Below are 57,671 nucleotides of genomic sequence, written 5' to 3'. Positions count from 1 at the left end.
CTCTACAAAGTAGCTGCGTACTAAGCGCAGTACAAAGTCGGCGGTCAGCGCTATTAAAATACCGATGGCTAAAACCCAGAGGGTTTCTGTTGCATGATTAGGAACTACTCGGTCATATACATTCATTACAAATAAAGGCATGGCAACAGACAAAACGCCTAATGCAATGGCGGAGATTATGACGTCTTTGTACAGTGCGCGGCATTCTTTTATTACGCCCCAAAACCAGCCGTCTTTAGAGAGCTTTTCAAGCACCGGGGAGCGCTCATCAAACATAAACTCTGGATGAGCATAAATAATTAAACCTGTTGATTTTTCAATTAACTGTTCTAGGTCTTCTTCTACAACAGACTCAGTTAGCTCGGGGTAAGTAACTTGCGCTGTTTGTTTTTGGTTATCAATAGCGGTTACCACGCACGCTTGGTTATTATTTAAAATAATAATAGCGGGTAATAAAGCAGTATTAATTTGATTAAGAGGCTTATTTACAACTTTTGATTTAAAGCCCACACGTTTTGCAGCACGTGCAAACCCTGAAGGCGTTAAGTTTCCATCTGTTAGTGGGAGGCCATTTAATAAGGCCTCCCTTGAAAAATCTTTATCATGAAAGCGGCACAATACTGCAAGGCAATCTACCAGTGCGCCGCCATGATCAAGTACATCATTTAATTCCATATACCATCCAATGTTATGTAAAACATTTTAAATTTATTTGTTTTAAGCACCTCTTAACTATCGGTAATAACCGCCTCAATACGGCGGTTTGCCGCATTAGCACGTACCGAAATTTCATTAACTCGTGGCTGATCAATACCATAACCAAATGATTGAACACGATTAGGCGCTATACCAAATTGCTCAATAAGTAATTGTGCTACGGCAAAGGCGCGTTGCTCTGAAAGTTTGCGGTTGTATTTTCTATCGCCATCTAATGAGGCGTGGCCTTGGATCTCTACCTTTTTGTCAGGGTTATTTTTTAAAAACTCCGCGAGCTTTTCTACCTCTTGCAAGTACTCTGGGCGCACTTGGCTTGAGTCGGCTGAAAAGGGAATGCCTATTTCAACTGAGTCGGTCGCTTGGTCATACAAAGTACACCCAGACAGGTCTACATTTGTTCCCGCTGGCGTGCTTGGGCAGGTGTCTTGCTCGTTAGGTACGCCGTCGTTATCGTCATCTGCAAAACTCGATGCGCTAGGGGTCTCTGGTGGCATTTCTAAATACCTAGGCATTGCTGTAACGCTCATGTAGGCGTTATCTTGCTTGGCTTTTTTTTGTAAAAAAGCTTTGCGTTTAAAGGTGGCAGCTACATCGTAACTTGGGCATATATTTTGTGCGTTATGCACGATTGGGTCATCTGTTAACTCTGTTAATGTTGGGTACTTGTCAGACATAACATTTAGAGCTGGCAATAGTTTACCCATTTCGTTAAGCATAGTTAAAATGGCTGTTTGTCTATCGTATTGAGCAACAATGTACGAGCGGTTAGATTGAAATGCTTCGTTTTCAGCGTCAAGTACATCAAGCAAGGTGCGTTGGCCAATATCAAATTGGTCTCGGTAGGCTATTTTTACTCTGTTTGACGAGTTTTTATAGCTTTCAAGCGTGGGTAGCTTTTGCTCTATATTGTTCACATTATGATAGGCAATTTGTAGGCTTTGACGAATATCAACACAAGCTTGATCGCGTTGATACTTGGCAATATTTACATCTTGGTATGCTTGTTCAAGGTTGGCGCTATCTAGGCCCCCGTTGTACAGGTTATAGGTTATGTCTATACCTACCCGTGCTTCGGTTCTTGTTTCGTTTAAACCTAGCTCGTCTCTGTCTTGTGTGCCGTAACGGGCAGATAAGTCTACGTTTGGATGAAACGCTGCCTTTTGTGCCTGAGCATTGGCTTCTTGTGCCTCTATATTATAAAGCGATGCGTAAAAAGCAGGGCTGTTTTTATAGGCTATATCAAGCGCTTGGTTAATAGAAATGGGCACATTTTGCTCATCTAATTTGGCTTGTTTTATATCATTAACGGGTAGCTCGCCAACAACTCTTAAATAACGCGCGGTTACATCGTGCAGGTTAGCGTACTCGGTTAGCACATTAGATTGCGCTAGCGATAAGCGCCCGCTAATTTGCTCTAGATCTGCTGCTCGGGCAACACCGGCTCCTACACTTTGTTCAATTTGTTGGTATACAGACTCGTGTTCTTGCAGGTTTTCTTCAGCGAGTGTCACAAGTTCTTTAAATTTTTGCACATCTAAAAATGCAATAGATGCATCTAATGCAGTTTGCTCTGTTTGTGAGAGTAATTCAAAATACCGAATGAGCTGAATACGCTCAAACCTTTCAACGGTGTTAGATGTTCTAAACCCGTCGTAAAGCATTTGAGTAACACTAAGCTCTGCAGTGTTGCGGTTGTATTCGTCTTCTATACCGTAGTTTCGGCGCTCATAACCTGCGCTGGCAGATACATCAACGCTAGGTAAGTAGCCTGAGCGGGCTGCATCTACGCCATAAATTGAGGATTTAAATGTATGCCATGCTTGTTGTACCTCTGGATTATTTTCAATTGCTTTACTGGTGACGTATGTAAGCGGTGCCACAGAACTGTCATCGGCTTTTACCACGTTAGTTGCGCCAAGCGCACTTAGCGTTAAACCTATAAGCAGCTTTCCTTTTTGCTTTAGTAAAGTATTTTTTGTAATCATTTCTTCCTCTTAGGGTTACTTGGGCTATCAATACCTACCATATGGTTTAGTCAATAAATGCATATTTCGCAAATAATCGTTTTGGCTAGCATAAAATTTATTATCTACCACTTTTTTATTTTTAATGTTTTTTTAAAAACTGTACTTGAGTACAGTATCTAATGCGTTTTGCTGTTCTACATTTTAATTAATAGTTTTTAATTCTTATGTTTGAGGTAAGTAAAATGGAATCTAATCAATTATTAGTAATAGACTTAAAAGGGTCTGCTGGTGTTGTTTTAGAAGATGGCACAATTAAGCCACTTGAAGTGGGCGATACTATTACTGTGGGCGATTTAGTGGTTACCGCCGATAATTCATCGCTAACAATTGATGTGCAAGGAGAAACACTGTCGATTCCTGCTAATCAAAACGTAAAGATCACCCCTGATTTATTAGCACAAGAAACCCGCGATAGCAGCGAAACCACCGTGTTTGACGAAAGCCTAGATGCGGCCATTGCAAGCTTAGAACAAACTGATAATAACGATGGCCAAACGGCGGCTAATTCTGATGTTACTGACTTTTTAGATGCCTTAGAGGGCGATGGTGATATTTTAGATAATTTAGAAGCAACAGCCGCAGGTGGTGCTGGTGGTGCGGGCTCTGGTGGAGGAAGCTCATTTGTTCAGCTTACACGTATTGCGGAGGGGGTTAACCCTAATAGCGTTGCATTTGATTCAAGCTTTGATCCTGATTCTACAGAAGCGCTAAATATTCGCGACACCTCTGATGGGGTAGTTCCTGATGATGGCACTGCGTCTATATCATTAAATGAGGTAGGTTTAACTAATTCATCTCAGCCAACAATTAGTGGTACAAGTGAAAACTTAGTGGGTGAAACAGTAAATATTACTGTGACAGATGAAAATGGTAACTCTCAAGTAGTAAGCGCGGTTATTGGCCCTGATGGCACGTTCGAAATTACACTACCTAACCCGATAGCCGATGGACCCGTGAGCGTAGTTGTAGAAGCCACCGACCCAGATGGTAATGCGTTCAACGATGCTATTTCTATTGAAATAGACACCACCGCGCCAGTAATTAATATTGACCCTGTTGCAGACTCTGCATCTCAAACAGTAACGGTTACGGGGTCGGTAGCGGGTTTGAATACTGGCGACAACGTCTCTGTAACTCTTACCGATAGCACAGGCACACAACAAACAATTGTTACACAAGTTGATGCACAAGGTAATTGGAGTATTACCACTACATCACCTTTAGCAGAAGGGGAGTTTAATGTTAACGCAGTAGCAGTTGATGCCGCTGGTAACCAAGCAATTGACCAAGCTGTTGCGAGTATTGATTTAACCGCTCCAGAAATTACAGTTACAGTAGCGGGTGAAACTAATAATGCTACGCCACCATTAACTGGTACTACAACTGGTGTGCCACAAGGTACTGAAGTAACAATTACAGTAACCGACAGTGCAGGCGAAGTGCAGCTTTTAACAGCCATTACCGGTGAAGATGGTAGTTGGGCTGTTGATGTGGGTGTGGCACTACCAGAAGGTGATTTTACTGTTGATGCGCAGGTGAGTGATAGCGTAGGCAACCAAGCACTTGCAAGTGATGCTGGAGTTATTGACTTAACGGCGCCAATTGTAGAAATTAATGCGATTGCCGATACGCAAGATACAACCCCAATTATTACTGGCTCTGCGCAAGATGTGCCAGCAGGCTCGGTAATTACCGTGGTTATTACCGATATTAATGGGCAAGTTCAAACGCTGTTAACGCAAACAGATGATGATGGCAGCTGGTCTGTAAGTGTTTCTACCCCTTTAGCACAAGGTGAGTTTGAAGTTAATGCAACCGTGACCGACACTGCCGGTAATGAAGCACAAGCTGTAGAGCAAGGGTTAGTTGATTTAACTAGCCCTGAGATAACGGTTACGGCCATTGCAGACACTAATGACACAACGCCTACTTTTGTAGGCCGTGTTGAAGGGGCACCAGAGGGCTCTGTAATTACTGTTTTAGTAACCGATAGCGACGGTAATATACAAACCTTAACAACGACACTTGAAGCTGATGGCACGTGGAGTGTTGAATCGCCAAACGCTATTCCAGGCGGAGAGTTTAGTGTTACCGCGACAGTGAGTGACCCTGCGGGTAACGAAGCATCCGCGCAAACAAGTGGTGAAGTTACATTTGCCCCTATTTCTATTCAAATTGACTCTATTGCAGATACAAACGATACCACGCCATTTTTAAGTGGTAATACCGGTAACGTGCCTGCTGGTACCACTATAACTCTAACTATTACCGCAAGTGATGGCAGTACTTTTAATCTTTTAGCGGTCACGCAAGAAGATGGTTCTTGGAGCGCTCAAGTTACAGAGCCTCTGCCTGAAGGGGATTTTACCGTAGTAGCAGCCGTTATAGACGATGCGGGAAATGAGGCACAAGCAAGTACGGTCGGTAATGTAGATTTAACCGTAAGTATTAATTTTATTATTGATACTAATGATACCACTCCAACAATTAGTGGTACTACGCAAGATGTTGACGCAGGTGCGGTTGTTACTGTTACCTTTACAGGCAGCGATGGCGCAACAGAAACTGTGCAAGTAACCACAAATGCTGATGGTTCGTGGTCAATCGAAGCAACCGATGAGTTGGTAGAGGGTCAATTTACGGTGGTTGCAACAGTAACCGATGCTGCTGGCAATACAGCCTCTGCTACTGAAGTAGGGGAAATTGATTTAACTGATCCTGCAATTACTATTAACCCAATTACAGATACAAACGATACAACACCGAATGTGACAGGTAGCGTAGTAGATGTACCCCAAGGTACTGAGGTTACCTTATTAATAACCGATAGTGACGGTAATCAACAAACTATTACAGCGGTTACTAATGCCGATGGAAGCTATAGCGCCGATATACTTAATGAGCTTAGCGAAGGTGACTTTACAGTTACTGCAAGTGTAAGTGACGAAGCAGGCAATAGCAGTACAGCGACGGTTACTGGCACCATAGATTTAACCGCACCTAGCGTAACTATAGATAATATTGGTGATACAAACGATACAACGCCTACTATAAGCGGCTCTACTCAAGGTTTAGCTGCAGGTAGTGTGGTTACAGTGATTGTGACTGATAATGCTGGCGCTGAGCAGCAATTTGTCACTGCTATAAATGGTGATGGCACATGGAGTATAGATGTCCCACAAGCATTAGCTGAGGGTGAGTTTAGTGTGGTGGCAAATGTAAGTGATAGTGCTGGTAATAGCGCGCAAGACTCACAAACTGGCACTATAGATTTAACCGCACCAACTATTAGTGTAAATGACATTACTGACTCTAACGATTCAACACCTGTATTTAGTGGTACCACAACTGATGTAGAGCCAGGTAGCTTGATCACTGTATCAGTAACAGACTCTAATGGTGATGCGCAAACCTTAACGGCAGTTGTCGCAGAAGATGGTTCTTGGCAAGTAGGTGCAACGACTGCAATTGCTGAGGGGGAGTTTACAATCACGGCCACAGCCACTGATGCAGCTGGAAATGAAGCCTCAGCCACAACTACAGGCGTTATAGATACTGCAGCGCCCACACTAACAATTGATCCGGTGGGTGATACAAACGACACCACACCCACTATTTCAGGGTCTGCCACGGGCGAGCCTGAGGGCACAGTTGTTACGATTACCGTGACGGATGAAGCGGGTAACCCACAAATCATTACTACCGAAGTGCAAGCCGATGGCACCTTTAGTGTAGATGTACCCAATGAGCTAAGTGAAGGTGAATTTACCGTTGAGGTATCGGTAACCGATAACGCAGGTAATGAAACTACAGCAACCACCACAGGTGAGGTTGATACCGCAGCGCCTACAGTAATAATAGATCCCGTGGGTGATACAAACGACACCACACCGACTATTTCAGGGTCTGCAACGGGTGAGCCTGAGGGCACCGTTGTTACGATCACCGTGACGGATGAAGCGGGTAACCCACAAACCATTACTACCGAAGTGCAAGCCGACGGCACCTTTAGTGTGGATGTACCGAATGAGCTAAGTGAAGGTGAATTTACCATTGAGGTATCGGTAACCGATAACGCAGGTAATGAAACCACGGTCACTACCACAGGTGAGGTTGATACCGCAGCGCCCACAGTGTTAATTGACCCGGTGGGTGATACAAACGACACCACACCGACTATTTCAGGGTCTGCAACGGGTGAGCCTGAGGGCACCGTTGTTACGATCACCGTGACGGATGAAGCGGGTAATCTGCAAACAATTACTACCGAAGTGCAAGCCGATGGCACCTTTAGTGTAGATGTACCCAATGAGCTAAGTGAAGGTGAATTTACCATTGAGGTATCGGTAACCGATAACGCAGGTAATGAAACTACAGCAACCACCACAGGTGAGGTTGATACCGCAGCGCCTACAGTAATAATAGATCCCGTGGGTGATACAAACGACACCACACCGACTATTTCAGGGTCTGCAACGGGTGAGCCTGAGGGCACCGTTGTTACGATCACCGTGACGGATGAAGCGGGTAACCCACAAACCATTACTACCGAAGTGCAAGCCGACGGCACCTTTAGTGTGGATGTACCGAATGAGCTAAGTGAAGGTGAATTTACCGTTGAGGTATCGGTAACTGATAATGCAGGTAATGAAACTACAGCAACCACCACAGGTGAAGTAGATACCGCAGCGCCCACAGTGTTAATTGATCCCGTGGGTGATACAAACGACACCACACCGACTATTTCAGGGTCTGCCACGGGCGAGCCAGAGGGCACCGTTGTTACGATCACCGTGACGGATGAAGCGGGTAACCCTCAAACCATTACTACCGAAGTGCAAACCGATGGTACCTTTAGTGTGGATGTACCGAATGAGCTAAGTGAAGGTGAATTTACCGTTGAGGTATCGGTAACCGATAACGCTGGTAATGAAACTACGGCCACTACCACAGGGGAGGTTGATACAACTGCGCCCACAGTGTTAATTGATCCCGTGGGTGATACAAACGACACCACACCGACTATTTCAGGGTCTGCCACGGGCGAGCCAGAGGGCACCGTTGTTACGATCACCGTGACGGATGAAGCGGGTAACCCTCAAACCATTACTACCGAAGTGCAAGCCGATGGTACCTTTAGTGTAGATGTACCCAATGAGCTAAGTGAAGGTGAATTTACCGTTGAGGTATCGGTAACCGATAACGCAGGTAATGAAACTACAGCAACCACCACAGGTGAGGTTGATACCGCAGCGCCTACAGTAATAATAGATCCCGTGGGTGATACAAACGACGCCACCCCCACTATTTCAGGGTCTGCAACGGGCGAGCCTGAGGGCACAGTTGTTACGATTACTGTGACTGATGAAGCGGGTAACCCACAAACCATTACTACCGAAGTGCAAGCCGATGGCACCTTTAGTGTGGAGGTACCGAATGAGCTAAGTGAAGGTGAATTTACCGTTGAGGTATCGGTAACCGATAACGCTGGTAATGAAACCACGGCCACTACCATAGGCGAAGTCGATACAACTGCGCCGGTTGTGACCATAAATGCGTTAGGTGATACAAGTGATACTACACCAACTCTATCAGGTACGGTCAGCGGGGTACCTACAGGCTCAACCGTTACTTTAACTGTAACGGATGCAAATGGTGCAGTGCAAACCATCACCGCACAAGTTATTGCAGATGGTAGCTGGGCAGTTGAAGTACCCGTAGCTTTAGCCGAAGGTAGCTATACTGTTGATGCTACTATTAGCGATAACGCTGGCAATGAAGGTACTGCAAGCGCCTCTGGTACTATTGATACAAGTGCGTTAACTATCACTATTGATGTGATTGGTGAAACTAACGATCAAACCCCACAAATAAGCGGTGATACATTTAATGCAGAAGTAGGTTCGTCTGTTGAAGTTCAGATCACAGACTCTACAGGTGCGACTATCACCTTAACTACGGTTGTTGATGCAAACGGACAGTGGAGTGTTACTCCGCCAGCCGATTTACCTGAGGGAAGTGTATCAATCAGTGCAACAGTAACTGATTTAGGCGGTGGTTCAGCCATAGCAGAACTTGATGCCGTAATTGATATTACGCCGCCAACCATACAAATTAACGATCTAGAAACCAGTAATGATACAACACCAATTATTGCTGGTAACACTACAGGCGTTGTATCTGGCACTGTAATAAGCTTGACTGTTACAGATTCACAAGGAGTTGTTCGCTCGTTTAATACGACAACGGATGCACAAGGGAACTGGAGTGTAGAGCTTTCTCAAGAGTTGGCTTCAGGGGATTATACTGTACAGGCAGAGGTTTCTGATGCTGCAGGCAATAGTGCTTTAGACACAGCAACCGGTAATATTGATACTGCGGGGCCAAGTTTAACCGTTAATTTTGATGCTGTAACGAATGATACAACACCAACTATTTCAGGTACGAGTGATGCCGATGTAGGTACAACGATTACTGTAGTGATCACTGATGAAAACGGTGTCGAACAATCACTAACAACCACAGTAGATGCCAATGGAAATTGGCAAGTAGCCCCTCAAACAGACTTGAATGAAGGTGATAACACCATCGAAGTGAGCGTGTCTGATGAAGCAGGAAACACAACAACAGTAACCGATACAATTACTTTAGATACGCAAGCACCCACATTAACCATGCAAACCGTGGGTGATGTGAACGACTTAACCCCGACATTACAAGGCACCAGTAACGAAATTGGCGGCACGGTAACACTCACCGTGACCGACAGTGATGGCGCAGTGCAAACCATTACCACCACCGTTGGTACGGATGGGCATTGGGATATTGAAGTGCCAAGTGCCCTGGCACAAGGTGACTTTACTGTAACGGCCAGTATTACTGATGCCGCAGGCAATGAGAGCACCGCTAACAGCAGTGGCAATGTTGATACCATTACCCCAGTTGTAATTGTGGATGCACTGGGGCTTGGTAACGACAGCACCCCACTTATTAGTGGTACTTCAACTGAGCCAGAAGGCACAGTTGTAAACATTGTAATCACCGACAGTAATGGCGATGAAACACCGCTCACCGCCACCGTGGATGTCAACGGCAACTGGCAAGCAATCAGCCCAGAATTACCTGATGGCAGCTACAGTGTACAAGCCAGCATTACGGATGCGGCGGGCAATACAGGCGGCGCTACGCAATCGGGCACCATAGATAGCCTTGCCCCGACACTTGTGCTTGATACCGTCGGCGCGACCAACGACAGCACGCCAACTATTAGTGGTTCCACGAATGCACCAGCGGGCACGGTAATCAGCATCAGCGTTAGCGATGGCATTACCACCGAAATCTTTACAGCCACAGTCCAAGCGGGTGGCAGCTGGTCAGCCGATGTACCAAATGCACTGGTTGATGGTGAGCTGACCATTGAAGCCAGCGTGAGCGACAACGCCGGTAACACCACCACAGTTAGTGAAACAGCCACGCTGAACACCACCGCGCCAAGTATTAGCATTAATACCTTGGTTGATACCAACGACACCACACCAACCATTAATGGGACAAGCGATGCAGCAGATGGCACCACCATTAGCTTAACGTTTGAAGATAGCGCGGGGAATATTACGTCTATTGATACCACCGTAACCGGTGGTGTCTGGAGCGTTGAAGCTCCAGATGCGTTAGCAGAAGGTAACTATGAAGTTACCGCCAGTGTGACGGATAGCGGTGGTAATACAAGTTCTGTAACTGAAATAGGCTTAATCGACACCACTATCCCAGCGATTGAAGTGAATGAGCTAGTTGTTACCAATGATACAACCCCAACGATCACCGGCACCTCGAATGCACCGCAAGGCAGCACCGTAACAGTAGAGATCACCGATAGTAATAATGTGACCCATACGGTTACAACGACCCTAGGAGCTAATGGCACGTGGAGTGTGGCTGCCTCACAAGTAGTTGCTGAGGGCAACTTTACCGTAAGTGCAAGCGTAAGCGATGCAGCGGGTAACACAGCGACCGCCACAGGCGCAGGGGAGGTTGATACCATTGCGCCAACGCTTGATTTAACCAGCCCAGGTTCAAGTAACGATGTTACACCGACCCTAAGCGGCACCAGTGATGCGGTTGAAGGCACCGTGATCACCTTTACCGTTACCGATGATTTAGGGGCAGAGCAAACCTTTACGACGACTGTGGATGCGAGCGGCAACTTCTCAATCGAAGTGCCAAACGCATTGGCTGAAGGCCCTTACAGCATTGAAGCGACTATTAGTGATGCGGCGGGTAACAGCACTGATATCTCTGGCAGCGGTAACATCGATACCACCGCGCCAAGTGTGAGTGTGGATGCACCAGCGCTCACCAACGACAGCTCACCAACGGTTACGGGCACCAGTGATGCTCCAAACAGCACCGTTACGGTAACCTTTACCGATGCAGCCAATGCCGTACAAACTATTGATGTACAAACTGATGCCAACGGCAACTGGAGTGCCACCCCAGCGACGGATTTAGCTGAAGGTAACTACAGTGTCAGCGCGAGCATCACGGATGCAGCGGGCAACACGGGCACAGGGACAGACAGCGGCGAAGTGGATGTGACTCCACCAATCCTTGCCTTTACGCCGACCTTCGAGCTTGGTTTATTGGTTACCCTAAGTGGTACATCTGACCTGCCAGCGGGCAGTGAAATCACCATCACCGAGCAACTCATTGGCGGAGGAGTGGGTGTAACTTACACCACCACAACCGATGCCAACGGTAATTGGTCTTTGGTGGGGCTTGATGTATCACTACTGGATGTAGGCTCTGTGATTGCCACAGCCACAGATGCAGCAGGGAACACACGCACAATCAGCTCAGATGACTTTGATAACACACCACCTACACTCACAGTTGAGGTGGATGCACAAAGCAATAGCAATACACCTATAATCAGCGGTACAAGTGACGCAGGCGAAGGGGCACAAGTAACGATTGTGGTGACCGACAGTGACGGTAACCCACAAACCATTACCGCCCTTGTTGATGCCAACGGCGAGTGGAGCGCCACCCCAGCGACACCACTCAGTGAAGGTGAAAGCACGATTGAAGTGAGCGTACGCGACAGCGTAGGTAACGAAACCACCGTGAGTGAAACCACGACTATCGACACGCAAGCGCCAACGCTTACGATACAAAATGTAGGCGATATAAACGACTTAACCCCGACATTACAAGGCACCAGTAACGAAATTGGCGGCACGGTAACACTCACCGTGACTGACAGTGATGGCGCTGTGCAAACCTTTACCACCACCGTTGGTACGGATGGGCATTGGGATATTGAAGTGCCAAGTGCTCTGGCACAAGGTGACTTTACTGTAACGGCCAGTATTACTGATGCCGCAGGCAATGAAAGTACCGCCAACAGCAGTGGCAATGTAGATACTATTACCCCGGTTGTAACCGTGGATGCACTGGGACTTGGTAACGACAGTACTCCACTTATTAGTGGTACTTCAACTGAGCCAGAAGGCACAGTTGTAAACATTGTTATCACCGACAGTAATGGCGATGAAACACCGCTCACCGCCACCGTGGATGCCAACGGCAACTGGCAAGCAACCAGCCCTGAATTACCAGAAGGCAGCTACAGTGTGCAAGCCAGCATTACCGATGCGGCAGGCAATACCGGGGGCGCCGTGCAAGCAGGCACCATTGATAGCCTTGCCCCGACACTTGTGCTTGATACCGTCGGCGCGACCAACGACAGCACGCCAACTATTAGTGGTTCCACGAATGCACCAGCGGGCACGGTAATCAGCATCAGCGTTAGCGATGGCATTACCACCGAAATCTTTACAGCCACAGTCCAAGCGGGTGGCAGCTGGTCAGCCGATGTACCAAATGCACTGGTTGATGGTGAGCTGACCATTGAAGCCAGCGTGAGCGACAACGCCGGTAACACCACCACGGTTAGTGAAACAGCCACGCTGAACACCACCGCGCCAAGCATTAGCATTAATACCTTGGTTGATACCAACGACACCACGCCAACCATTAATGGGACAAGCGATGCAGCCGATGGCACCACCATTAGCTTAACGTTTGTAGACAGTGCAGGCGCTGAAACCACCACAACCACCACCGTAACCGGTGGCGTATGGAGCGTTGATGCACCGAGTGAATTAGCACAAGGTGAATACACGGTAACCGCCGAGGTAGACGATGGTCTGGGTAATATCGGCAGCGCGAGCGAAACCGGTGAGATTGATTTAACCCCACCGAGCCTTGTTATTACAGATAACGGCGTTAGCAACGACACAACACCGACGATCTCCGGCACAAGTGATGCGCCACAAGGCAGTGAAGTGACAATTATTGTGACAGACAACGCCGGTGCAGCGCAAACCATTACCGCTACAGTGGGCGCAAGTGGTACATGGTCAGTGCCGGTTACAACAGCCCTTGCTGAGGGCAACTTTACCGTAAGTGCAAGCGTAAGCGATGCCGCGGGTAACACAGCGACCGCCACAGGTGCAGGGGAGGTTGATACCATTGCGCCAACACTTGATTTAACCAGCCCAGGTTCAAGTAACGATGCCACACCGACTCTAAGCGGCACCAGTGATGCGGTTGAAGGCACCGTGATCACCTTTACGGTTATCGATGATTTAGGGGCCGAGCAAACCTTTACCACCACCGTGGATGCGAGCGGCAACTTCTCAGTGGAAGTACCGACGTCACTTGCAGAAGGACCGTACAGCATTGAGGCCAGCATTAGCGATGATGCAGGTAACAGCATTGATATCAGCGGCAGCGGTAACATCGATACCACCGCGCCAAGTGTGAGTGTGGATGCACCAGCGCTCACCAACGACAGCTCGCCAATAGTTACGGGCACCAGTGATGCACCAAACAGCACCGTCACGGTAACCTTTACCGATGCAGCCAATGCCGTACAAACTATTGATGTACAAACCGATGCGAATGGTAATTGGAGTGCCACCCCAGCGACAGATTTAGCTGAAGGTAACTACAGTGTCAGCGCGAGCATCACGGATGCAGCGGGTAACACGGGCACAGGTACAGACAGCGGCGAAGTGGATGTAACGCCACCGACTTTAGAGATCATTCCTTCGTTTGCCCTAGGCAATTTAGTCTCTCTTTCAGGGGATTCTGATTTACCAGAAGGGTCAGTGATCACAATTACCGAGTATTTAGTCGGTGGTTTAGTGGGCGCAACGTACACTGCTACCACGAATGCTGATGGCACATGGGGACTTGCCAACATAACAGTACCTCTGCTTAGTCTTGCGTATGTTACTGCAACTGCAAGTGATGCAGCCGGCAATGTTGCGAGCGTCAACTCACTTAATTTTGATAATGAAGCACCTGCGCTTACCGTTACTGTAGATGCATTATCGAATGATGCAACGCCTGTGATCTCTGGTGTTACTGATATGGTTCAAGGAACCGAGGTAGAACTAACCGTTGTAGATAGTGCAAGTCAAAGCCAGCAGTTTACTGCCATAGTTCAAGCTAATGGAAGTTGGTCTGTTGAAGTACCAACCGAGTTAGCACAAGGGCAGTACACAGTTACCGCAGAGGTAAGAGACGATGTGGGTAATTTAACCACAGAGCAAGCACAAGGTGAAATAGACAGCATAGCACCTACTCTTAGCGTTAATCCTACCGACACTACAGCAGATACAACGCCAACCCTATCAGGCACCAGTGATGCTATAGGTGCTGATGTAATAATTAGCATTGATGGCCAAACCTTTTTTGCGGTAGTAGATGCTGATGGAAATTGGCAGGTAGAGGTACCAACTGCACTTACAGATGGTAACTATACAGCGCAAATTAATGTTGCTGACGACGCCAATAATATCACTAACACAACAATCGACTTAACAATTGATACTCAGATACCAATAGTCGCATTGGACGACATAACCGTATTTAACACAGATACGCCAGTTATTAGTGGTACATCTGGTGAACCTACTGGCACAAATGTAGATATTGTTATTACAGATAGTAATGGTGATACGCATACGTTAGCTGCTACGGTTGATGCAAATGGTAATTGGCAAACAACAGCGCCTAATTTACCTGAAGGAAATTACAGTGTTGTTGTTAGTATTACCGACGATGCTAATAATACAGGTTCAGCGACTGGAACAGGGCTTGTTGATACTCAAGCACCAACCATTACCATTGACGCATTAGGTACAATTAATAGCAGCACGCCTACTATTTCAGGTACATCTAATGAGGTTGAAGGTACTACAATTAATGTCACAATTACTGATGGTGATAGCACTAATACCTACACAACGACTGTGGGGGCAGGCGGGGCCTGGAGTGTTGATGTAACCACGCCATTAACTGATGGACAAGTGACAGTTTCAGCAAGCATTACTGATACTGCAGGTAACAGTAGTGAAGCAAATGCTACTGCCACGCTTAATACTAATGCACCTACCATTAATATAAACACCATTGTTGATACAAACGATCAAACACCTACGCTTTCTGGGTCGAGTAGTGCTGCAAATGGTACGTTAGTTACGGTTACTATTACCGATGTTAATAATGTCTCGCACACCGTTACAACAACTGTAACTGATAATACATGGAGTGTAGATGCGACAAATATCCTTCCTGAGGGCACGTTTACTGTTTCAGCCAGTGTGGCTGAAGGTGGCTTAACCAGCAGTGCAACAGATACAGGGCTGATAGATTTAACAGCCCCAGAATTGAATATTACACCGCTACTAACGAGTAATGATACAACACCTACAATTTCAGGTACAAGTACAGCCCCTCAAGGCGCTATAGTCGCTATTTTGATTACAGATAGCTTAGGCGCAGAGCAAGCAGTTAATGCCACAGTAGGTGCAAATGGCACATGGTCAGTTGCAGCTCCTTTATCGCTTAGCGAAGGCACATATACTGTTACTGCATCAACAAGTGATACCGCGGGGAACCCTGTAAATACTAGCACTACCGGTGTGGTTGATATAACCGCACCAGTGGTTAGCATTAACGATATTGTAGGTAGTACAGATTTAACACCTAGCGTTTCTGGCAGTGTAACAGGTGCAGCCGTAGGAGATGTGGTTGCTGTGGTATTTACCGACTTCCAAGGTAATGCGCATACAGTCAATACAACGGTGCAAGCCGGTGGAACTTGGTCAGTAGAGGCAAGCAATAGCCTTTCGCAAGGGGCATATTCAGTAGAAGTGTTTATTACTGATAATGCCGGAAATACAGGCAGCAATATCACTAACGCAAATATTGATACAATTACGCCAGAAATTAGTATTGATCAAAGTTCATTAATACTTACCCAAGACAGCACGCCATTAATTAGTGGCACATCAAACGAGCCAAATACAAACGTTTTCGTTACGTTTACTGACTCAGCTGGCGCATCGCATCAAATTACCGTACAAACGGATGCTAATGGAGACTGGCAAGCCGCTGCAGACAACGTATTAGCAGAGGGGGTTTACAGTGTTTCGGCAACGATTACTGATAGCGCAGGAAATACCTCTGTTGATAGTAAAACAGGTGGCGAAGTAGATACAGTAGGGCCAGAGCTTACTATTGTGCCTTCGTTCGTATTAGGGCAGCTAGTATCTTTATCTGGTACTTCCGATTTAGGTGAAGGTAAAACAGTTACCGTTAATTTAGAATTAGCAGGTGATTTGGCTAACTTAACTTACGATGTAACCACTGATGCCAATGGTGACTGGGTGTTATTAGGCCTAGCGGTTAATATCATTGGCTTATCAGTTGTTGAAGCCTCTGCAACTGATGAAGCGGGTAACACCACCACTATTACGACGGCAGATGTAGATGCTTCAACGCCGTTACTTAATGCGGTAGTTGACTTTGTAGCTGGCGAGGGTGATTTACCAGTAATTAGCGGTACGACCGACCAAGCCCCAGGCACCGAAGTGCTAGTGAGAGTGGTAGATAGCGATAACATAGCACAAGATTTGGTTGCCATAGTGCAGGCAGATAATTCATGGCTTGTACAAGTTCCTCAATCACTTGCTGAGGGCGTGTTTACTGTAACTGTAAATGTATTAAGTGAAGTCGGGATCACAGCTACACAGCTGCTAAGCAGTGTAGTAGATACCATCTCACCAACACTTAATTTGCAAGTGATTGGTACAACGTCAGATTCTACTCCAATTATTCAAGGGACCAGTGATTTAATTAATGGAGTGGTAGAGATTCAGCTGGACGGAGGCTCAGTACTAACAACAACAGTGAATGCAGCAGGGCTATTTTCATTGGAAGTTGATGCGCTGACTGAAGGGCAGCATGTCGCCAACGTGAGTATTACTGATGATGCTGGCAATGTAGTAACACAAACGCTCGAGTTTGTTGTTGATACGTTAGTGCCTGTGGTAGATATTTTACCGTTGAGCATCAGCAATACTGACATTCTAACTATTTCTGGTACTTCTGAAGAAGCTCAAGGCACAGACATTGATGTAACTGTGATAGATAGTAACGGCAACGCAACAGTATTTGATGCCCTTGTTGGTAGCGATGGCACGTGGTCATTAGTAACCACTAGCCTACCTGATGGTATATATAGTGTATTCGCAAGTATTACTGATGCTGCGGGTAATCTAGGCCAGTCTGCTACTGAGCAAGTGACGATTGATACCATACCGCCATCGTTAGAAATAGACGCCTTTGGTGTACTTAATACATTAACGCCTACTATTACTGGCACCAGTGACGAAGAAACCGGCAGCTTAATCACTGTTAATATTACCGACTCTACAAACACACTTTATGAAGTTACTACAACAGTATTAGGAGATGGCACGTGGCTTGTTGTTGCACCTTTACTTGCTGAGGGTGATTTAACCGTCGAGGCTATTAGTATTGATAACGCAGGCAATATAGCAACGGTGACGCAAACGGGCGTTGTGAGCACCACTTTACCGAGTCTATTAATTAACCCAATAATAGATACAAGCGATACAACCCCTACTATTAGTGGTACTACCGATGTAATAAACGGTAATGTAGAAGTTGTTATTACAGATAGCAGTGGTAATGCAACAACCTATAACACTCAAGCTATTGCTGGTGTATGGACATTAATACCGACCATTCCATTAGCTGAAGGTGCATTTACGGTTGATGCGACAGTCGAAAACTTAAACCTTACAAGCTCTACAAGTCTTAATGGCATAGTTGACTTAACTCCGCCTACAATTGAAATTAATGAACTTGCAGTTACGAATAACTCACTGCCAACCATCTCAGGTACAAGTGATGCTCCGGCAGGTACAACCATAAGCGTAGTACTTACTGATGCTAATAGTGATTCGCAAACATTAACTGCGCAAGTGGCAGGTAACGGAACTTGGTCAGTCACAGCTGTTACGCCGCTTAGTGAAGGCGGTTTTAGTGCTACTGCAACAGTGAGTGATGCTGCAGGAAACTCATCAAGCGATACCATGGTTTCAAGTACTGATTACACAGCACCTATTGTATTTATAGACCCTATTGCAGTAGGCCAAGATACCACACCGACTATTACAGGCTCGGTAACCGGAAGTTTTGCGGGAGCTGCAGTTATGGTGATGTTTACTGACGCACTAGGTGAAACACACAATGTTTCAACAACAGTAAACACAGACGGGTCGTGGAGTGTTACAGCTTCGCAGCCTCTTAGTGAAGGGAATTACAGTGTTGATGTAAGCGTACTTGATAATGCAGGTAATATTGGCGAGCAATCTATAAGCAGCATAGTTGATTCAGGCATAGTAATTAACTCTGGTTTAGAATTAACAGCCGATAGCACACCTAAGATCACCGGTACCGCAGGAGCAAATGAAGATATTACCGTAAGCTTTATAGATGAAAGCGGTACTGTTGTAACCAAGGATACAACAGCGGGTGAGACAGGTGTATGGAGCGTATCACCAGACAACGCTTTACTCGATGGGGCATACACTGTAACGGCTACCGCTACTGATGAATCTGGAAATGTTACTTCAAGTGGAAGCTTATCTGGGTTAGTGATTGACTCAACGCCGGTAGACTTCGAAGTGTCTAACTATTACTGGGGCTTACTAGGAATAGGCTTAACTGCAGAAGGCACAGTAGAAGAAGGAAATAGTGTATATGTTGTAGGAGCAAACTTACTTGGCCTTGAGGTGTTAAACCTAAACTTAAATGTGCTAGAAAGCGCTATGGAAATTCAACCTGATGAGAATGGAAATTGGAGTTCATTATTATCAGTTCTTGATTTAGGTTCTTGGTCTGATTATCGCTTTATCACAGTTGATGAAGCCGGTAATTATTTAATTAAAGATATTAATGACAATATTATTGACCAAGGAAACGACCCACAACTTGCTAGCGCAGGAAGCAGTGCAAGTGCCACCGATACAACATTTGGCTTAGAAGGGGCCGCTGAGCCGTTTAGCGAAGAAGCAGCATTAGGCGCCACTATACCAAATGCAGCAGTAACCAGCGATGCCTTAGGAGAAACGGTTAATTTAAGTAATGTAAGTGCTTTATCGAGTACAGAGCAAACGGTGTCAATGAGCTCTACAGAGCCCCTTAATATCAATGATGTAATTATTGACGAAGACACCGAGCAACTCGTTGCTCTTAATACTTTTATTGACGATGAAGGCTCTGCAATTGCTTATAGCCCTGCACAAAGTGGAGGAAGTGTTGATGAGGCAGCGCCAGCAGTTGATGTTCAAAATCAATCAGAGGAAATGATTAAACACTTAATTGAAAATGGTAATAACCAAACAGATATTTAAATCAGTAACCCACTTCAGTTAAATAACTGAAGTGGGTTTCTAAAACTCACTTAATCAAAAGTGTGGTTATTATTTTGTGTTAAGTAGTAAACCTAAAAAAGCCCTTATTGAGACTTCAATAAGGGCTTTTTTAATAAATTAGGATAGATAAAAGCAGTTAAGCTTTTAGGTTACGAACCAGCTTGCTGTCGGTATTAACTACACTACCGCCTTGGTCGTAAGTCATACTAGTTGGGGCGCCAATTAAAATATCTTTTAATTGTTTTACACTTAAGTGTGCTTGGCGGGCAGCATGTGAGTTTACTTTATTTTGTTTTTGGCACTGCGCTAACTGCGCTTTAACTTGCGCTACTCGTTCAGTCACGTCAGGGGCATTTTCATCATTTGCAGCAAAAAGTTTATTCAACTCTTTATCGAGCTGCGTAAGCTTAGTTAAAAAAGACATTTTTTGTTGGGCAAGTTCTTTTAAACCTTCACCTCTGCGAGAGGCAATAATACTAAGCTCTTCGTTTAATAACGCATATAATGAATCCAAGCATTTAACTTGTTCATTTAATTTAACGCTAATTAAACTATTGTGATCAGCCATATACGTTAAACTCAAAATCAGCTAAGTTTTTAGTCAGCTTTTCAGCATCAATTTGGTATTTACCTTCGGTAATCGCTTTTTTAAGCTCAGCGACCTTTTCACTATCAAAGCCAGATGATTGCTGTGCTTTATCTTGCAGTGTTTTTAACTGCTGTGCTTGCGGCGTCAGGCTCACTGAATCGCTCGCCGCTTTAGGCGAAGGAGTCTGTGTTGTTTGTGTACTTGCAGCGTTATCTTTTTTAATATCAACTTGTTGCTGTTTTGCGTTTGTAAGCGCATTAGCTTGTTGATTACTGCCATTAACTTGATTAACCATAATAATAAACCTGTATATTACCCAACTTATGCCAAGTTATCGGCATATACATAGGATACTTTAGTATAAATCGAAATTAAATATTTACTTGCACAGACTCTACACCATCTACGCGTGCATTCAAAATTTTACCGGATTTTTTATTCTTGATCTGTACTTGCTCACCAAGGGTGCCATCTTCAAGTGCTATCCCCGTGGTTTTTATTCTAAGTCCTTTAATACTCGCATAAATATTAACAGCGTCGCCTTTGCAAACCATACAAATTTGGTTAAGCAAAACCGGCATACCGCTTCTTATATTTCGCTTACTGCGGCTGCCAATAAGCATTAAAGGGTCATCTAAATATTGTACCCTAACAAACTGCGAAGGCTTCATTTGTACGCTTAAATGAGACTTAGTAATAACTTCACCACGGGCTAGATTTGCCGTGGCAACCACAACGGGCGCCATTTTAACTATTCTTACATGGACATATTGAGTCCAGCTTTGCGCATCGTTACATTTTATTTGTACAGTCACCTGGCGGGTAAATGGCGGCTCATTTGGCACGACTAATTCTGGCTCGTTTTCGCATACTCTATCAGGAATGCGGCTATCGAGGGCAAGCGCGGTAATCTCCACATTTTTTTCAAGTGGCACGGTAACTTGCTCTGCAATATGAGAAATTGCTATTTCTTGTAATAAATCTTTACTAAACACTTTTGCATGCAAAGGTGTTGCTAAGCAGAGGCTAGCAAGAAAATAAAAAACACTGTATCTTCTGACTTTTTTTAACAAACTCATAATGTTTCGACTATGCTTATGGTTTCAAACAGGGTATAAATATTTTGCGTCAAAAAGTAGACGCTCCCGCGATGTTATGTAGCTTTATAAACAGAAAGCAATTATCGTTCCGCATTATTTGTTTTCTTTAGGAGATTTGAATGGCAGGCATTTTAGACTCAGTAAACCAACGCACCCAGTTGGTTGGGCAGAACCGCCTAGAATTACTATTATTTAAGCTCAGAGGGCGTCAGCGTTTTGGGATCAATGTATTTAAAGTAAGAGAAGTACTGCAATGTCCTCCTTTAACGAGTATGCCTAAATCAAATGCATACATTCGGGGTGTGGCGCATATTCGTGGTCAAACTATTTCAGTTATCGACTTATCAATGGCCGTAGGCGGCCGACCTATTGAAAATGTTAAAGACAGCTTCATAATAATTGCAGAATACAATCGTTCTGTGCAGGGCTTTTTAGTTGGCGGCGTTGAGCGAATTGTTAACATGAACTGGGAAAAAATAATGCCACCTCCGTCAGGAGCAGGGCGTTACTCTTATTTAACTGCCGTTACCGAGATTGAAAACGAATTGGTCGAAATTCTCGATGTAGAAAAAATCTTAAACGAAATTTGTCCAGTAAATACCGAGGTTAGTGCCGACCTTGCTGCCGATAGTGCAATACAAAAAGATTTAGGCGAGCGCATTGTATTTATTGCCGACGATTCAGCTGTTGCACGTAACCAAGTAAAAAGAGCACTTGAGCCACTTGGCGTGCAAACTGAGCTTGCAAAAAATGGTAAAGAGGCTTTAGTTAGGCTTAAAGAAATAGCCGAGCTTGATTGTAAAAATGATATTACTGAGCGTGTAGGTTTACTTATCTCTGATGTTGAAATGCCTGAAATGGACGGCTATACATTAACAGCAGAAATTAAAGCAGATCCAAAATTAGCGCCTCTACATGTTATTTTACACACTTCTTTGAGTGGGGTGTTTAATCAGGCGATGATCGAAAAAGTAGGCGCGGATGATTTTATTGCAAAATTTAACCCTGATGAATTGGCAACAGCAGTTAAAAAATGGGTTCATTGCGACTAAACAACAATAGGTGTTATTAATTTGAATAATAAAGATTTGCAGCAAAGTGACTACGATCAGTTTCGCTCATTTTTAGAGCAGCAATGTGGTATTGTGCTAGGCGAAAACAAGCAGTATTTAGTAAAAAGTAGGCTTGCGCCGCTTATGGCTCGTTTTAATGTTGAATCTTTATCACAATTAGTGAGTAAAACGCTTGGCCCTCATGAGCGGCAACTTAGAGCCGCTGTAGTTGATGCCATGACCACTAACGAAACCTTGTGGTTTAGGGATCAATATCCATTTGAGCTTTTAAAAAATAAATTGTTTCCAGAGTTTAAAGACGCCCGCCGACCATTAAAAATTTGGTCAGCGGCCAGCTCTTCAGGCCAAGAACCATACTCTATTGCCATGTCTGTTGCTGAGTTTCAGGCCAAGCAACCGGGCGTGTTGCGTATGGGGGCTCAAATTATTGGTACTGATATTTCTAACACAATGCTCGATATGTGTAAAAACGCTGAATATGATGCGTTGGCATTAGCGCGAGGCCTATCAGCAGAGCGCCGTAAAAAGTACTTTATGGATAGCGGCAACGGTATGGCAAAAGTTGTCGACTCAGTTAGAAAACAGGTGAGCTTTAGACATTTAAACTTGCTTGATTCTTACGCCTTAATGGGGAAGTTTGATATTATTTTTTGCCGCAATGTCCTGATTTATTTTTCACCAGAGGTTAAAGCAAAAATAATTGGTCAGTTTGCCCAAGCACTAAACCCAAAAGGGTATTTATTTTTAGGTGCGTCGGAGTCGATGACGGGCTTAAGTAATGAGTTTGATATGGTTCGTTGTAACCCTGGAATCATCTACCAAAAAAAATAATCCTATCACTTTGTTATTAAAAAACGACGTTCTTAGCGTCGTTTTTTTATTTAATAACAACCCTCTATAAAAAAATAACGTAACTAAAAACTACTGGCTTATAAATTGCTTTAACTTAAGCAAGTCAATTTTTTGGAGAACGTTATGGCTATCAGTTTTGATAAAGCATTAGGTGTGCACCCGCATGCAATGTTGATCCGCTCACAGCGGGCAGAAGTACTTGCCACAAATATAGCGAATGCTGATACGCCTGGCTATAAAGCAAAAGATATCGACTTTGCCTCAGCATTAAAAGCGGCAAGGTCAACTCAGCAAAGCGGCAATAGCATGGTTACTACCAATGAAAAACACATTGCTGGCGGTACTCGAAGTGTAGGTGGTTCTGAATTATTTCGCAATCCAAATCAAGGAGATACAGGCGATGGTAACTCAGTTGATATACAGGTGGAACGAAACTTGTATACACAGAATGCGATGGAGTATCAGGCAAGCCTGCAATTTTTAAGTAGTAAATTTAAGGGCCTGAATAAAGCGCTCGGTAGTCAAGGATAATAATTATGAGTTTATATAACGTTTTTGATATTTCAGGCAGTGGTATGAGTGCACAAAATGTTCGCTTAAATACCACCGCGAGTAATATTTCGAATGCTAATACAATTAGTTCATCCCAAGACAAAACTTACCGAGCACGCCAACCTGTATTTGCTGCCGAGCTGACGAAAGCGTCTGCCTCAGCCAGCAACCCTCAGGGCTCCGCTGTTGGTGTTAAAGTGCTGGGAATTGTTGAGAGTAACAAACCACTACAAATTGAATATAACCCTAATCACCCCAGTGCGGATGAAAATGGCTATATCTATAAACCCAACGTTAATGTTGTTGAGGAGATGGCAAATATGATCTCTGCTTCTCGCTCTTATCAAACAAACGTGCAAGTTGCCGATGCAGCTAAGCAAATGTTAAGCAAAACGCTGTTACTTGGGCAGCGATAACCGAGGGTAGGTTATGAGTAACGATATTAGTACTAGTTCATCTTTTTTGGACTCTATAACTTGGCAAGAGACCCAAGTAGCGACAACCACTGAAGAGAGCGATGCATTAACGCAGGAAGATTTTTTCTCGTTGCTAACTCAGCAGCTATCGTATCAAGATCCGAGTAATCCGGCTGATAACGATCAGATGATTGCGCAAATGACTAATTTTACCATGGCGCAAGGCATCACCGATTTAAACACAAATTTTGAGTCACTTGCCTCGTCAATGACCTCAAACTCTGCCTTACAAGCATCAACGCTGGTTGGTAAGCAAGCGCTTTTAGAATCTAATACGCTTGAGCTTGGCGAAAGCGGAGAGGCAAAAGGGTCTGCGGTTGCTGAAGAAGCCGTTGATAATTTAACAATTAAAGTCACAGATGCTTCTGGGCAACTGGTTAGAACTATCGATATGGGTTCGCAAGCAGCGGGTGCAGTGCGCTTTAGCTGGGATGGTAATAATGAATCCGGTGAGCGCCTACCAGAGGGCGAATACACTATTACTGCAGAGGGCAGTACCAACGGCGAGTTTTCAAGCTTACCGGTGGCAACATTCAAAAACATTGAAAGCGTTAATATCAATGGCTCTAGTGGCATTATTATTAACACTAAAGAGGGTGCGGTTAGGTTGACTGATGTCGCAGAGATCGCATAACCAATTAAAAAGTATTTCGCCTGCTAGCAGGCTATTAGATTAAAAGTTAGAGGTGAATTATGAGCTTTAATATCGCACTTACAGGCCTAGCTGCCGCTCAAAAAGACTTAGACGTAACAGCAAATAATATTGCTAACGTAAATACCACCGGTTTTAAAGAATCGCGGGCTGAATTTGCTGATGTATACGCTGCATCTGTGTTTAGTGCAGGTAAAACCAAAAATGGTGATGGTGTGCAAACAACCATGGTTGCACAGCAATTTCATCAAGGCTCACTGCAATTTACTAACAACTCGTTAGATTTAGCGATTACCGGCGAAGGGTATTTTGCAATGACTGATGATATTTCGTCGCAAGATTTAACCTATACTCGTGCAGGTGCATTTAAGCTTAACCAAGATAACTTTATGGTTGACGCCAAAGGTAATTACTTACAAGCTTTTCCGGTTGATGCATCAAGTGGGGACACCACATCGGTAAGTCTAAGTACAACTAACCCAATTCAAATTCCTGATTCATCTGGTTCGCCTCGCGCAACCGAAAACGTATTTTTATCGTTCAACTTAGATGCAACAGCTGATGCAACAGGCCTCGACTTTGATCCGACATCGAATGGTACCTATAATTCGTCGACGTCTACTACTGTTTACGACTCATTAGGTGAACCACATATTCTGCAATACTTTTTTGTAAAAGAAGAAGATGCAGCTGCAGGTGGTACAGACAATAGCTGGGAAGTATACGCTACGCTTGATGGTAAAGTGGTAGACGGTACATCTGGTGCAGAGCAAACAACTACACCATATACACCTATTACCACACTTGGTTTTGATTCTAGCGGTTTACCCGCCACAACAGATGGTGTAGCAAATACTAACGCCACCACGTTTGATGAAATTAATTTACCGGCAGGTGCAGGTACTGGTTTATCGTCAATGCTTGATAACGGCGCAACATTCCCAAGTACAGGTATTGAGCTAAACTGGCGTGATGAAAACAACACAGCTGGCCGTATTCCAACTCAGTACTCAAGTGGCTTTGAAGTAAAAGCACTTGACCAAGATGGTTCTACAGTGGGTCGTTTAGCGGGTATTGATATTGGCACAGACGGTAAAATTGTTGCCTCATACAGCAATGGCGATTCAACCTACTTAGGCCAAGTTGCTATGGTTCGCTTTCCAAACTCTCAAGGCCTTTCGCAAGTAGGCGATACCAGCTGGAAGCAAAGCATTGACTCTGGTGAGCCAGTGGCCGGTGAAGCAGGCTCGGGCACTTTTGGTAGTATTAATTCATCCGCGCTTGAGCAATCAAATACTAACTTAACAAACGAATTAGTTGATTTGATTACCGCTCAACGTAACTACCAAGCGAACTCAAGAGCGCTTGAAGTTAACTCAACAATTCAGCAAAGTATTTTGCAGATTCGATAAGTTAACCTTATTTTTGGTTAAGATTTTAAGGCTGCATTTTTGCAGCCTTTTTTGTAGCTATGTAGCTGAAACTAGCGTAGCTGAACCATTCAATACCTTCCTTATATTGCGTCAAATTTAATCTGGCATCTATTTTGCATTTATCAACTCAGAGATTTTTTATGTGAGTCGATGTTATGGACAAAATGGTCTACATTGCAGCCTCTGGCGCTAAGCAAAGCCTACAAGGGCTTGCACTTAAAGCCAATAATTTGGCAAACGCAAACACCACAGGTTTTAAAGCTGACTTTGCGCAAGCGCGCTCTATGCAAGCATTTGGCGAGGGCTTACCAACGCGCGTGTTTTCAATGCAAGAGCGACCAGGTTCTAACATGACCTCTGGCGGCATAATCGAAACAGGTCGTGATTTAGATATTGCCATGAGCGATAACGCCTGGCTTGCCGTTCAAGATGACTCAGGAAACGAAGCCTATACAAAAGTAGGCACGCTAAACATTACTGCACAAGGTATGTTAGTAACGAGCCATGGTCGTCAAGTTATTGGCGAAGGTGGCCCCGTAATTTTACCGGTTCCTATAGAAAAAATAAGTTTTAGTGAAGATGGCGCCATACAGGTTCGCCCGCAAGGCGCACCAGCCAATTTTTTAGAAGAAGTAGACACGCTGCGCGTTGTTGAAGGAAACAGCAGAGAGCTTGAAAAAGGCAACGATGGTTTATTTAGACCTGTACCAGGGCAAACCGTCGATACCTCTGCAAATGTAAAAGTGTTAAGTGGTGCACTGGAAATGTCTAACGTTAATCCAGTTCACGAAATGGTCGATATGATCAACCACCAACGTCAATTTGAGTTACAAGTAAAACTAATGAAAACAGCTGAAGAGATTGACGAACGTCAAGATCAGTTGATGCGCATAGTTTAACTTTAAAATGAGGGCATACTTATGAATCCTGCATTGTGGATAAGTAAAACAGGGCTAGACGCTCAACAAACTGATATTTCAGTTATTTCAAATAACTTGGCGAATGCCAGTACCGTAGGTTACAAAAAAAGCCGCGCTATTTTTGAAGATTTACTGTATCAAAACATCAACCAGCCTGGCGGGCGCTCATCACAAGATACCGAGCTGCCATCTGGCCTAATGCTAGGTGCGGGTGCAAAAGTGGTTGCTAACCAAAAAGAGTTTACGCAGGGCAATATGCTCACCACTGAAAACTCACTTGATTGGATGATCTCAGGCGAAGGCTTTTTTGAAGTGTTGCAGCCTGATGGCAATATTGCGTATTCGCGTAATGGACAATTTACTACCGATGAAGACGGCCGCATTGTTACCTCCGGTGCAGGTTTTGTTGTTCAGCCCGAAATGAATGTACCCGATGATGCGCAATCAATTACAGTCTCTCAAGATGGTGAAGTATCTGTACGCGTTGCAGGGCAAGCCGATAACGTGGTGATTGGCCAGCTAACAATAAGTGACTTTATTAATCCATCGGGTCTTGAGCCAATTGGTCAAAACCTTTACACCGAAACCGCTGTTAGTGGTGCGCCTGTTCAAGGTAATCCAGGTGTAGAAGGCTTAGGTACTATTATTCAAGGCTCGCTTGAGACATCAAACGTTAATGTAACAGAAGAATTGGTAAACCTTATCGAAACTCAACGTGTTTACGAAATGAACTCAAAAGTAATCTCGGCCGTTGACGAAATGATGAGCTACATCAATCAACAGTTATAACCGTGCACAAGGGGATAGTTATGCGTAATGTTATTTTATTTGCAGCAGGCACCTTATTTTTAAGTGGCTGTGTTTCTACGCAAAATAGTGAAGTGGTTCAAGATGACCCCTACTACGCACCCATGTACCCAGAGCCTGTAGCAGAGCCTGTTGTTGCAACGGGTTCGTTGTTTAACACCAATACATTTAATGATTTGTATTCAGACAAAAAAGCACTTAGAACCGGCGATATAATTACCGTTAAGCTTGAAGAATCAACACAAGCTACAAAAGCCGCTAAAACCGAAACCGATAAAGAAACCGAAGCCAGCCTAGACCCCGTTATTGGGTTAGGTGGTTTACCAGTCAATATAGGTGGCGACAGTATTCAGTTTGGCATTGGTAGTGACTCATCATTTACCGGTGACTCTAAATCAAATCAGTCAAACAGCTTAGTGGGCGATATCTCGGTGAATGTTATGCGTGTTTTACCCAATGGTAACTTAGTTATTCGTGGTGAAAAATGGCTAACACTTAACACCGGCGAAGAGTTTATTAGGCTCGAAGGCCTTGTACGTCCGCAAGATGTAAGCGCCGATAACACGGTTGAGTCGAATAGAATTGCCAATGCCCGAATTCAATATTCAGGTAAAGGACAAACACAAGAAGCGCAAAGCCCAGGGTGGTTAACACGTTTCTTTAGTAGCTCGTTATTTCCGTTTTAGAGGATAGTAGTATGAATAGCATTAAAGCGTTTATTTTGATCATACTGCTAGGCTGGCAATTTTCTGCCAGCGCCGAGCGTATAAAAGATGTCTCTATGGTTGAAGGTGTACGTGCTAACCAATTGGTTGGCTATGGTTTAGTGGTGGGGCTACCTGGTACAGGGGAGCAAAACTCTTACACGCAACAAAGTTTTAGAGGCATGCTAAACAGTTTTGGTATTACGCTGCCTTCAACACAAAGCCCTAAAATTAAAAACGTAGCAGCAGTGGCAGTCCATGCTGAGCTTCCGCCGTTTAGAAAACCGGGTCAAACAATTGATATTACGGTATCTTCTATTGGCAGTGCAGGCAGTTTACGTGGCGGCACCTTGCTCCAAACTTTCTTAAAAGGGGTGGATGGAAACGTATACGCCATAGCCCAAGGTAGCCTAATTGTGGGTGGCTTAGGAGCACAAGGGCTTGATGGCAGTAAAGTGGTCATTAACACCCCGACGGTTGGCCGCGTACCTAACGGAGCCACTGTTGAGCGCGAAGTTAAAAGCCCTTTTATGCAAGGCGACTACATTACTTTTAACTTAAACCGCCCTGACTTTACAACGGCAAAACGTTTAGAAGCAACAATTAACAATTTGGTAGGCCCTAATAGTGCACAAGCTATTGACGCTGCCTCAGTACGCGTTATTGCGCCACGTGATGCATCGCAACGAGTGTCTTATTTATCAACGCTTGAAAACCTAGAGTTTAAGCCTGCTGACACTTCAGCCAAAATTATTGTTAATTCACGTACGGGAACCATTGTCATTGGCAAAAATGTGAAGCTACAGCCTGCGGCAATAACCCATGGCGGTCTAACAGTCACAATTGCTGAACAGCAAAATGTAACGCAGCCTAATCCGTTAGCAGAAGGCGAAACTGTTGTTACACAGCAAAGTATTATTGACGTTAATCAAGATGATTCTCGTGCGTTTGTTTTTAACCCCGGCGTTAGCTTAGATGACTTAGTGCGTGCTATAAATGAAGTAGGCGCAGCACCTGGAGACCTAATGGCTATTTTAGAAGCGCTTAAAGAAGCGGGTGCAATTAACGGACAGCTTGTTGTTATTTGATTATTTTTTAGAATGTTTACCCTTCCAAATAAAGCTTAAGTACTCAAAAGGTACTTAAGCTTTTTACTGTTTACCTTTCTTTGGCTCAATTTTTGCATTTCTTAAAGCATTATTCATTTTTGTGTCAAAAAGCTGATGGAAACAAATCACCTCGATAAGCAAAACTTTTTTGATTTAAGTAATCTTAATACTTTACGTCAAGACGCTTTAAACAGCGGTGATGCATCTACAGATGCCTCTAAAGCGGCGCTAAAAAAAGCAGCGGCACAATTTGAAGCTATTTTTACACAAATGCTTCTAAAAGGGATGCGTAAAGCCAACGAAGCATTTGAAGATGAAGACAGCCCGTTTAACTCAAGCGGTGTAAAGTTTTTTGAAGAAATGCACGATCAGCAGCTCTCTTCTGAGCTTTCATCAAATGGGTCTTTGGGTTTGGCTGATTTAATTGTTCAGCAGCTCTCACCAGAGGCTGAGAACTTTATGCCTGGCTCAGTATTAAGAACTACTAACGACTTTATGAGCGATAAACGCGCAGGCTCTGAACTGCCGCACGAAAAGGTGCACAGTGTAAATCAAGCAAAAAAAGATGACTCAGCAGTCAGCAGTGCGGCAACACAAACTAAAACCACAACACAGCCTGCACAGCAGTCGTCGTTTAATAATGCTGAAGAGTTTGTTAGTGCAGTGTGGGAGCATGCTAAAACAGCGGCCGAAAAAATTGGTTTAAACCCTGCAGTAATGGTGGCCCAAGCGGCACTTGAGACTGGTTGGGGTAAGCATATTATTAATAAAAGCGACGGGAATAGCTCAAATAACCTGTTCAATATTAAATCAGATAAAAGCTGGGAAGGCGATAAAGCAAGTAAAGTAACGCTTGAATTTGAGCAAGGTACCCCTGTTAAAAAGCAAGCAAGTTTTAGAGCTTACGAATCTATAAAAGAAAGCGTGAACGACTTTGTCGATTTTTTAACGCAAAACCCACGCTACGAAGAAGCATTACAAAAAACAGCACAGCCAAACGAATTTTTAGATTCGCTACAAAAAGCAGGCTATGCAACCGATCCTAATTACGCGAGTAAAATAAAAAAAGTGCTAAATAGCAGTGAGCTTAAAAATATTGCAACAAGCGCGTTTACCCAAGGAGTGAAGTAATATGTCGTTTAGTTTATTAAATATTGCCAGTGCTGGGGTGCGTTCAAGCTCTGAGCTGTTGCAAACGACCAGTAAAAACATCACCAATGTAAATACAGAAGGCTACGTACGTGAGCGCACTGAATTTACCACGATGGTTGATAACCAAGTAGGTCGCGGCGAAACATACAGGTTATTGAACGAGTTTGCCCAGTCACAGTTAAACCGCGACACGTCAAATAAATCGTTTTTTGATCAATTTGTAACAGAAGCCAACCGTGTTGATACTATTTTTTCAGAAGAGTCTAATAACTTATCAACGGGTATAAATTCATTATTTAATAACGTGCAAGAGGCGCTAAACCAGCCGTCTTCAACAGTTGCTCGCTCATTAGTAATGACCGATGCGCAAAGTTTAGTTGATCAAATGGATAGGCTTTCGGGTATCGTGCTTGAGCAACAAGGTATAGTAAATGAGCAGCTTGAGATTTTTTCTGAAGAAGCCAACTCACTTATCCAAAATATAAATACGTTAAACCAAGAAATAGCAGTCGTAAATGGCACAAATAACGCATCAAGCGCAAGCTCTATTTATAACCAGCGCGACTTAGCGATTCGTGAATTATCAGAGCTTGTTGATATAGAAACACTTGATGGCCCAAATGGCGAAAAACTCGTTTTTATGGGCAGCGGTGAATCTTTAGTTATGGAAAACGGTACATTTAACTTGTTTTCACTGTCGGGTGACCCCGATCCTAATTTTAAAGAATTGACGCTTGACGTTAATGGCGGCAAAGCTGTGCCGCTAGAAATAGATGCAACTAAATTAAAAGGAAAAATTGGCGGCTTGTTGGCTTTTAGAGACGACATACTCGTGCCCGCACAAAACCAAATTGGCCAAATGGGATTGGCAATTGCTGATGCGTTCAACGAGCAAAATAAATTGGGTATGGATGCTAACGGCGAGCTAGGCGGTGATATATTTAATATACCTACCGTGGGTGCTTATACATACCAAGCTAATACCGGCGGCGCCAGTTTAACTGCCACGCTTGAGGCTGGTAAAGGCAGTGAACTGCCTGCCAGCGACTTTATTGTTACTTATACCGCTAATGCAAATGAAGTGAGCATTCAGCCTATAGATAATAAAGGGGAGCCGATAGGCAGCGCCTCTTTAGCGACTATACCGCCATCAGGTGTTATCGACTCAGATGATATTACGAGTGGGGAGTCGTTTGGTTTACAAATTGATGTAGCAGGTACTGGTAATACAGGTGATCAGTTTCAAATTAAACTTAACTCAGAGGCGGCAACCAGTATTTCCCTTGCGACAAGCCGCGGTGAAGACTTAGCACTGGCATCGCCTATTCGTACAGCTAACAGCATAGATAATGTAGGTACAGCGACTATTTCAGCCGGAGAAGTAACAAGTGTTACCTCGGGTGGCTTTAACACTACCCCTGGTTTAGCCAATGGCGATATCACGTTAGTTAAAACAGGCACTGCAAACGAATATCAAATTACAGATGCAAATGGCACCACGACGTTTATAGTAACGCCTCCAGCAGAGGGCGTACTGGCTCAGGCTGGTGCACCTTATAGCAACTATGGCTTTGACTTTGACATTGAAGGCACGCCAGCCACTGGAGACACCTTTACCCTTGAATTTAACGAAGGTGGCTTTGACGATAACCGTAATGGTTTAAAACTCGCTGATTTACAAAATGGTGAGTTAGTACGTAAAAATGTAGTGACAACAGCCACTGCCGACAATCACGAAACGTTTAACCAAGCCTATTCTGGTTTAGTCAGTGATATTGGCGTAGTAACTGGTCAAGCCATTACCAGTGCCAGCGCATTTAATGCGTTAGCAGAGCAATCTGAAGCGTGGTATGAGTCGCTCTCGGGTGTAAACCTTGATGAAGAAGCTGCCAACCTACTGCGTTTCCAACAATCATATTCGGCATCAGCTCAAGTATTGGCTGCTGCCCAAGAAGTTTTTGACACCTTATTAAGTGCGGCGAGGTAATTATGCGTTTATCAAATAACTTAATGTATCAAAACAACATTAATAAAATACTCGATAACCAACAAAGTGTTGCTAATGCACAAGAGCAAGTAACAACAGGTAAAAAATACTTAACGACCTCAGAAGCGCCTGCTGCTATTTCACAAGGGATGCTGTATTCAAATAAAATACAAACAAATGAGCAATATACTAAAAATATCGACCAATTAACTGGCCGCCTTGAAACCGAAGAAACCATCTTACAAAGTATAAATACCAATATTCAACAAGCTCAAGAGCTAGCTATTCAAGCGGGCAATGGTGTTTATACTCAAGATGATTTAGAGTCAATCGCGGCAGAGCTGAGTGAAATACAAAAAACACTCGTTAATTTAATGAATACCCGCTCAGAAGACGGTAAGTTTATATTTTCAGGCTACCAAGACAGCACCCAACCCTATCAATTTGACTCTACAACAGGTGAGTACACCTACAATGGGGATCAAGGCCAGCATGTTATAACCATTGCTGAAGGCGTGAGTATTAAATCAAGCGATAACGGTTTTGATACGTTCGAGAAAAGTGATGCAAGGTTAGATGTTACTGATAATCAAGCTGCTATCCCGGTAACTACGCCTGCAAATAATATTACAGTGGGCACGGTTTATGTCGATGGTCAAACAGAGTTCGACCGTTTCCATCAAGAAAATTACAATGCAGATCCAACCGCAGCGGCAACAGCGAACACGTATAATGTTGTAATAACACCAGGCGCTACCGCTAACGACCCTGATACTTATGAAATTTTGCGTGACGGCGTGTCGCTAAGCCCTGCACAAGTAGGCGAGATAACGGATGAGCCAATCGATTTTGCAGGCATGAAAATCGAATTTGAAGGCGCAGCACCAGGGCAGCTTGATTTTACCCTCGAAAAGCCGCACAAAGAAAATGTGCTTAATACATTACAATCACTCATTACGGGGTTAAATGATGGCACACTAGAAAACGATGATTTTCAGCAAGTGTTAGCCGATGGTGTAGTACAGCTTCAAAACGCCAGCGAGCAAGTTGTGTATACGCAAGCGAGCTTAGGCGGGCGGATGAATGCGGTTGAAAGCGTGAGTGACTCAAATCTTGCGCAAGACATTCAAAACAAAAGTAACCTTTCTGATTTAGTAGAGGTAGACATGGCAGAAGCCATTAGTGAACTCACTAAACAAGAAACCGCACTGCAAGCGTCACAAGCCACGTTTGGCCGTTTAACAAACCTTTCTTTATTTGATTACTTATAAACAGATTATAAGCAGAAATACCTTGCCGCTTTAGTTAATACAAAGCGGCAAAAACCTCCCTCAAAATAGCGGCAATAATTTGTCATCCCTCCAGCTAAACAGATAACTTAAGTATTAATGTATAATATTTTATAAAAAAACTTTAAAAACAAGTGGTTATATTAACGTGAAAGTTGGCACGCTAAATGCTTTTCTAATAATTAGAAATTATCTAATAGTGGTTCCTGTTAAAACGTGTTGAACCACACTCTGTTTAAACCTAGGAGATGGTAAAATGGCATTAACAGTAAATACTAATGTGTCGTCACTAAACGCACAACGTAACTTATCAAAATCTGGCGAAGGCCTAGCAACGTCAATGGAGCGTTTGTCATCAGGTATGCGTATCAATAGCGCTAAAGATGATGCCGCAGGCTTACAAATATCAAACCGCTTAACCTCACAAATAAATGGTTTGTCAGTTGCTCAACGTAATGCCAATGATGGTATTTCAATGGCGCAAACCGCTGAAGGCGCGATGCAGGAGTCAACTAATATCCTACAGCGCATGCGTGAATTAGCCTTGCAATCGGCTAATGGCTCTAATTCTGCGGAAGACCGTGACGCATTGCAACAAGAAGTCACTGCATTACAAACAGAGTTGACCAGAATCTCAGATACAACAACATTTGGTGGCCTTCAGCTTCTTGATGGGAGTTTTGGAACTAAGCAATTTCAAGTTGGTTCAGACGCTAATCAAACTATATCAGTAAGCCTAGAAAGTACATCAGCTTCAGATATTGGTAGTCACGAAGTTGAAGGTGCTGGAAGCGTTTTTGGTGGGGTAACAACAACTGCTCTATCAGTAGAGCTGGGTACTGGTAATGACGGAGATGTAACTTTTTCTGGTTATAAAGGGTCATACACACATAACTATACTACACCAGAGTCAGCAGTCGATGTTGCTGAGAGTATAAATGAACAAAACACAGGTATAGAAGCAGAAGCCTTTGTAAACGTAATAATTGCTGACTTGGGCGTTTCTGATGATGGGGTGTTGGCTGTAGGCGATGAGACTTATGATTTATCGACCTTTGCAGGTAATACCGAAAGGCTCTCAGAGGAATTGGCTAAATCAGGTTTTGATGTAAAATATGACGCTGACACTAATACTATAGACTTAACAGCAAAAGGTGTTAATGGGGTCGAAGTGACAGGGGCGACAACAGGTTCAATGAGTTTAGATGGAACGGTTGCTGGGGGCACAAATACTGATGTTAGTAAAACATCAGAGTTGAGATTGTCTTCTACTCAACAATTTAGTGTTGGTGATGATGGTACAGCGGATGCCGCAGAGTTAGTCGGTGATGTAAATTCAGAGCTGGTTACTGTTAAAGATATAGATATTGCCTCTTCTCAAGATGGTGCGCAAAGTGCAATCGATGTGATCGATTCGGCAATAGCGCAAATTGATTCAATCAGAGCTGGTTTAGGTGCTGTTCAAAATCGTTTTAGCCATACTATTAGTAATCTTGCTAATATCGAAGAGAATGTATCAGCTTCTCGAAGCAGAATACAAGATACCGACTTTGCCACTGAAACAGCTGAAATGACTAAAAACCAAATATTGCAGCAAGCAGGTACTTCTATACTTTCGCAAGCAAACCAAATACCGCAAGCGGCAATTAGCTTATTAGGTGGTTAATGGGCTCGATAGTTTAATTAGCTAAAAACGCACCTTTATAGGTGCGTTTTTGTTATTTAGCTATAATTAGCTATAGGGGAATATAACTATAAGGTGATAATTAAATTTAGGTAAACTTATTTTTATCAATAGGTTAATCCATTTATAAAAGAAAAATTAAAAATAAATTAAAATAATGCTAAAGATAAAATTTCTTCTGCCGTTAACTTAACCAGTACAGAGCTTGAACATACAATTGTGAAAGCTCTTGGTTAAATCTAAACAGTCACATTACGAAAGTAATCAGGAGTTTTATTATGATTTCAGTAAATACAAATGTATCTTCATTAAACGCTCAGCGTAACCTATCTGCTTCAGGCTCTGACCTTGCAACGTCAATGGAGCGCTTATCATCAGGTATGCGTATCAACAGCGCAAAAGATGATGCGGCAGGTCTACAAATTTCAAACCGTTTAACATCACAAGTAAATGGTTTAGCAGTAGCACAGCGTAACGCTAACGATGGTATTTCAATGGCGCAAACAGCTGAAGGTGCTATGAATGAGTCTACAAGTATTTTACAACGCATGCGTGAATTAGCACTACAGTCTGCTAATGGCTCTAACTCAGCTGAAGATAGAGATGCACTTCAACAAGAAGTAACTGCACTGCAAACAGAGCTTACTCGTATTTCAGATACAACCACTTTTGGTGGAGTGAACTTACTTGATGGCAGCTTTGGCACTAAACAGTTTCAAGTAGGCTCAGATGCTGAACAAACTATAGGTGTTTCTCTTAAAAGTACAGCAGCTACGGATTTAGGTGCTTTTGAAGTTGAGGGGGCTGGCTCAGTTTTCGGTACGTTAACGGCTGGTACTTTAGCCACTGAATTTGCTACAGGTACTGATGGCGACGTTACTATTTCAGGCTATAAAGGTTCTTACACTCATAGTTACGTCGCTACTGAAAGCGCTGCAGATGTAGCAAAAGCTATTAATGCACAAAACACGGGTGTTGAAGCTGAGGCATACTTAGAAGCTACTATAGCGGATTTAAGTGTTGGTGATGATGGCATTCTAAAAGTCGGCGACGAAAGCTACGACTTAGCGGAATATGCTGGCAACACAGAAAGATTAGCAGATGATTTAGCAAAAGATGGCTTTGATGTTGATTTTGACGCTGATGCCGGCACTATTGATTTAAAAGCAACAGGTATAAATGGTATTGAAATCACTGGCGCTACAACAGGGGCAGGGAATTCAACAGCAACTTTAGATGGCGGCGCTGTAGCCGCTGATGTATCAAAAACTTCAGAGCTTCGTTTATCATCAACGCAAACATTTAGCATTGGTGATGATGGTACTGCAGACTCTGGTGAATTAGTTGGTGCTAATACTTCAACACTTAATAATATCAATTCAGTGGATATCTCAACTAGTCAACAAACAGCACAGGACGCGATTGATGTTATTGACTCTGCAATCGCTCAAATTGATAGCCAGCGAGCTGACTTAGGTGCTGTTCAAAACCGTTTTGGTCATACAATAAGTAACCTTGCAAATATTTCTGAAAATGTTTCTGCTTCACGTAGTCGTATTCAAGATACCGACTTTGCAACTGAAACGGCAGAGATGACTAAAAACCAAATTTTGCAACAAGCGGGTACGTCAATCTTATCGCAAGCGAATCAGTTGCCACAAACAGCACTTAGCTTAATAGGCTAATTTGCTAAACGTTATAGCTTAATGGGTAGCTAGCTAGTACATAAAGTCAGTATTAGTTTTAAAATAAGGAGGTGGCTTTAGCTACCTCCTTTTGTGGTTTAAGGATATAAATTAAGCTATTGTTAGTCTAATAACTATACAAGCTCGGCAATTTTAGGAGGCGTTATGAACACCATTACTTCAAACGCAGAAGTTACTATAGCATCAACATCTTTAACTGGTGAAGATAAACAAATAGGGCAGGCTGGCTCAGTATTGACTCAGCGAGCTGTTGATGACGTAAATAAAACGGATGAACAAGGCTCGCAAAACCAGTTAAACAATCACTATACGCAGCAAAGCTCTGAGGACAATAGTTCACAAAACCAACAACTTGAGCGTGAGCAGCTTGAAAAAGTGGCGCAACAATTGCAGGAGTTTATGGGAGAGATGAGCCGTAGTCTGCAATTTCGTGTTGATGAAGACTCAGGCCGTGACGTTATTAAAATTCTCGATAAAACCAGTGGCGATGTAATTAAGCAATACCCTTCGGAAGAAGTATTAAGCTTAGTGTCAAAGCTTTCTGAATCTGCGGGTATTTTAATTGATCAAACTGTTTAGCGGCTATTGTTACTCGTGTATTTAGTTAGCTTATTTTAAGGTGTTTAAAGGGGGGAAGTATGTCTATTTCGTTTAATGGTTTAGGCTCTGGTTTAGCTGTGTCAGATATTGTGGATGCATTAGTTAATGCTGAGCAGGCCCCTGCTGAAGCTCGTTTAAATACTACCGAAGGTAACCTAACTACAGATATATCTGCAGCAGGCGCATTAAAGTCTGCCCTTGAAAAAGTACAAACATCAATGGAAGCATTAGGCGATAGTGATAACTATCAACAGCGTAGTACCTCTGGTAATGATGACTTTATATCGATTAGTGCAGATGAAGACGCTCAGCCAGGTAGTTACGATGTAAAAGTAGATGCATTAGCGCAAGCTCATAAATTGTCATCTCCTGCATTTGCTGCCGATGAGGCAATTGGCGCCGGTGTAATTACAATTGGTTCTGGTGAAAACAGTTTTTCCACTGTTCTGTCTGCAACTAATACCTTAGAAGATTTACGCGACCAAATTAATAACGGCCCCTTTACGGGCAGCGATAGTAATGACTCGGTTGTGGCGACTATAGTAACCAGTGATGATGGCCAGCATTTAGTACTTACTAGTAAAGAAACTGGTGAAGACAATGCAATTACTATTACTGTTCAAGATGAAGATGGAAACAATACCGATACTGGTGGACTTTCGCGTTTAGCTTACGATGTATCTGACGCAGACCCGCTAAACCATACTACAAACCTAACAGAAGTAAACGCTGCACAAAATGCACAAATAACAATTGATGGCACATTAACGGTATCAAGTAATACGAATGAATTTAGTAACGTAATTGATGGTATAGATATTACAGCCAAAAAGGTACACGGTGCAGAAGATGATATAAGCGACTTATCTGTTACCGAAAATAACAACAATATAAAAACAGGTTTAAATGGGTTTATTGCCAGTTATAATGAGCTCTTAACATTAAGTAATACACTAGGAGCGTCAAGTTCTGAAGGTGCTGGTGTTATGGCTGGTGACTCGTTACTTCGCGGTGTAATGTCTAAATTACGAGAACAAATAACCGACTCTGTGGATTTAGGGAATGGTAACTCATTATCGCTTTCACAATTAGGGGTTGAAACAGACCGTTATGGAGTACTGACACTTAATACAGAGACACTGGATGAGCAAATAGACTCTGATGTTGATTTAGTGCAACAGTTTTTTGTAGGTGATGACGAAGACGAAGGCGGTTTTGCCCAATCATTTGACGAACTTATGAGCTTTTATACCGACACCGACGGTATTATCCAAAATCGTATAGACAGTAAAACAAATCAACTTGAAGATATTGATGATCAGCGTGAAAGCTTAACAAGTAAAATGGAGTCGTTATCTGACAGGTTATACGCTCAGTACAACGCCATGGATTTACTAGTCGCGAGCCTTAACTCTACAAGTAGTTATGTGCAAGCGCAGCTTGAAAATATGCCTGGTGTGGTGAGTAACAATTCATAACCAGTAAAATTCGTTAGGCCTATAAAAAAACCGTTTTATAAACGGTTTTTTTATGCTTAATTAAGTTTAAATAGCGCTGTGCGATACTTAGTTAAACTGATTTGTAGGCAGAGATAGCTTTACCTGTTTTTTTTTGCTTAATTATGGCTTTAGATGATTCATTTTTTACAGCATTTGCTTGTTTACTAATGTTGTTTATGGTGGTTTGAACTGCCATAAGCTGCTCGGCGTTAGGCGGGTTATCGCTTTCGCACCAGCGCTTAAGCTCACTATTTAAAGTATCCATAATTGGCGTGGCGTCATCAGCTTTGTTGCTTTGCACTAATACTTCAATTTGGCTGAGTAATTGATTGATGTACTCAGCTTTGCCTATTTGCTCTAAAGCCATTAGTTTATACCGCAGGAATACGCTGATCGACAGGAATACTATCCCAGCCTTCTTTTATTTCTTTAATAATGCCAGCTACCTCAGAAATAATCTCAATGTCATTATCTACATTTGCTTGCACAAGGCGCCTTTGGCAGTAGTCATAAAGTGCCAATAAATTATCAGAAATACTAGGATCTTGTTCTACTTCTAAGTTAAGCGCATCTTGCAGTGCACCTAATAATAAAATGCATGCTGAGAGGTTTTCGCCTTTTTTTTCTATTTCTTTGCGTTCAATAAAACCCTTAGTAGCGGCTAAGCGACCAATAATATTACTAAAAATAAGGTTTATTTGTTCATACGGCGCCATTTCTGCAATGTTACTTGCACGAACTTGACTGTATTTTTTCAGTGAGACATGTGCCATGGGAAAATCCTAAAATTTAACTACTAAAATTATGTAAAACTAATATCAAAACAAAGCAATATTAATGCCAAACGTTTTACTATCGTATAGTTATCGGCACTGCTGCTTTCAACTTAAGTAAATAATAGCTTATATATTTTGTATAATGGGTAATTTGTCCTTTAAAATTTTAGTAAGCTTTTATATTGGGTTTATATAAACTGATACTTAATGATTAATTCTTAAGTATGATTGATTTTACTAATCCGTCTATTTTTTGGCGTTTATGTCAAAAAACCGCCGCTATTACTTGCATCCATTCAGATCTCGCTTACAATTTAGCTAATAAAATGAATTAGTGAAATTATGGCTCGCTAACTATGATCTTGATTTTAGATAATAATAATAACCGTGCAATAGGATTACATGCATCACTTACCTTTATTGGGGAAGCTGTGCAGTTGCTTGACGAAAGTGATTTTGAACAAGTATCTAGTAAGTATCAACAACAAGAATGCATTGTTATTTTAGGTGCATTGCAAAGCTTAGATCATGAAAGCTTAATTAAGCGTTTTCCAACCCTGCCTTTTTTACTGATTGGTGAAACACTCAAGCCCTTATTAAGTATTGCTAATGTAGTGGGCTTAATTTGTGAGCCGTTTAATCACGAAGTAACCACACAGTTATTACACGACTGCCAACAGTACCAACGTATGTTGCCTGGTAGCCACAAGCAGCATAAACCACACAAAACATTTGATGGTTTAGTTGGCGAAACCGATGCTGTTAAAAACGTACGCTTTTTAATTGAGCAGGTGGCTAAAACCGATGCAAACGTGCTTATTTTAGGTGAGTCGGGTACAGGTAAAGAGGTGGTTGCGCGTAACGTCCATTTATTATCTAAACGCAATACTGGGCCGTTTGTACCAGTAAACTGTGGTGCCATACCTGGAGAGTTGCTAGAAAGCGAGTTATTCGGTCACGAAAAAGGGGCATTTACCGGCGCTATTTCTGCACGTAAAGGGCGGTTTGAATTAGCGCAAGGCGGTACGCTGTTTTTAGATGAAATTGGCGATATGCCGCTACAAATGCAAGTAAAGTTATTGCGTGTATTGCAAGAGCGCAGCTACGAGCGTGTAGGTGGCACAAAAGCGATTCAAGCAGATGTACGGGTGATTGCCGCTACTCATCGCAACCTTGAGGAAATGATTGAAAAGGGCAGCTTTAGGGAAGATTTATATTACCGTTTAAACGTGTTTCCTATTGAAAACCCGTCACTTAATGAACGTGCTGACGACATACCTTTATTACTTAAAGAGCTAATGCGCCGTGTTAATGAGCAAAGTGGTACGTCGGCTAAATTTACAGAGCGCGCAGTAGAGAGCCTAAAAGAGCATGCTTGGCCTGGTAATATCCGAGAGCTTGCTAATTTAGTGGAGCGCATGGTGATTATGTTCCCTGAAAAAGTAGTGGATGTACCCGATTTACCCAATAAATATCGCTACATCGAGGTAGACGCATACGAGCCAGAATACCCTGAAGAGCTACTTGAAAAAGATGCCTTTAACGATATTTTTAGCTCAGGTTTTAGCGATTATGATAATGAACCAGAGCCTGAATTTAGCCAACCAGGATCTGGCGTATTACCCGAAGAGGGTATAGAGCTTAAAGATTATTTAGCAGAGCTTGAAATTAGCTTAATTACCCAAGCGTTAGAGCGTTTTGATTACGTTGTTGCGCGCGCCGCAGAAATATTAGGTGTAAGGCGTACAACGCTTGTCGAAAAAATGAAAAAGTACAATCTATCGCGAGATTAGCCAAACTTAGCAAGTGCCGAACCACTACAAATTACCGAGTTTGGCTCTTTTAATTTCTTGCTTACAGCTTACAGCTTACAGGTTACAGCTTATAGCTAATAATTTTTAATAATCTCGGCTCTTCTAAAACAATTATTACTATGATCGTTTACCATGCCACAGGCCTGCATATGTGCGTATACCGTTGTAGGGCCTAAAAATTTAAAACCTCGTTTTTTTAAATCCTTTGCAAACGCTTTTGACTCCTCGGTAATTGCAGGGGTGTCTTCAACACTATTTAAATCACTAATAATTGGTTTATTGCCAACAAATCCCCATTGGTAATTACTAAAGCTGCCAAATTCTTTTTGAATCTCAATTAACCGTTGAGCATTATTAACTGTGGCAGCAATTTTTAAGCGGTTCCGCACTATGCTCTCATCTTGCATTAGCCGTTCTATATCATCGGCTGTAAAGTTAGCCACTTTTTGCACATTAAAATTAGCAAATGCTTTTTTATAGCCTGCGCGCTTTTTTAAAATGGTGTACCAACTTAAGCCCGCTTGTGCCGACTCGAGGGTAATAAATTCAAATAATTTCGTATCGTCATAAAGGGGGACTCCCCATTCTTCATCATGGTATTTCACATAATCAGGCTTTGTGGCGTCGAGCCATGCACAACGGCATTTATTTTGCTCACTCATTATTATTCCTTTTAGTGTGCGTCATTTTTTTGTTACGCGATATTGTAAGGTAACTAAATGAAAAATATATAAAATAATATTGGTATAAATTGTGCATTTAGCCCTGTATCTACATCATTAAGAGATTTGATTATGGCCCTTGCGAGTGTACTTAAACCACAGTTTATTACTGCAAAACAGTATAACCCATGTTTACTTCAAGAAGAGTACATTGGTGAATTAAGTGATTTAAGACAGCAGGCAAGTTGGCTGTCGCACTTAGTTGATACCATGCCTGCGGGTGTTGTAGTGCTTGATGGCAAAGGGCTTATTGCAAAAGCCAATCAAATAGCGATTGATATGTTAGGCGAGCCGCTCGAAGGAGAGAAGTGGTTTAACATTATTCAGCGCTCTTTTCGTCCCCACCAAGATGATGGACATGAAGTGTCGCTCAAAGATGGGCGCCTTATAAAGCTTGATATTACCGCGCTAGCGCCAGAGCCTGGGCAATTAATATTAATGACAGATTTAACAGAAACGCGCCGTTTGCAAAAGCGCGTAGCCCATATGCAGCGTTTGAGTGCGCTTGGTAAAATGGTGGCATCGCTTGCGCACCAAGTGCGTACACCGCTCTCGGCGGCTATGTTATATGCGGCCAATTTGGGCTCTAAAAAGCTACCAGAGTCATCACGCGATAACTTTCAAACTAAATTAATGTCGCGATTAAAAGATTTAGAAACCCAAGTTAACGATATGCTACTTTTTGCCAAAAGCGGCGAGCAACAAGTGGTTGAACAGGTTTCTATGCAGCAGCTTTTAAACGAGGTAAAACTAGGTGCCGATGCAATGGTAGCCTTAAATAACAGCTCACTTGTTGTCGAGCTACCAGAGCCAGACATAGAAATTACCGGTAATAAAACCGCGCTGGCCAGTGCTATTCAAAACCTTATTCACAATAGTATTCAAATTATTGGCAGCCAAGCCCAGGTGACATTAAAAGCGCAGCGCGATAGCAGCGAACCCGATACCGTGCGTATTAGCGTATGCGATAACGGCCCTGGTGTAGAGTTGAGCCAAATAGAGAAAATTTTTGAACCGTTTTATACCACAAAAAGCCAAGGTACAGGGCTTGGGCTTGCTGTTGTAAGCTCTGTGGCTAATGCGCATCAAGGACGTGTTGAAGTGGTTAATAATGCCAATGGTGGTGCATGTTTTAGTTTATTGTTGCCCATATGCACGGCCTCAACGCAGGAGAAAACAGCATGAGTAATACAATACTAGTGGTTGAAGATGATGCAGGTTTAAGAGAAGCACTCATAGACACGTTAGAAATGTCGGGTATTGCCTGTGTTGCAGCCGATAGTGCTGAGCAAGCCATGATCCAATTAAAAAAATCTGAGTTTTCATTAGTGGTCAGCGACGTGCAAATGGGCGCGATGAGCGGCCTAGATTTGCTCAGAAGCATTAAGCTTAACTACCCAGAACTCCCCGTATTAATGATGACTGCCTATGCAACGATTGATGATGCAGTAGAGGCAATGCGCTTAGGCGCAATTGATTATATGGCTAAACCATTTGCCCCTGAGGTGCTTTTAAATATGGTTAGTCGGTATTTACCCGAAAAGCCAAAAGACACTGACGGCCCAATTGTTGCCGACCCTAGCAGTATTGCGCTTTTAGAACTGGCGAGCAAAGTGGCACGCTCAGATGCAAGTGTTATGGTGCTAGGCCCGAGTGGCTCTGGTAAAGAAGTGTTGGCGCGATACATTCACGATAAATCAAACCGATGCGATGCGCCTTTTGTGGCAATAAACTGTGCGGCTATTCCCGAAAACATGCTTGAAGCCACTTTATTTGGCTACGAAAAAGGCGCGTTTACCGGTGCAATACAAGCATGCCCAGGTAAGTTTGAACAAGCCCAAGGCGGCACCATATTACTTGATGAAATAACCGAAATGGACTTGGGGCTGCAAGCTAAGCTATTACGGGTATTGCAAGAGCGTGAAGTTGAACGTTTAGGTGCCCGAAAAACAATTTCACTCGACGTAAGAGTACTCGCAACCAGTAACCGCGACCTAAAAGAAGCCGTTGCAGATAATCAATTTAGAGAAGACTTATATTATCGCTTAAATGTATTTCCTCTAATGTGGCGACCGCTCTGTGAGCGCCCAGGGGATATAATTGTATTGGCTAAGCATTTAATAGAGCGCCATTTAGTTAAAAGTAAAGAGCCGCTAGCAACGCTTGATAGTGCCGCTGAACAAAAATTACTAAGCCATGCATGGCCTGGGAATGTACGTGAGCTTGATAATGTAATTCAACGTGCGCTTATTTTGCGAACGGGCAATGTAATTGGCGAACAGGCCATTTTTATTGAAAACTTAATGCAAGCGCCAATTAACAGTACGCCTACACAGGAGATAGCGCCTGAACAAGCGAACACTCCAAGTGGCGCGTATTATGATGACAAAATAACGCCTGCAGAGGTGAGTGGCTCACTGCCTAGCGTTGATACTGGCAGCTATAAAGATGAGCTAAAAGATAAAGAGCATAAAATAATATTAGAAACCCTAGCGCGCTGCCAAGGCAAACGTAAAGATGTTGCACAAACACTTGGGATCAGCCCGCGTACTTTACGTTATAAACTAGCGCAAATGCGTGATTTAGGTATTTCGCTGCCCGCATAACTTTACCCCTTTCTTCTATATAACCCTAAACTAACCACGGTTAGTTTAGGGTTGTCAAATCTCTGACTCTCAAAAATAATAGTTAACCTTATGTAATTAAAGGTTTATTTTTATGGCACACTTTGTGCTTTATTCCCTTTATGAACGTTAACTGCATTTGCCAGAGAAAATTATGAAAATTCAAAACAGCGCGCTATTTCAAGAAATGCAATCAATGGCTTTAGAAGCAGGCCATACAAATCAAATTAATAAGCTACCTACTAAAGCTCAGCCAACATCGTCTGCTCAATTTGGTGACTTACTAAGTGATGCATTAAACACGGTTAATGGCTTACAACAAGATGCCAAACAAAAAGTAGTGGCTGTTGAAATGGGTGATAGAAGTGTATCGCTTGCTGAGGCAATGATTGCCTCACAAAAATCGTCAGTGGCATTTGAGGCTACAGTACAAGTAAGAAATAAACTTGTTGAGTCATACCAAGAAATTATGAACATGCCTGTTTAAGTAGGTAGTGGAGAATTATTGTGGCGCAATCTAATCAATCAACAGATCTTGCTCTTGCTGGCGGCGGTATTGACCAAAGCGAAGATAACGAGCAACAAGAACAAAAGTCGGGCTACTTAAGCGCCTTAAATGGTGTTGATGTGCTTCGCCAAGTCACCCTTATTATTGCGCTGGCTATTTGTTTAGCTATTGCCATATTTGTGATTATTTGGGCACGTCAGCCAGACATGCGTCCGCTGGGTAAAATGCCAACAGAAGAGCTGATCCAAACCCTTGATTTTTTAGATGCACAAAAAATTGACTACGAACTAGACGGCAACGTAATTTCGGTTGATGAAAGCGAGTATCAAAACATTAAATTGCTGATGGCCCGTGAAGGCCTAGAGCAAGGTCCTACTTCAGGCACCGACATCATAATGCAAGATATGGGCTTTGGTGTTAGCCAACGATTAGAGCGTGAACGCTTAAAACACGGCCGCGAACAACAACTTGCCCGCACCATAGAAGAATTAAACAACGTAACACGCGCGAAAGTTTTATTAGCCATTCCAAAAGAAAACGTATTTGCACGCAGAGAGAAAAAGCCATCAGCCACAGTGGTATTGACTCTTAAGCGCGGCAGAATGCTTGATGGCGAGGAGATTGACTCAGTGGTTGATATGATTGCCTCTGCAGTACAGGGGCTTGAGCCTTCACGTGTAACGGTAACAGATCAAAACGGCCGCTTACTTAATTCAGGCTCGCAAGACTCATTAGCAGCACGCTCTCGTAAAGAGTACGACATTGAAAGAAAGCGTGAGCAAGAGTATTTAGAGAAAATAGACAGTATTCTTATTCCTGTAGTTGGCTTGGGTAACTACACGGCGCAAGTTGATTTAAACATGGACTTTAGCTCAGTAGAAGAAACACAAAAGCGCTACAACCCAGACTTACCAGCAGTAAGAAGCGAAACCACATTTGAAGAGAACAACATTGGTGGCTTAGCGGTAGGTATTCCTGGGGCACTGACTAATCAGCCCCCTATGAATTCAACTATTCCAGAAGTAGCAGGCCAAGGTAATGCGGGTACGGCAACCAATCCAAGTCGAGTGCATAAAGAGGCTACGCGTAATTTTGAGCTAGACACCACCATTTCACATAAGCGCCAACAAACAGGGGTTATTCGCAGAATTAGCGTCTCGGTTGCCGTTGATTATGTGCCAAAAGTAGGTGAAAACGGCGAAACAACCATGGCGCCGCGCTCGGTAGAGGCTTTGTCAAATATACGTCGCCTATTACAAGGTGGGGTAGGCTTTGATATGCAACGCGGCGATGCATTAGAGGTGGTAACCGTGCCATTTGTACGCGAAGCAGTTGATTTAGATTTAGAAGTACCGCTGTGGGAGCAGGACTGGTTTATGAAAATCGTCCGCTTAGTATTGGGGGCGCTGGTTATTATTGTGCTTATTATGGCAGTTGTTAAGCCTATGCTTAAACGCTTAATATACCCAGATGATACGCTCGAAGAGTACGATGAAGATGCATTAAGCTCTGGGGTGGATATTGGCGATAGCACGCTAGATATGCTAAATAAAGACTTTGATTCTGCTTCTGTAGGCTTCTCAAGCGATGGTACACTACAGCTGCCAGATTTACATGGCGACGAAGATTTGCTTAAAGCGGTAAGAGCACTTGTAGCGAACGAACCTGAACTATCATCACAAGTAGTGAAAGCGTGGTTAACAGAAGATGACTGATCAAGAACAAAAACAACTCCCGCCAGCGTTTGATGTTGACAAGTTAGATGGCGTAGATAAAGCTGCAATTCTTTTATTGAGCTTATCTGAAGAAGACGCAGCGCAAATACTTAAACACTTAGAGCCTAAGCAAGTGCAAAAAGTGGGTATGGCAATGGCTGCGCTAGATGACTTGTCACAATCTAAAATAAGCGCAGTTCACAATTTATTTATAGAACAAATACAAAGCTTTAGTACAATTGGCTTCCAGTCAGAAGACTTTATTAAAAAGGCGCTAACCGCCGCATTAGGTGAAGATAAAGCAGCAAGTTTAATCGACCAAATTGTAATGGGCTCGGGCGCTAAAGGCTTAGATTCACTTAAATGGATGGACTCAAAGCAAGTTGCCAATATTATTCGTAATGAGCACCCGCAAATTCAAACTATTGTTTTATCGTATTTAGAGCCTGAGCAATCGGCAGAAATCTTAGCGCAATTTCCTGAAAAAGTGCGCCTAGATTTAACTATGCGTATTGCTAATCTTGAAGAAGTGCAACCTGCAGCATTGCAAGAACTTAACGAGATTATGGAAAAACAATTTGCCGGCCAAGCAGGCGCACAAGCCGCTAAAATGGGTGGCTTAAAAGCCGCGGCAGATATCATGAACTACCTAGATACAAATGTAGAAGGGCAGTTGATGGACTCTATTCGTGAACACGATGAAGAAATGTCTCAGCAAATTCAAGATCTTATGTTTGTATTTGAAAACCTTTTGGATGTGGATGACCGCGGTATTCAAGCCATACTGCGTGAAGTACAGCAAGACGTACTAATGAAAGCCATTAAAGGGACTGATGAAGCGCTTAAAGATAAAATTTTGGGTAATATGTCTAAACGTGCTGCCGAAATGCTTGCCGATGATTTAGAGGCAATGGCACCGGTTAGAATAAGTGAAGTAGAAGCTGCCCAAAAAGAAGTGCTTTCAACAGCAAGGCGTCTATCTGACGCAGGTGAAGTTCAGCTAGGCGGCGGCGGTGGCGAGGAGTTCCTGTAAGCTATGTCTAAATTAAAAGGTCGCCCTTTACATGCAGATGATGCTGATGAGCTTTTAAAAAACTGGCCAATACCTGACGTTGCTCCTGATGAGCGTAGTTTTGGCAATCGTTCAACGGCTTTTGGCACACCGCTTTCTGATTTGTATAAAAAAGAAGTTGAAGAAGAAGCAGTAGAAGACACTCAGCCGCAAGAGCCTGAACTGCCTTCGTTAACTATGGCTGAGCTTGAGCGCATTAGGCAAGATGCTTATGAGGAAGGCTTAAAGCAAGGGCACGAACAAGGCTACATAGATGGCTTTGAAAAAGGGGTTGGTGAGGGCAAAGAAGCAGGCTATAAAGAAGGCGTAGAGCTTGGTAAAACACAAGGCCAAGAAGACGTAAAGCCGTTAATAGAAGAGCAGTTAACCAGCTTGCGTAGCATAATCGACAACCTCAGCGCTCCGCTTGATAAAGTGGACGAACTGGCAGAAAAGCACCTAGTGCAATTAGCGGTTATGTTGGCAGAAGCTATAACCTATCAAGAAATTAAAACATCGCCCGATGTTATTTTACATACGCTTAAAAAAAGCATAGATGCATTAAATACTGAGCAAGAAAAAGTTCGTGTGCATTTAAACCCAGATGACCTAGAACTGGTAAAGCAAAGCTATGGTGAGCAAACAATTGCAGATAATAATTGGCAGCTAATTGCAGAACCCACACTCGAGCGCGGCGGTTGCGAAGTTAAAACGCCTCAATCGTCTTTAGATATGACCCTAAAAACCCGTGTCAAAGAAACGTTGGATAGTTTTTTGCATAATAGTGGTATCTAATCTTTTTTGTGGCGTGTTATGGCAGCTCAACGTGCACCTCTAAGCGAACGCTTAAATCAATACCAACACCATATTGCAGCGTTTAAACCTGCTGTAGCGGGTATTTTAACCCGAGTAGTCGGTTTAACCCTTGAGGCGAAAGGGCTACGTGCGCCTGTAGGCAGCCAATGCAAAATAGAAACTATGTCAGGGTTTGTAGATGCTGAGGTGGTGGGCTTTAGTGAGCAAACCCTTTACTTAATGCCTAATGACCACATTTCCGGTGTGTTACCCGGTGCGCGTGTTATTCCACAAGTAAATGATACCGGATTGCCCGTTGGTATGAGCCTACTGGGCCGCGTTGTTGATGGCTTAGGCCGCCCGCTTGACGGCCTGGGGAAAATTAACGCCGAACACTATTTAAAGTTTGCACAAAACCCCATAAACCCCCTCGCTAGAAGACCAATCAGCCAACCTATGGATGTAGGTGTACGGGCTATAAACTCAGTTATTACTGTAGGGCAAGGCCAGCGTATGGGTTTGTTTGCAGGCTCTGGTGTTGGTAAGTCAGTACTCTTAGGTATGATGACCCGCGGCAGTGAAGCCGATGTTATTGTGGTTGGCCTAGTGGGTGAGCGTGGCCGTGAGGTAAAAGAGTTTATTGAAGAGATACTCGGTGTAGAAGGGCGCAAACGCTCTGTTGTGGTAGCTGCTCCTGCTGATGCATCGCCCCTTATGCGCTTGAAAGGCTGTGAAAGTGCGGTGACCATTGCTGAGTACTTTCGTGATCAAGGATTAAACGTATTGTTATTGCTTGATTCAGTAACCCGTTACGCCATGGCGCAACGCGAAATAGCGCTAGCGGTTGGCGAACCTCCTGCAACAAAAGGGTATCCGCCTTCTGTATTTGCTAAATTACCGGCGCTGGTGGAGCGAGCGGGTAATGGCGGCGAAGGGCAAGGGTCTATCACTGCGTTTTTTACTGTGCTTAGTGAGGGCGATGATATGCAAGACCCAATAGCCGATGCTGCACGTGCTATTTTAGATGGGCATATTGTACTTTCGCGTGACTTAGCCGATAGCGGTCATTACCCCGCGATAGATATCGAAAAATCAATTTCTCGTGTTATGCCGCAAGTGGTGTCTGAGCCTCATATGCAGCAGGCCCGCGTATTAAAACAAGTGTATTCAATGTATCAGCAAAATAAAGATATGATCACCTTAGGTGCGTATCAAAAAGGGGCTGACCAAATGCTTGATCAAGCTATAAATATGATGCCGCGCGTAAATGCGTTTTTACAGCAAGGTATGCGTGATGTAATAAGTTACGACGATGGTTTACACGGTCTAGCTCAATTACTAGGACAAGCATAATGGCAAAAAATAAGCTCGATTTACTGCTTAAGCTCGAAAACGACAAAGAAGAAAATCTGCGCATGAGCTACTTACAAGCCAATCAAAATTTACAAGCTAACCAACAAAAGCTGCAAGGGTTAAATAACTTTAGATTAGAATACTCTCAGCAATTACATGTGAAAGGAAAGTCCGGTTTATCAAGCGCGGGCTTTGGCCAGTACCATGCCTTTATAGCAAAAATTGAAGAAGCGATTCGTCAGCAAGCCAGTACGGTAAATACCGCTAAGCAAGTTGTAACACAGCGTAAAGCTTTGTGGTTAAAGCAGCAGGTAAAAGCAAAAGCCGTAGCAAAATTAATTGAAAAACAAAACCTAAAAGCGGCGGCGTTAATGGCAAAGAGTGAGCAAAAAATGCTGGACGAGTTTTCTGCTAATCAATTTTTTCAGCGCCGTAAAAGTTTATAACTCTGGCGCGTTTATTGCTTTATTGGTAGGTGGTAATTAATTTTGGCAAAGTGCGGTGGCAACTTGCCGCAGTGCTGTGTAGGTGAATTATGGCAATAAACGATATTTCAATGTTGGCAACAGCTGAAAAAGACTCTTTTTTAGCATTTAAAGACAATAACTTACCTGCAGGTAACGAATCTGGTGATGATTTTTTAAGCCAGCTACAAGATGCAGACAAACCCTTTGTATTACCTTCTAATTCTGAGGCTCCTAGCCAAGCTGGCTCTTTATTGCCAATAGATGATAAGCAGCTAGCCAATAGCAAAAAACCGACAGCTTCATTAAGTGATGACACGCAAGATACGTTATTATCTGGCGATAGCGTTTTAGCACAAATAAACTCCTCGCAAGTGATTGACGTAAGTGTAAAAAAACACGGCAATAGCGATAATGATTTTAGTGATTTAAGTGCAAAAAAGAGTGATAAAAGTGTCAGCTTTTTAGCTTCGCAACTAGGTGAAACTGGTGAGGCCGATGCCATAACGACTAAAGCCGAAGATACTCTTTTAAATGATAATAATAGCAACGGTAAAAAAAGTGCGTTTACAAACGCTGAGCTTGAAACTAAAGCAGCTAAGCAAAGCGCTGGAGAAAATTTAGCCCCTTCTTTAAATAATGAAGGTAAAGGTGCTGAGAATACAAAAGCGTCAGGCACTGTATTGAATGCTGAAAGTGCGCTGCCTATAAGCGATGCAGACATAGAGCAATTAGCCAAAGAACTGACTCGTTCATCTACGCAATCAGAGCTATCAACTACATCTAAAGTACTCAACTCATTAAGCGAAGCGCAACGTGCACAATTAAACGAGCACGTTAAAAGCTCCTTTGCTGAAACCACGCCAAGTGAAAGTGATGATCGTGCTAGCTCCGTTAAACAATTACTGACAGAGTTTGTTGTACAAAACGAAAAAGCTCCAAGCATGCCCGGTGAGCTAGTTCAATCTCAGTTAAAAAACCTAAATAGCGATGAAAAGCAGGCGCTACTTAGCCAATTGAAAAGCTATGTGAGTAACGAGCAACCAACAGGTGATACGCTCAAAAAAGTAAATGAAACAATAAGCAACTTACAAACTATGCTTGATACGCAGCTTAGTGAGAGCAAAGCGCAAAGTGTGTCGAGCTCTGCAAATGCGGCTTTAAATGCGCAGCAAGCCAGTAATGCTGCAATGACTGCGAATACAACGCAAAATAAAGCCATGATTAATGCTGAAGCACCCTCTAGTATTGAGCAAGACGGTGTAAATCCAGAAGAGTTAAACGCCCTAAAGGCCGAGCAGGAAAGCTTACTTAAAGAGCCTAAAACAAATACTGGTTTATCGCGTGTAGCTCAGGTGTTTACGTTGATAACCGATGGCATTAATAATACGCAGGCACAAATAAATACTCAGTACGACAACGCTCGTTATGAGCAGTCTATTTTAGAGAGCCAAGCTATACAGTCGCAGCAATTACAAAGCAGCACCGCGCAGGTTAAGCAGGTAAATATAGATGCAAGTATGATGCAGGCTATTAATATTGTTAAAAGTGATGCAGCTAAAATGCTTCAAGAGCGTGTATCTTCAATGCTAAGCATTAGCAATAAAGAAGCTGAAATTCGCTTAGATCCGCCAGAAATGGGCAGCATGCAAATTCGTATCAGAAGTGATGCTGAACAAGCACAAATAAATTTTGTAGTGCAAAACCAGCAAGCTAAAGAAGCACTTGAACAATCAATGCCGCGCTTACGTGAAATGTTAGCCGAGCAGGGAATTGATTTAGGTGAAAGTACGATTTCTTACGGGCAATCTGGTAGTGAGCAAAGCGATGAAGGCGAAGGGCAATCACAAGGTCAAACGGCTAATAAAAATACACAGCAGGATAAAAATGATGAGCAAGATGGGGCTAACCCACAAAGTTCTCGACAACAAACTTCATCATCAATAGATTACTATGCCTAAGTACTGCTATTATAATAACTAAAACAAGCAAGTACCTTTGCTAAAAAAGGAATCACAATGGCCGAAGAAACAAGTTTAGAAATAGAAGAAACCGGTAAAAGCAAAAAAAAGCTGATCATAATCATAGTGGCAGTACTGCTTGTTGTTGGCGGTGGTGCAGGCTATTTTTTTATGGCGGGCGATGATGCACCCGTTGAAACATTAGATGAAGAAACAACAACCGCAGCGCAAAGCGACTCGGCTACACCTTCAGGCTCTTCAGCTGAAATGGGCAGTGCCTTGTATGTTGCTATGCCAAGACCCTTTGTGTTTAATGTACCTGGGTCAAGCAGAGATAGAATTGTACAAATAAAAGTGCAATTACTTGTGCGTGGCGATGTAAATGAAGAAACCGCTAAAAAGCACATCCCACTGATTGAAGGCACCTTATTAAGCGTGTTTTCAACCACCACAGCTGATGAGCTCAGCACCAGTGCAGGCAAAGAAACATTACGCTTTACTGCGCTTGAAAAAGTGCAAGCTGCGCTGAATGATGTTGAAGGCACTAAAGTAATTGAGCGGGTATTGTTTACCGGCTTTGTGATGCAATAAGGGGCTAGCGTGAGCGATTTATTATCCCAAGACGAAATTGATGCACTCTTACACGGCGTTGATGAAGTCGAAGAGGAAGATATACACGAAGGTGAAGACGGCGAAGGCAGTACATTACAGTACGACTTTTCTTCGCAAGATCGGATCGTGCGTGGTCGCATGCCGACCCTGGAAATTGTTAACGAGCGGTTTGCTCGTCATATGCGAATAAGCTTATTTAACATGATGCGCCGCACCGCAGAGGTGTCGATTAATGGCGTACAAATGATTAAATTTGGCGAATACATTCATACCTTATTTGTACCAACAAGTTTAAATATGGTGCGTTTTAGACCGCTAAAAGGCACTGGCCTTATCACCATGGAAGCACGTTTAGTGTTTATTTTGGTAGATAACTTTTTTGGTGGTGACGGGCGTTACCATGCCAAAATTGAAGGCCGCGAATTTACCCCTACCGAACGTAGAATCGTGCAAATGCTACTAAAAATTATCTTTGAAGATTACAAAGAAGCATGGGCACCGGTTATGGACGTGTCGTTTGAATACCTCGATTCAGAAGTAAACCCAGCAATGGCCAACATTGTGAGCCCTACTGAGGTTGTGGTTATTAGCTCTTTTCATATTGAATTAGATGGCGGTGGCGGCGATTTTCACATCGCTCTGCCGTATTCAATGCTTGAACCCATTAGAGAGCTATTAGATGCGGGTGTACAATCGGATACAGAAGACACCGATTTGCGCTGGAGCAAAGCTTTACGCGATGAAATTATGGACGTTGAGGTGGATATGTCGACTCAACTTCTTGAGGTGGATTTGTCTCTTAAACAAATAATGGAACTTAAAGCGGGCGATATTATACCGGTAGAAATGCCAGAGCATATTACGGTATTTGTTGAGGAGTTACCTACATTTAGAGCTAAAATGGGTCGTTCTCGCGATAACGTTGCGCTACAAATTAGTGAAAAAATTAAACGCCCTGATTCAGTTAAATCTGAGCTGCATGTATTTACCAAAGGCGGCAAGAAAATTGATTCAGATGCAGAATTAGCAGAACTAGAAGATGATTTACACCTTTCTGACGGTGTAGACTTAGACTGGTAATTGATTAAAAGGTTAAAAGTATGAGCGATGATCAAGACACAATGGACGAATGGGCAGCAGCCCTAGCTGAAGCCGAAGGCGGTGATGAGAGCGCCGAAGCGCATGTAGCAGAGCTTGATGAACTAAGTGATGCTAAACATGAACTTAGCGGTGACGAAAAGCGTAAACTCGATACAATTTTAGATATTCCTGTGACTATTTCTATGGAAGTAGGGCGCTCTAAAATAAATATTCGTAACTTACTGCAGCTAAACCAAGGCTCTGTTGTTGAACTAGACCGCGTAGCCGGTGAACCACTGGATGTATTAGTAAATGGTACGCTCATTGCCCATGGCGAAGTGGTTGTAGTGAATGATAAATTTGGTATTCGTTTAACGGATGTTATTAGCCAGGTAGAGCGGATCAAAAAATTACGATGAGCTCCCTTGCTGCTTTAACAAACTCAGTATTTACAAAGGCAGAAACGTTAACACCTACGGCCGACATTTTGTCTATGGTGTTGTCGTTGGTTGCGGTGCTAGTACTGATTGTAGTGCTGGCATTTTTTGTTAAAAAACTTAACCCAAATTTAGCTAATAGCGAAGAATTTAAAGTGGTACGAAGCTTACCGCTTGGCTCTCGAGAGCGCTTAATGGTGGTTGAAATAGATAATGCACAGCATTTATTAGGGGTCACCCCGCACAGTATTAACTACTTACATAAATTAGACACGCCGTTAAGTGAAAAAGAACTGCCAGAACTTGCTAAGCGATTTAGCAAACTACTAAACCCGCAAACGAATCAAAATAAAAAGAATTAACCCTATGATAAAGTGGCTGCTGATTATTTTAGCTGTGTTATTTGTACCTGCCGCAAGCAGTGCAGAGGGCATAGACGCTCTAACCATTACAACCAATGCCGACGGGACGCAAGATTACTCTGTAACCTTGCAAGTACTGGCAATTATGACGGCGCTGAGCTTTATTCCTGCCGCCATAATTATGATGACTTCGTTTACCCGTATTATTGTTGTACTGGCCATTTTGCGCCAAGCCATTGGTTTACAATCAACACCTTCAAACCAAGTTTTATTAGGGATGTCGCTTTTTTTAAGTATTTTTATTATGGCGCCTATTTATCAGCAAGTTAACGAACGTGCGATAGAACCCTATTTAAATGAACAAGTTACTTCGGTACAAGCATTAGAGCTTGCAAAGGAGCCCATGAAGGCCTTTATGCTCTCGCAGGTACGATTAAAAGACTTAGAAACGTTTGCCAAAATAGCAGGTTATGACCAGCTTGATTCGCCAGAGGCCACGCCACTTATTGTGTTAATACCTGCATTTGTGACCAGTGAACTACAAACCGCGTTTATTATTGGGTTTATGTTTTTTATACCGTTTTTAATTGTGGATTTAGTGGTTGCCTCGGTATTAATGGCCATGGGTATGATGATGCTCTCGCCCATGATAGTGTCCTTGCCTTTTAAAATAATGTTATTTGTACTGGTCGATGGCTGGAGCCTAGTAATGGGCACGTTAGCCAAAAGCTTTGGCTTAGGGACATAAACCATGTTTTACATTCGCACTTTTAAACATTAGGAGTACAACATGGAACCAGAAATTTTTGTTGATATTCTTAGCGATGCACTGTTTTTAGTTATTAAGCTGGTATCAGCTATTGTGGTACCAGGTTTACTTGTTGGTTTAGTGGTGGCGGTGTTCCAAGCGGCAACCTCAATTAATGAACAAACCCTAAGTTTTTTACCGCGATTATTAATTACCATTGGGGCACTTATTGTAGGTGGGCATTGGCTTACTCAAGAGCTAATGGACTTTTTTACCCGCCTAGTGTTACTCATTCCTGAAATTGCAGGCTAATTGTGGAATTTCCTTTTTCTGTTGTTATTCAATGGTTAAGTGATTTTTTACTGCCTTTAGTTCGCATCAGCTCTATGATCATGATTATGGCGGGCTTAGGCGCACAAAACGTACCTACACGTATTAAAATGGGATTGGCGGTAGTGGTAACGTTTTTAGTGGTGCCAGCGCTGCCTCCTGCAACATTTACTAATTTATTTTCTTTTGAAATGGTGCTGGTGGTTATTCAGCAAATGTTGATAGGTGTTGCGATAGGGTTTGCCTCTACGCTAATGCTAAATACCTTTGTGCTTGCTGGGCAAATACTGGCAATGCAAACCGGTTTGGGCTTTGCCTCTGTTATAGACCCTTCAAATGGTGCGAGCGTGCCTGCAGTTGGCCAGTTTTACTTAATTTTAGCGACCTTGTTATTTTTTGTTTTTAATGGCCATTTAATGATGATTCAAATGGTGGTGCATAGTTTTTCGGTGTTGCCTATAAACGGCCAGTGGTGGGCTGTTGATCATTACTGGGACATAGTAACGTGGGGCAGCTGGATGTTTACCACTGCACTGGTATTGGCTTTAGCCCCCCTTACGGCCATGCTCAT

42 protein-coding genes and 1 pseudogene (2 of these 43 cut by a window edge) are annotated in these 57,671 nt (G+C 43.1%); 35 read left to right on the top strand and 8 right to left on the bottom strand.

All coding sequences use genetic code 11. The features are described 5' to 3' along the window. Positions 1-675, bottom strand: a pseudogene (locus tag OIZ54_RS10410) (type I secretion system permease/ATPase) (it extends 1,464 nt beyond the left edge of the window). A gap of 53 nt (positions 676-728) precedes the next feature. Beyond that, the gene (locus OIZ54_RS10405; RefSeq protein ID WP_096041340.1) at positions 729-2,702 is read right to left on the bottom strand and encodes a TolC family outer membrane protein; all 1,974 of its coding nucleotides are present in this window, start codon (positions 2,700-2,702) and stop codon (positions 729-731) included. A 224-nt stretch (positions 2,703-2,926) separates the two neighbouring features. Between OIZ54_RS10405 and OIZ54_RS10400 the strand changes: the two genes are divergently transcribed. Then, positions 2,927-19,543: an Ig-like domain-containing protein gene (locus OIZ54_RS10400; RefSeq protein ID WP_264390353.1), complete on the top strand. Its 16,617-nt coding sequence runs from the start codon at positions 2,927-2,929 to the stop codon at positions 19,541-19,543. Positions 19,544-19,700: 157 nt separating this feature from the next. On the opposite strand, the gene flgN is transcribed toward OIZ54_RS10400, so the two are convergent. From flgN to flgA, 3 genes are all read right to left on the bottom strand, one after another. Beyond that, the gene (gene flgN, locus OIZ54_RS10395; protein ID WP_126007883.1) at positions 19,701-20,132 is read right to left on the bottom strand and encodes a flagellar protein FlgN; all 432 of its coding nucleotides are present in this window, start codon (positions 20,130-20,132) and stop codon (positions 19,701-19,703) included. Then, on the bottom strand, positions 20,125-20,448 hold the full coding sequence (flgM, locus tag OIZ54_RS10390) for a flagellar biosynthesis anti-sigma factor FlgM (protein WP_004588011.1): 324 nt from the start codon (positions 20,446-20,448) through the stop codon (positions 20,125-20,127). The genes flgN and flgM overlap by 8 nt, the downstream gene beginning before the upstream one ends. 76 nt (positions 20,449-20,524) lie before the next feature. After that, entirely contained in the window at positions 20,525-21,232 is a 708-nt protein-coding gene (gene flgA / locus OIZ54_RS10385; protein WP_039972266.1) for a flagellar basal body P-ring formation chaperone FlgA, read from the bottom strand. A gap of 140 nt (positions 21,233-21,372) precedes the next feature. Between flgA and OIZ54_RS10380 the strand changes: the two genes are divergently transcribed. The 17 genes from OIZ54_RS10380 (at position 21,373) to fliD (ending at position 39,727) form a co-directional block, all read left to right on the top strand. Continuing rightward, complete coding sequence (locus OIZ54_RS10380; protein WP_004588013.1) at positions 21,373-22,305, top strand: chemotaxis protein CheV; 933 nt, start codon at positions 21,373-21,375, stop codon at positions 22,303-22,305. Between the two features lie 21 nt (positions 22,306-22,326). Continuing rightward, entirely contained in the window at positions 22,327-23,157 is an 831-nt protein-coding gene (locus OIZ54_RS10375) for a CheR family methyltransferase (protein ID WP_004588014.1), read from the top strand. Between the two features lie 144 nt (positions 23,158-23,301). Further along, complete coding sequence (flgB, locus tag OIZ54_RS10370; RefSeq protein WP_004588015.1) at positions 23,302-23,709, top strand: flagellar basal body rod protein FlgB; 408 nt, start codon at positions 23,302-23,304, stop codon at positions 23,707-23,709. Positions 23,710-23,714: 5 nt separating this feature from the next. After that, entirely contained in the window at positions 23,715-24,146 is a 432-nt protein-coding gene (gene flgC, locus OIZ54_RS10365) for a flagellar basal body rod protein FlgC (RefSeq protein ID WP_004588016.1), read from the top strand. Between the two features lie 13 nt (positions 24,147-24,159). After that, positions 24,160-24,840 (top strand): flagellar hook assembly protein FlgD, encoded by a 681-nt coding sequence (locus OIZ54_RS10360; protein ID WP_004588017.1) that lies wholly within the window; start codon positions 24,160-24,162, stop codon positions 24,838-24,840. A gap of 59 nt (positions 24,841-24,899) precedes the next feature. Next, positions 24,900-26,270 (top strand): flagellar hook protein FlgE, encoded by a 1,371-nt coding sequence (flgE, locus tag OIZ54_RS10355; protein WP_024032340.1) that lies wholly within the window; start codon positions 24,900-24,902, stop codon positions 26,268-26,270. Positions 26,271-26,446: 176 nt separating this feature from the next. Next, positions 26,447-27,190, top strand: coding sequence for a flagellar basal body rod protein FlgF (locus OIZ54_RS10350; protein WP_004588019.1), 744 nt, complete (start codon positions 26,447-26,449; stop codon positions 27,188-27,190). 21 nt (positions 27,191-27,211) lie between these two features. Further along, entirely contained in the window at positions 27,212-28,000 is a 789-nt protein-coding gene (gene flgG / locus OIZ54_RS10345; RefSeq protein WP_004588020.1) for a flagellar basal-body rod protein FlgG, read from the top strand. Positions 28,001-28,020: 20 nt separating this feature from the next. After that, positions 28,021-28,704 (top strand): flagellar basal body L-ring protein FlgH, encoded by a 684-nt coding sequence (gene flgH / locus OIZ54_RS10340; protein ID WP_004588021.1) that lies wholly within the window; start codon positions 28,021-28,023, stop codon positions 28,702-28,704. A gap of 11 nt (positions 28,705-28,715) precedes the next feature. Further along, positions 28,716-29,810 (top strand): flagellar basal body P-ring protein FlgI, encoded by a 1,095-nt coding sequence (locus tag OIZ54_RS10335; RefSeq protein ID WP_004588022.1) that lies wholly within the window; start codon positions 28,716-28,718, stop codon positions 29,808-29,810. 135 nt (positions 29,811-29,945) lie between these two features. Then, positions 29,946-30,962, top strand: a complete 1,017-nt coding sequence (gene flgJ, locus OIZ54_RS10330) for a flagellar assembly peptidoglycan hydrolase FlgJ (RefSeq protein WP_264390352.1) — start codon at positions 29,946-29,948, stop codon at positions 30,960-30,962. Between the two features lies 1 nt (position 30,963). Further along, complete coding sequence (flgK, locus tag OIZ54_RS10325) at positions 30,964-32,970, top strand: flagellar hook-associated protein FlgK (protein WP_264390351.1); 2,007 nt, start codon at positions 30,964-30,966, stop codon at positions 32,968-32,970. A gap of 2 nt (positions 32,971-32,972) precedes the next feature. Continuing rightward, positions 32,973-34,241: a flagellar hook-associated protein FlgL gene (gene flgL, locus OIZ54_RS10320; protein WP_248450545.1), complete on the top strand. Its 1,269-nt coding sequence runs from the start codon at positions 32,973-32,975 to the stop codon at positions 34,239-34,241. Between the two features lie 274 nt (positions 34,242-34,515). After that, positions 34,516-35,925 (top strand): flagellin, encoded by a 1,410-nt coding sequence (locus OIZ54_RS10315; protein WP_096739246.1) that lies wholly within the window; start codon positions 34,516-34,518, stop codon positions 35,923-35,925. A 293-nt stretch (positions 35,926-36,218) separates the two neighbouring features. Then, entirely contained in the window at positions 36,219-37,628 is a 1,410-nt protein-coding gene (locus tag OIZ54_RS10310) for a flagellin (RefSeq protein ID WP_096739247.1), read from the top strand. 165 nt (positions 37,629-37,793) lie between these two features. After that, entirely contained in the window at positions 37,794-38,228 is a 435-nt protein-coding gene (locus OIZ54_RS10305; RefSeq protein WP_096739248.1) for a flagellar protein FlaG, read from the top strand. Between the two features lie 59 nt (positions 38,229-38,287). Next, positions 38,288-39,727, top strand: a complete 1,440-nt coding sequence (fliD, locus tag OIZ54_RS10300) for a flagellar filament capping protein FliD (RefSeq protein ID WP_096739249.1) — start codon at positions 38,288-38,290, stop codon at positions 39,725-39,727. A gap of 91 nt (positions 39,728-39,818) precedes the next feature. On the opposite strand, the gene OIZ54_RS10295 is transcribed toward fliD, so the two are convergent. After that, complete coding sequence (locus OIZ54_RS10295; protein ID WP_096739250.1) at positions 39,819-40,115, bottom strand: hypothetical protein; 297 nt, start codon at positions 40,113-40,115, stop codon at positions 39,819-39,821. 4 nt (positions 40,116-40,119) lie between these two features. Then, positions 40,120-40,521, bottom strand: coding sequence for a flagellar export chaperone FliS (fliS, locus tag OIZ54_RS10290; protein WP_096739251.1), 402 nt, complete (start codon positions 40,519-40,521; stop codon positions 40,120-40,122). Between the two features lie 359 nt (positions 40,522-40,880). Here fliS and OIZ54_RS10285 point away from each other — a divergent pair, with 359 nt between their 5' ends. Continuing rightward, on the top strand, positions 40,881-42,317 hold the full coding sequence (locus tag OIZ54_RS10285; RefSeq protein WP_096739252.1) for a sigma-54 dependent transcriptional regulator: 1,437 nt from the start codon (positions 40,881-40,883) through the stop codon (positions 42,315-42,317). A gap of 95 nt (positions 42,318-42,412) precedes the next feature. On the opposite strand, the gene OIZ54_RS10280 is transcribed toward OIZ54_RS10285, so the two are convergent. Further along, positions 42,413-43,000 carry a DNA-3-methyladenine glycosylase I gene (locus OIZ54_RS10280; RefSeq protein WP_154945354.1) on the bottom strand — a complete coding sequence of 196 codons (588 nt, stop codon included), beginning with the start codon at positions 42,998-43,000 and terminating at the stop codon, positions 42,413-42,415. A gap of 132 nt (positions 43,001-43,132) precedes the next feature. Between OIZ54_RS10280 and OIZ54_RS10275 the strand changes: the two genes are divergently transcribed. From OIZ54_RS10275 to fliR, 16 genes are all read left to right on the top strand, one after another. Continuing rightward, on the top strand, positions 43,133-44,245 hold the full coding sequence (locus OIZ54_RS10275) for a sensor histidine kinase (RefSeq protein ID WP_024032324.1): 1,113 nt from the start codon (positions 43,133-43,135) through the stop codon (positions 44,243-44,245). Next, a complete protein-coding gene (locus tag OIZ54_RS10270; RefSeq protein WP_264390350.1) occupies positions 44,242-45,666 on the top strand; it encodes a sigma-54-dependent transcriptional regulator in 1,425 nt (474 codons plus the stop codon). The genes OIZ54_RS10275 and OIZ54_RS10270 overlap by 4 nt, the downstream gene beginning before the upstream one ends. 172 nt (positions 45,667-45,838) lie before the next feature. After that, on the top strand, positions 45,839-46,171 hold the full coding sequence (gene fliE, locus OIZ54_RS10265; protein ID WP_248442835.1) for a flagellar hook-basal body complex protein FliE: 333 nt from the start codon (positions 45,839-45,841) through the stop codon (positions 46,169-46,171). Between the two features lie 20 nt (positions 46,172-46,191). Beyond that, complete coding sequence (gene fliF / locus OIZ54_RS10260) at positions 46,192-47,907, top strand: flagellar basal-body MS-ring/collar protein FliF (protein ID WP_004588290.1); 1,716 nt, start codon at positions 46,192-46,194, stop codon at positions 47,905-47,907. After that, entirely contained in the window at positions 47,900-48,940 is a 1,041-nt protein-coding gene (gene fliG / locus OIZ54_RS10255; protein WP_096041358.1) for a flagellar motor switch protein FliG, read from the top strand. Before fliF ends, fliG begins: the two co-directional genes overlap by 8 nt. A gap of 3 nt (positions 48,941-48,943) precedes the next feature. Beyond that, complete coding sequence (fliH, locus tag OIZ54_RS10250; protein WP_096041359.1) at positions 48,944-49,753, top strand: flagellar assembly protein FliH; 810 nt, start codon at positions 48,944-48,946, stop codon at positions 49,751-49,753. A gap of 18 nt (positions 49,754-49,771) precedes the next feature. Next, the gene (fliI, locus tag OIZ54_RS10245; protein WP_096041360.1) at positions 49,772-51,106 is read left to right on the top strand and encodes a flagellar protein export ATPase FliI; all 1,335 of its coding nucleotides are present in this window, start codon (positions 49,772-49,774) and stop codon (positions 51,104-51,106) included. Further along, complete coding sequence (gene fliJ, locus OIZ54_RS10240) at positions 51,106-51,552, top strand: flagellar export protein FliJ (protein ID WP_004588294.1); 447 nt, start codon at positions 51,106-51,108, stop codon at positions 51,550-51,552. Before fliI ends, fliJ begins: the two co-directional genes overlap by 1 nt. 89 nt (positions 51,553-51,641) lie before the next feature. Then, positions 51,642-53,531 (top strand): flagellar hook-length control protein FliK, encoded by a 1,890-nt coding sequence (locus OIZ54_RS10235; RefSeq protein ID WP_248442836.1) that lies wholly within the window; start codon positions 51,642-51,644, stop codon positions 53,529-53,531. A gap of 57 nt (positions 53,532-53,588) precedes the next feature. Beyond that, on the top strand, positions 53,589-54,122 hold the full coding sequence (fliL, locus tag OIZ54_RS10230) for a flagellar basal body-associated protein FliL (RefSeq protein WP_004588296.1): 534 nt from the start codon (positions 53,589-53,591) through the stop codon (positions 54,120-54,122). Between the two features lie 9 nt (positions 54,123-54,131). Beyond that, positions 54,132-55,223: a flagellar motor switch protein FliM gene (fliM, locus tag OIZ54_RS10225; protein ID WP_004588297.1), complete on the top strand. Its 1,092-nt coding sequence runs from the start codon at positions 54,132-54,134 to the stop codon at positions 55,221-55,223. Positions 55,224-55,243: 20 nt separating this feature from the next. Further along, positions 55,244-55,642: a flagellar motor switch protein FliN gene (fliN, locus tag OIZ54_RS10220; protein ID WP_004588298.1), complete on the top strand. Its 399-nt coding sequence runs from the start codon at positions 55,244-55,246 to the stop codon at positions 55,640-55,642. After that, complete coding sequence (fliO, locus tag OIZ54_RS10215) at positions 55,639-56,022, top strand: flagellar biosynthetic protein FliO (RefSeq protein ID WP_004588299.1); 384 nt, start codon at positions 55,639-55,641, stop codon at positions 56,020-56,022. Before fliN ends, fliO begins: the two co-directional genes overlap by 4 nt. Positions 56,023-56,026: 4 nt before the next feature. Continuing rightward, entirely contained in the window at positions 56,027-56,770 is a 744-nt protein-coding gene (gene fliP, locus OIZ54_RS10210) for a flagellar type III secretion system pore protein FliP (protein WP_024032315.1), read from the top strand. 42 nt (positions 56,771-56,812) lie between these two features. Then, a complete protein-coding gene (gene fliQ, locus OIZ54_RS10205; RefSeq protein ID WP_004588301.1) occupies positions 56,813-57,082 on the top strand; it encodes a flagellar biosynthesis protein FliQ in 270 nt (89 codons plus the stop codon). A gap of 2 nt (positions 57,083-57,084) precedes the next feature. Then, positions 57,085-57,671 carry the 5' portion of a flagellar biosynthetic protein FliR gene (gene fliR, locus OIZ54_RS10200; RefSeq protein WP_004588302.1) on the top strand. Its footprint extends 193 nt past the window's final position, so only the first 587 of its 780 coding nucleotides appear in the window; it begins with the start codon at positions 57,085-57,087; its stop codon lies beyond the right edge, outside the window.

Origin of the sequence: Pseudoalteromonas sp. A3, assembly GCF_025942345.1 — a bacterium.
Taxonomy (GTDB): domain Bacteria; phylum Pseudomonadota; class Gammaproteobacteria; order Enterobacterales; family Alteromonadaceae; genus Pseudoalteromonas; species Pseudoalteromonas atlantica.
This window is presented reverse-complemented; position numbering and strand designations above follow the sequence as displayed.

Coding starts and splice junctions, on each gene's coding strand:
- OIZ54_RS10405 (WP_096041340.1), bottom strand. CDS start 2,702: ATGATTACAAAAAATACTTTACTAAAGCAAAAAGGAAAGCTGCTTATA.
- OIZ54_RS10400 (WP_264390353.1), top strand. CDS start 2,927: ATGGAATCTAATCAATTATTAGTAATAGACTTAAAAGGGTCTGCTGGT.
- flgN (WP_126007883.1), bottom strand. CDS start 20,132: ATGGCTGATCACAATAGTTTAATTAGCGTTAAATTAAATGAACAAGTT.
- flgM (WP_004588011.1), bottom strand. CDS start 20,448: ATGGTTAATCAAGTTAATGGCAGTAATCAACAAGCTAATGCGCTTACA.
- flgA (WP_039972266.1), bottom strand. CDS start 21,232: ATGAGTTTGTTAAAAAAAGTCAGAAGATACAGTGTTTTTTATTTTCTT.
- OIZ54_RS10380 (WP_004588013.1), top strand. CDS start 21,373: ATGGCAGGCATTTTAGACTCAGTAAACCAACGCACCCAGTTGGTTGGG.
- flgB (WP_004588015.1), top strand. CDS start 23,302: ATGGCTATCAGTTTTGATAAAGCATTAGGTGTGCACCCGCATGCAATG.
- flgC (WP_004588016.1), top strand. CDS start 23,715: ATGAGTTTATATAACGTTTTTGATATTTCAGGCAGTGGTATGAGTGCA.
- OIZ54_RS10360 (WP_004588017.1), top strand. CDS start 24,160: ATGAGTAACGATATTAGTACTAGTTCATCTTTTTTGGACTCTATAACT.
- flgE (WP_024032340.1), top strand. CDS start 24,900: ATGAGCTTTAATATCGCACTTACAGGCCTAGCTGCCGCTCAAAAAGAC.
- OIZ54_RS10350 (WP_004588019.1), top strand. CDS start 26,447: ATGGACAAAATGGTCTACATTGCAGCCTCTGGCGCTAAGCAAAGCCTA.
- flgG (WP_004588020.1), top strand. CDS start 27,212: ATGAATCCTGCATTGTGGATAAGTAAAACAGGGCTAGACGCTCAACAA.
- flgH (WP_004588021.1), top strand. CDS start 28,021: ATGCGTAATGTTATTTTATTTGCAGCAGGCACCTTATTTTTAAGTGGC.
- OIZ54_RS10335 (WP_004588022.1), top strand. CDS start 28,716: ATGAATAGCATTAAAGCGTTTATTTTGATCATACTGCTAGGCTGGCAA.
- flgJ (WP_264390352.1), top strand. CDS start 29,946: ATGGAAACAAATCACCTCGATAAGCAAAACTTTTTTGATTTAAGTAAT.
- flgK (WP_264390351.1), top strand. CDS start 30,964: ATGTCGTTTAGTTTATTAAATATTGCCAGTGCTGGGGTGCGTTCAAGC.
- flgL (WP_248450545.1), top strand. CDS start 32,973: ATGCGTTTATCAAATAACTTAATGTATCAAAACAACATTAATAAAATA.
- OIZ54_RS10315 (WP_096739246.1), top strand. CDS start 34,516: ATGGCATTAACAGTAAATACTAATGTGTCGTCACTAAACGCACAACGT.
- OIZ54_RS10305 (WP_096739248.1), top strand. CDS start 37,794: ATGAACACCATTACTTCAAACGCAGAAGTTACTATAGCATCAACATCT.
- fliD (WP_096739249.1), top strand. CDS start 38,288: ATGTCTATTTCGTTTAATGGTTTAGGCTCTGGTTTAGCTGTGTCAGAT.
- OIZ54_RS10295 (WP_096739250.1), bottom strand. CDS start 40,115: ATGGCTTTAGAGCAAATAGGCAAAGCTGAGTACATCAATCAATTACTC.
- fliS (WP_096739251.1), bottom strand. CDS start 40,521: ATGGCACATGTCTCACTGAAAAAATACAGTCAAGTTCGTGCAAGTAAC.
- OIZ54_RS10285 (WP_096739252.1), top strand. CDS start 40,881: ATGATCTTGATTTTAGATAATAATAATAACCGTGCAATAGGATTACAT.
- OIZ54_RS10280 (WP_154945354.1), bottom strand. CDS start 43,000: ATGAGTGAGCAAAATAAATGCCGTTGTGCATGGCTCGACGCCACAAAG.
- OIZ54_RS10275 (WP_024032324.1), top strand. CDS start 43,133: ATGGCCCTTGCGAGTGTACTTAAACCACAGTTTATTACTGCAAAACAG.
- OIZ54_RS10270 (WP_264390350.1), top strand. CDS start 44,242: ATGAGTAATACAATACTAGTGGTTGAAGATGATGCAGGTTTAAGAGAA.
- fliE (WP_248442835.1), top strand. CDS start 45,839: ATGAAAATTCAAAACAGCGCGCTATTTCAAGAAATGCAATCAATGGCT.
- fliG (WP_096041358.1), top strand. CDS start 47,900: ATGACTGATCAAGAACAAAAACAACTCCCGCCAGCGTTTGATGTTGAC.
- fliH (WP_096041359.1), top strand. CDS start 48,944: ATGTCTAAATTAAAAGGTCGCCCTTTACATGCAGATGATGCTGATGAG.
- fliI (WP_096041360.1), top strand. CDS start 49,772: ATGGCAGCTCAACGTGCACCTCTAAGCGAACGCTTAAATCAATACCAA.
- fliJ (WP_004588294.1), top strand. CDS start 51,106: ATGGCAAAAAATAAGCTCGATTTACTGCTTAAGCTCGAAAACGACAAA.
- OIZ54_RS10235 (WP_248442836.1), top strand. CDS start 51,642: ATGGCAATAAACGATATTTCAATGTTGGCAACAGCTGAAAAAGACTCT.
- fliL (WP_004588296.1), top strand. CDS start 53,589: ATGGCCGAAGAAACAAGTTTAGAAATAGAAGAAACCGGTAAAAGCAAA.
- fliN (WP_004588298.1), top strand. CDS start 55,244: ATGAGCGATGATCAAGACACAATGGACGAATGGGCAGCAGCCCTAGCT.
- fliO (WP_004588299.1), top strand. CDS start 55,639: ATGAGCTCCCTTGCTGCTTTAACAAACTCAGTATTTACAAAGGCAGAA.
- fliP (WP_024032315.1), top strand. CDS start 56,027: ATGATAAAGTGGCTGCTGATTATTTTAGCTGTGTTATTTGTACCTGCC.
- fliQ (WP_004588301.1), top strand. CDS start 56,813: ATGGAACCAGAAATTTTTGTTGATATTCTTAGCGATGCACTGTTTTTA.